This window comes from Massilimicrobiota sp. An142 (assembly GCF_002160725.1).
GTDB lineage: Bacteria > Bacillota_I > Bacilli_A > Erysipelotrichales > Coprobacillaceae > Allocoprobacillus > Allocoprobacillus merdigallinarum.
The window spans coordinates 1-57,671 of record NZ_NFLD01000006.1; the positions used below are offsets into that span (position 1 = coordinate 1).

Consider the following 57,671-nt stretch of genomic DNA (forward strand, 5'->3'; position numbering starts at 1 on the left):
GTCAGGACATTCATACGTATCAAAACCAAGATAGACGGAACCACAGAGGATAGTATCGAGAATATTCTTATAAGTCACATCACGCATTCTATTGTCATTGTAAAGCTTAGTAATATAATTGATATTATCAAAAAAAATATAACCAAAAGATTCTTTAGTATTCTTTCTTATATAAGAAGATAAGACAGCAGAATCGTATAAAAGAGTATCAGGAGTAGAGAGATCAATCATAAGAACACCACCTAAGATGATTATACAATACAAAAAAGCGATAATCATCAAAGATGATTAATCGCCATGGACAAAATTTATTTTGTCCTTTTTTTATGCTTGTTAAGCATTATAATGAATAGATTATAAGTATTAGACATTAAAAAAAGACTTTTATATAATAGAAAAGTCAAAGGATGGTGGGGATATGTTTTCAAATCGTGCATTAAAAGAAATGATTGTTCCACTTTTTTTCGAACAATTATTAGTTATGCTAGTAGGGATAGCAGATACTTTTGTTGTCAGCTTTGTGGGAGAGGCGGCTGTATCTGGTGTTTCTTTGGTCAATATGTTTAATACAATTTTTATTTATCTGTTTACAGCATTAGCCTCAGGTGGTGCTGTTATCATCAGTCAGTATATTGGCTGTGAAGATCAAAAAAATACAGTGAAGTCATCCAGCCAGTTGCTTATGTTTTCTACTGTGTTTTCTATTATTATAGCGGTTATAACATTGATATTTAATCGTCCATTATTAACGCTTTTATTTGGAAAAGTTGAAAATTCTGTTATGGAAGCTTGTGTAACTTATTTAAGAATATCTGCCTATTCTTATCCAGCCTTGGCTATTTATAATGCTGGAGCTGCACTTTATCGCAGTATTGGAAAAACCAGTACAACGATGTATATTTCATTGATTTCCAATGTTATTAATGTCATTGGAAATCTGATTGGCGTTTTTGTTTTGGATGCAGGCGTTGCTGGCGTTGCATATCCATCTTTAATTGCCAGAACTTTTTCAGCAGTTGCGATTACAGTTCTCCGTTTTTCAAAAAGCCGTTTTGCTCATTACAGTAAAGAATGGATTTTGAAATGGGATGGACCTATGTTAAAAAGAATTTTAAATATTGCAATTCCTAATGGAATTGAAAACGGTATTTTCCAGCTTGTTAAAGTTGCATTAAGCAGTGTTGTCGCTTTATTTGGAACTTATCAGATTGCAGCGAATGGAATTGCTCAAAGTATTTGGTCATTAGCGGCATTGATTGGCTCAGCGATGGGACCAGTCTTTATAACTGTGATTGGGCAGTGCATGGGAGCCAATCAGGTAAAAGAAGCAGAGTATTATTTTTATAAAATGATGAAATTAACACTTGTGTTATCTATTATCTGGAATGTTCTTGTCTTTATCATTACACCTATTTTTATGCAATTTTATCAGGTTTCAGAAGAAACACGACAATTGGTTATTATCCTTGTCTTCATTCATAATGTTTTTAATACTGTTGCCTTTCCATTTTCAGGACCATTATCAAATGGACTCCGTGCTGCTGGTGATGTCAAATATACAATGGTTGTTTCCATTGCTTCAACAGTTTTAGGAAGATTAATTTTCTCATTGATCTTTGCGATAGGATTGAACCTAGGAGTCATTGGTATTGCCTTAGCCATGTGTCTTGACTGGTCAATGAGAGGGATTATCTTTTATATTCGCTTTCGTTCAAAAAAATGGACAAAGTTTAAAGTTATTTAAATCTTCTTGTGATGAGAAGATTTTTTTTATAAAATAAAGATAATAGAAAAGAGGCGATCATATGATCAAAGATATCGTAAAAGATCAATTTTTTTTACAACAAAAATCAATAGATGCCACAAAGGAAGATTTACCTGTTGTTCAGGATTTATTAGATACCATTCAGGCTCATGAAACTTGTGTTGGCATAGCAGCTAATATGATAGGTGAATTAAAAAATATTATCGTTGTCTATGATGGAAAACAATATCTTGTGTTGATCAATCCGCAGATGATACAGGCACATAAACCACTCTATACCTGTCAGGAAGGATGTCTATGTCATGATGGTTTGAAAGAAACAAAACGTTATGAAAAAATAAAAGTGAAATATTTAGATCAGGACTTTCGTCCAAAAATCAAAACCTTTGATAAACAAACAGCCCAGATTATTCAACATGAAATAGATCATTGTCAGGGGATTTTAATCTAATGGAAAAGAAAAACTGGTTACATAGATTAAAAAATATTGGACCAGGAGCCATTGTTGTGGCTGCTTTTATTGGGCCAGGAACGATCACAGTTTGTTCTTCGACAGGGGCAAGTTATGGATATACTTTATTGTGGGTGTTATTATTTGCGACAATTGCAACAATTATTTTTCAGGAAATGGCAGCCAGATTAGGCATTGTTACAAAAATGGGACTTGGTGAAAACATTCGTGAGAAAATTTCTTCTCGCACAATCAAAGCCATAGTATCAGTCATTGTTGTGATGGCTATCTTTGTAGGGAATATTGCTTATGAAACAGGTAATATGACAGGAGGTGCTATGGGTATAGCAACATTGCTTCCTCATGTCCCTATTTCATCAATTGCCATTGTTATGGGAATTATTGCTATGATTTTATTGTTTTCTGGAAGTTATCAGTATATTGAAAAGTTTTTAACAGCTTTGGTTTTTGTGATGGCTTTTACTTTTATTTTAACGACTTTTTTATCAAAACCAGATTGGAGTCAAATCATTGCTGGTTTTATACCAAGTTTTTATGATGTAGACTGGTTAAGTGTCGTTGGCCTTGTTGGAACAACAGTTGTTCCTTATAATTTGTTTTTACATTCTTCAAGTGCTGCCCAACGTTGGCAGCATAAAGAAGATCTCAAAGATGCCAGATTAGATACTGTTTTGTCTATAGGATTAGGTGGGATTGTATCTATGTGTATTGTGATTGTTTCGGCAACCAATTGTGCAGGTATTGAGATAGAAAGTGCCAACGATTTATCATTAGCATTGCAGCCAGTCTTAGGAAATTTTGCAAGCTATTTAGTTAGTATTGGATTATTTGCAGCTGGATTGACTTCAACGATTACTGCCCCACTAGCAACAGCGTATGCCACATGTGGTATTTTAGGAATTGATCAAGATATGAAGTCTATACAATTCCGTAGTATCTGGTTTATAGTTATTGTATGTGGAATGTTTTTCATTCTTGTTAATCAGTCAACACCAACTGAATTAATATTGATTGCCCAAGTTGCCAATGCTATTATTTTACCCATTATGGCTATTTTCTTGATGTATTGTATGAATCATCCCCAACTTGGACAATATCGCAACCATCTTTTAAGTAACTTAGCTGGTATTATGGTATTGTTCATTACGATTGTTTTATGTATTCAAAATATTATCAAGATTATTTAAAAACATGTTATAAATTCTATAACATGTTTTTTTCTTGGATAAATTAATATAATTTTATTGGTGTTATTTGTATAATATTGTCGGCTTTAAAATAATAATGTTTCAAAAGCAATAATAGCTTCGCCAAAGAAGGTATTAGGACGATTTAAATCATGTGAAAATGAGTCATATTGTTCAATAACGATTGGTAATGTAGAAAGCTGAATAATAGGGGATTGAGGATTACCAATAAAGCTAATAATAGGAACATGATTATGATAAGCCGTTTCAATCATTTCGTTTAAGCGTGGTGTTTTTCCTGAATAAGATACAACAATAAAAATGGTATTATCAAAAAAGTGCTGACTAAACATTTCCATATGGACAACACACATTGTAGAATAACCTAAAAGGGTTAAGCGTTGTTGCATATATTCAGCAATAGGAGCAGAAAATCCTAAACCAAAAACAATAATGCGTTTAGAATGATCTTGGAGTAAAGATTGGAATTGTTGAAAAAAAGAACGATATTGTTCATGATAGTTGATAGTATGATTATCCTTGGTAGATGTCAGATGATAAATCATATCACTATAACCATCAAAACCAAACTTCTTACAAAGTTTATAAATAGTAGAAGTACTGGTATAGTTATCTTTTGCCATTTGACGTATACCAATTGACTTGAGTTCAATAAGATGTTCTTGGATATAACTCACAATTTGTTTCTCTAGATTATTTAATTCAAATTTTTCTGATAAATGCTCAATATTCATAAAAACACCTCCAAAACTATTATGTCATATTCAAAAGAAAGGAGCAAGAATTCATGGCTAAAAAAATGTATGACCCTTGGTCAAAAATTACAACAAGAAATGGTTATGCTGGAGATGAAGTAATTTCTGCTTTACAGAAATCTATTCGTAGAGGTTTAGAAGAACAGGCGTGTATGTTTGCTTATGAACTCTATATTTCATCACCTCAATTAGAAGAAAAATTATGGCGAAGATTATTAACAATTTCAGTAGAAGATATTGGTATGGGAAATCCAATGGCATCTGTTGTTGTGAATAACTTATATCAGATGAGTAGAGAATTTGATTATGCTGATGGAGATAGACCTATCTATTTCATTCATGCCATTAGATATATGTGCCAATCTGAAAAAGATCGTTCAAGTGATTTATTGAAAAACATTTGTATCAAATCTTTTGCAATGGGGAAATTACCAGAAATTCCTGATTATGCATTAGATAAACATACACAACGTGGACAGGCAATGGGAAGAGATTCATTCCATTTCTTAAATGAAGCGAGCCGTGTTTATCCACAAAAAGAAATTGATAATGACTATAAAGAAAGATATGCAAAGATTTTAGAAGAATATGATCCAGAAAATGTAGTAGATACAGCATTTACATTTAATGGATGGCAATTTTAAAAGGGAGAGTAAAAAATGATTAGTCGATTAGAACAATTATTATCACCGCTTGGAAATAAGTTAGGAAATCAAAGACATTTACAGGCTATTTCTAATGGGATGATGATGTCACTTGCATTGATTGTTGTAGGATCAATATTTTTAATTATCGCCAATCCACCAATTAATTTAGATATCGTGGATATGAATACAGGAAATATTTTCCTAAAAGCGATGATTGCCTGGAAACAATGGGCAGTAGCGAATTATAATACCATTACCATTCCATATACAATGACTATGGGATTGATTGGTTTAGTGACAGCATTTGGAGTTGCTTATTCATTAGCTGAAACTTATCAAATGAAACCAGCAATCAATGGAATTATTTCTATGTGTGTATTCCTTATGATTTCTGCTCCTGTTACTGATGGACAATTATCAATGACTTATCTAGGAGCAGATGGTTTATTTGTCGCATTAATTATTGGTTTAATTTCAGTTGAAATTTGTCGTGTTGTTGGAAATAAAATTGTCTTTACATTTCCAGAAAGTGTACCAACAGCAGTCACAAACTTTGTGAATTCATTATTACCATTAGCAGCTAATATTATTATTATCTATGGTTTAAATCTTGTCTTAATGGGTGTCAGTGGTCAATCATTACCACAGTTTGTTATGAGTATTTTAACACCAGCTATTTCAGGTGTTGATAATGTTTGGGCTTATATGGGAATCTTTGCCTTTTCTAATATTTTATGGTTATTTGGAATCAATGGCTCATCTATCATTTTCCCAATTGTGTTCACATTAGGAATTACAAACTCTGGACTGAATGCCGATTTAATCAATGCTGGACAAAGTGCTGAACATATCATGAACTTACAGATGTATAGATATGCAGTTCTTGGTGGTGGAGGAAACACTTTAGGTCTTGTCTTATTAATGTGTTTTTCTCATGTGAAGCATTTAAAAACAATTGGTCGTTTAAGCCTAGTCCCAGGTATTTGCGGAATCAATGAACCAGTTATTTTTGGTGCGCCAATCGTCTTAAATCCTATTTTAGCGATACCATTTGTTTTCATGCCATGTATTTCTATTGGTTTAGGATATCTTGTTCAAAGCATTGGTCTTGTAAACATGGGATATATTGTTGACCCTTCATTTACACCATTCTTTGCACAAGGATTCTTATCAGCATTAGATTTAAGAAATGTTATCTTTATGTGTGTATTGATTGTTATAAGTATGGTTGTGTATTACCCATTCTTTAAAGTCTATGAAAAATCAATAGCTCAAAAAGAAGGTATTGAAGAAAAATAATAAGAAAAGAGATTTCATTCATGATGCTCATGTTTGAAATCTCTTTTTCTATCATAATAGTTTATGACTGTTTTTGTAATTGTTTAATCATTTGAAATAATTCTTGAGGTGTTTCTTTTTTATCTGATAATATCCAATAATAACAGATTTGAAAATAAGGGATTGTATGATAAATCATAAAGTATTCTTTATATTGATGAATGAAAGGATTATTTGATTGTTCTAAACTATTTAAGATACAATGAGTATTATATTTTGCGATATAGGGAAGTAAATTCCACTTTTGTAATGCCAGTAAAAGGGCAGTATTTTTATCAAAGAATTGTATAAAATCTAAGATAGCCTCATCACTTGTAAAATAGGAAATATCAATATATTTATTTTGAAATGCTTTTTGATGAGCTTGTCGATAGGCTTCTTTTAAAACATCTTCAACAGATTGGTAATTATTATAAAAAGCATTTCTTGAAACATGAGCTTTTGTGACTAAAGATGTAATTGTGATATCCTCAATAGATGTCTTTTGTAATAAATCAATAAGTGCCTCAGTAATCTGTTGTTTAGAATAATTTGCTTTGTTCATGACAATCACCCATTTCATTATATCAAATAACAACAAAAATGCGAAGAATGTCCTTTTTGACTTATACTTATTGATAAAATATAAAGAAAGATTTATAGTGCATTTAGGAGGATAGAAAAATGAAAGATTATTTTGGATATCAAGGACAAATCGCAGTTGTGACAGGTGCAGCTTCTGGGATGGGAAAAGCAACAACAGAAATGTTAGTGGATTTAGGAGCAAAAGTTTATGCATTAGATTGGCAGAAAGTAGAGGTAGATGGAATTGAAAAATATATACATGTTGATTTAAGTCAAAAAGAGTCTATAGATCAGGCATTTCAAGAGATTCCTGACCATATTCATGCTTTCTTTGGTATAGCAGGAGTTTCAGGAGCAAAAAATGATTTTATAACAACTTGTAAAATTGATTTATTATCTAATCAATATATTTGTGAAGAATATTTAATTCATAGAATGCAAAAAGGTGACGCTATTGCATTTATGACATCTACAGGTGGTAATGGATGGGAAAGAGAAGATAATAAAGATATTTATTTACCAGTTATTCAGGCATCTGGATGGGATGGAAAAGTTGCGGCTATAGAAAAAACAGGTATGAGTCGAATGCCTGGAACAATGGCATACCCATTTAGTAAATTAGCTATGAATTATTTAACAGTCTATTTACAATCTACATTTGCATCTCAAGGTATAAGAGTAAATGCTGTATTACCCGGTTCAACAGATACAGGTATGAAAGATGAATTTACACAAATGGCTGGTGGTGAAGAAGCTCTATTATCTCATTGTGGTTATGCAAAACGTCTGGCTACCAGTGAAGAAATGGCTATGCCTATCGTCTTTTTAAATAGTGTAATGGCTTCATATATTTCTGGTGAACATTTAATTGTTGATTTTAGTCAAACCAGTGAAGAAATTGCAGGAATTAAGCCAGTAGGACAAGTGATTTCTTTAAAAGGAATATTAGAATATATGAAAAATATGTAATCTTCATTTATAAATGTTATAATTGTAATGACAGTTATAGCATTTTATTTTTCGTTATATAAGTGAATGGTGATAATGATGATTATAGATAAGGTTAATGATATTATTAATGGACATACAAGTAAAAATTCATTATATGTTTTTTGTGTTTTTATTAAGGAAAATATTGCAAAGATTCCTAGAATGACTATTGAAGATATAGCAAAAGCATGTTATATATCAAAAGGACAAGTTTCAAAGTGTATTCGAAATCTAGATTATCAAAATTATGAGGAATTTATATATGAATGTTATTCATATTTAGATTCCTTAGAAAGAAGGCAGCTTTTCATTGATAAAAAATTATCTTTAAAGGAAAACATAAGCATTTTTTCTGATAATTTTCTTAAAAATATACAGTACACTCAAAAATATTTAGATTATACTCAAATAGAAGAACTTATTAAAAATATAAAAACTTCTCGTAAAATTTACTTATATGCTCAAGGGGATGCACGATCACTTATTTATAATATTCAAAGGGAATTGAATATATATCATATCAATACAATTATTTGTGACGTGGATTTAAAAAAAGAATATTCTTTTACAAATCAAGATTTACTTATTATTATAAGCATAAATGGAGATACTTTTCACTATGATAAAAGAATTATTCAAAGACTAAGAAAAACAAAAGTTAATAAATGGTTGATTACATGTCAGAATGATATCAATTTCTGTGAAAATCAAATTTTTATACACTGTTTGCATTTTTCTTATCATGTATATATGATGAGATATATTATTGATATTATTATTCTTGGTTTACAAATGTGAGTTTCCTTTTTGGAAACTTTTTTTGATTGTGCTTATTTTTTTTATATGATGATTACAGGAGGATGTTATATGTATAAAATTTCAAGTGAATTACTCTATGTTTTCGCTATTTTGTTATTGGGGTTTGGTGTTAACTTAATGTCAATAGCTGATTGTGGCATGTCAATGATTGTTTGTCCAGCATATATTATTAGTCAAAAATATAATCATTTAACATATGGACAAGCAGAATATTTAGTTGCGGGATTTCTATTTGTTATTTTTTGTATCGTACTACGAAAGTTTCGATTAGCTTATTTAAGTTCGTTTATAACAGGTTTTTTATATGCAACTACGGCTGATATTTTAAAATTCATATTACCAATATTTCAAGTAACTATATCTTCTTTGGTAATACGTATGATTTGTTTCTTTTTGGGTATGATGATATCTGCTTTAGCAGTAGCTATGTTTTATGAAACATATTTTTATCCACAAATTTATGATTTCTTTTGTAAAGTATTATCTAAGAAATATAAAATATCATTGAAGTTATTCAAAACATGTTTTGATTGTACATTTTTAATGATTTCACTATTCATGTCTTTGATATTATTTAATGATTTTGTAGGTATAGGGTTAGGAACAATCATTATGGCAATATGCAATGGAGCATTGATACAATTTTTTCGTACAAAAGTTTTAAGTCATTTTATTTATATACCAAGATTTAAAAAATTATCATATTATTTAAACAATGCATAAAGGAGGAAAAGTTATGGGATTTAAAGAAGGATTTTTATGGGGTGGTGCAACAGCTGCCAATCAAGTTGAAGGTGGTATTTTCGAAGGTGGACGTGGTTTAGCTAATGTCGATTTGATGCCGTATGGTCAAGATCGTTATGCTATTGGAACAGGAGAAAAATGGATTAATCATATTGACAATCACTATTTTCCAAGTCATCAAGCTGTTGATTTTTATCATCATTATAAAGAAGATATTGCATTAATGGCAGAAATGGGATTTAAAGTTTTTAGAATATCCATTGCATGGACACGTATTTTTCCACATGGTGATGAAGAATCACCTAATGAAGAAGGATTAAAATTTTATGAAGATGTATTTAAAGAGTGTCATAAATATCATATTGAACCATTAGTGACAATAAATCATTTTGATTGTCCTATGTATTTGATCAACAAATATGGAGGATGGAGAGATAGAAGAATGATTGATTGTTATGTTAAATTAGCAAAGGTTCTATTGATAAGATATAAACATTTTGTAAAATATTGGCTAACTTTTAATGAAATCAATATGATACTTCATTTTCCGTTTGTTGCAGCAGGACTAAGATTTAAGGATGATGAAAATAAAATACAAGCTATGATTACCTGTGCGCATCATGAATTAGTTGCTAGTGCACTCGTCACAAAACTGGCTCATGAGATTAATCCACAAAATCAAATTGGATGCATGTTAGCAGCAGGGTCTTATTATCCAGCAACATGTAAACCTGAAGATTATTGGAAAGCTATATGTGATAATCGAGAAAGCTATATGTTTATTGATGTTCAATCAAGAGGCTATTATCCTCCATATGCTTTAAAATGGATAGAAAAGAATCAAGCTACCATTCCATTTATGAATGATGATAAGAATTTATTGATGGAAAATACTGTTGATTTTATAAGTTTTTCATATTATTCATCAAGAGTTTCTAGTTCGACTCCTGATAGTAGCTGTCAAACTGAAAGTAATATATTTGCATCTGTTATAAATCCATATTTGAAATCGAGTGAATGGGGATGGCAAATTGATCCTTTAGGTTTAAGAATTACTATGAATGAACTTTATGATCGTTATCAAAAACCATTATTTATTGTTGAAAATGGTTTGGGAGCTAAAGATATTGTAGAAGAAGACGGAACAATTCAAGATGATTATCGCATTCATTATTTAAGAGAACACATTAAAGCGATGAAAGATGCTGTTGACAAAGATGGTGTTGATTTAATGGGATACACAACATGGGGATGTATAGATTTGATTTCCAATGGGACTGGTGAAATGGAAAAAAGATATGGATTTATATATGTAGATAGAGATAACAGGGGAAAGGGAACGTTCAAAAGGTTAAAGAAAAAATCGTTTGAATGGTATAAAAAAGTCATTGCTACAAATGGGGAATTATTATAAAAAAACATGTCACTAGTACATGTTTTTTAATTATATAAAATACTTTGATAATATTCTTTTGTCTTTTGTTCAAAAGATTGATTCATATCCATTTGTTTTTCAATGATTTGTGATTCCATCTGTTGAATTTGATCTTCTTGAGGAGCATGGTCACTGGCAATGACGCTCACTGTAGATATTGTTGCTTGAGGAAATTGTTCTTGGAGATGACGAATCATTTCATTGATTTGATTTTGAATTGTACTTTTAACATCATTGAGTAAATTATCAATAATCAGTAAAATCATATGTATAAAAGGATAATCCTTATCCACCACAACATAAGCACCTAATGCTTGTTGGTGATTCATAGAATTTAATGGGAATTGTTGTGTCATGTCTATTTTTTCAACAAAGTATAATGGGCTATAAAAAACGTGGTCTTCTTTTCGTGTTAAAAATGGTTGATCTTGATCTGGCTGAAGAAATAACATGTCTTTATATAATGAAAAAATAACATTATCATTATAGATAGGTGTTAATTGCTTAAAATCCTCTATTCCTTTGGATAGAGTTGTATACATATCATTGCTGTATTTCATTTTTTCAACATAATCATGTATATCTTCTTGAGAAATCATATCAAGATATTCATAAAGTCTTTTCATAACCTCACCTCAATCATGGAGTATAGCATAAAAGTCATGTATATGAAAGAAGAAAACAGATATAAATTTTAAAAAATAATGATTGACTCTAAACTTCACTTTAGGGTTATGATAGAATAGAATAACAAGGAGGTTTTATCGTGAAAACAAAGAAATTAACATTTGGTGCTATGTGTTTAGCCATATCTTTATTACTACCACAAGTCTTTCATATCATTGGTATGCAACAGGCTGGTTCTGTTTTTCTTCCAATGCATTTACCTGTTTTTATTGGTGGAATGTTACTTGGACCTATCTATGGCTTATTTTTAGGAATCTTTGCTCCATTGACAAGCTTTGTTGTGACTGGAATGCCTTCTGCGGATCGTGTTCTTTTTATGATGAGTGAACTTGCCACTTATGGAATGATGAGTGGACTTTTATTCCATCAGTTCCATTTCTCTAAACAAAAGTTTGGAGCATTATCAGCACTTATTATTTCAATGATTGCTGGTAGAGTTGTTTATGGTATTGTGATTTCTATAGCAACATACATTTTTGGCATTCCTCTTGGTGGTATTCCAGCTGTCATTGCAGCAACAACAACGGGTATTCCAGGTATTATTATTCAATTGATTTTTGTACCAACTATTGTCATGGCGATTGTTAAGGGAGGATATTTTGATGAAGTTGCAGCAACTGCAAAAAAAGCTTAACGAAGAAGGATTATCATTAATTGCTGATAGACAGGGAGAACTCTATACATCAAAGCTTCATGGCATAGGACCAATTATCAATCCTATGAAGGAAGATATATATTATTTTGAAGATGCAATCGTAGTTGATAAAGTCATTGGAAAAGCAACTGCAATGTTACTGATTTTATCAAAAGTGAAATACATTTATGCCTATGTCTTAAGTGAAAAAGCCAAAGAAATATTGGAATATTATCATATCAGTTATGATTGTGAAAAAGTTGTTCCTTATATTATCAATAGAACACATGATGGTATGTGTCCTATGGAAAAGACTGTTTATGATATGAATGATTTAGATGAAGCTTTTATAGCTTTAAAACATAAACAAAGTGAATTAATGAAACAATAATGTAAAAGCATCCCATTTGGATGCTTTTTTCATATAAATGATATCACTTATAATAAACTTTCACATCATGATAATCATTCTTTGTGAATAATATCGTATAAAATGATTTCAGATAAAACATATCTATTATATAATAGAAATATAAAGGAGTTGTTTCATATGAAAAATAAATATGACTATCCTCGTCCACAATTATATCGAGAAAGCTTTCAATCATTAGATGGAGAATGGTTATTAAACCAGCAGACTATCCAAGTCCCTTATCCACCACAAGCTCCTTTGTCTTGTTATCAAGGGGAAATTGGTGAACATCTTCATTATCAAAAGACATTTATATTAGATGATCATATGCTTGGAAAAGAAAAAAGTATTCATTTGCATTTTGGTGCTGTGGATCAAATCGCAAAAGTCTATATAAACCATCAATGTGTAGGAGAACATCAAGGTGGATATTTACCATTCTGGTCTGACATTACATCGTTTATTCAAGATGGAGAAAACCTTTTAGAAGTTCAAGTCACTGATCAGCTATCTGATCTTTATCCTTATGGCAAACAAAAGAAAAAATCAGGTGGTATGTGGTACACACCAGTATCAGGCATTTGGCAATCTGTCTGGCTTGAAGCTGTACAATCACATTACATACAGGATTTAAAAATAACCCCATCTTTAGATCAGATACATCTTCATATTGAAACAACAGCTGATTACTATCAAGTCAGTATTGTCGCAGATGAATTATTTTTAAAAGAAACATTTCATGATAAAGATATTGATATAAACATACCATCTTCATATCGTCATTTATGGACTACAGAAAATCCATATCTATATAGAATATTTATAGATACGGATAATGATCATGTAGAAAGTTATTTTGCTTTAAGAACAGTAGAGGTTAAAAATCAGGATATTCTATTAAATGGAAAGCCTATATTTATACATGGGGTTTTAGATCAGGGCTATTTCCATGATGGATTATATTTGCCTCATCAAATGGATGAGTATGAAAAAGATATTTTAAGAATGAAAGAATTAGGATTTAATTGTTTAAGAAAACATATTAAAGTTGAACCTGAAGCATTTTACTTTGCTTGTGATCAACTTGGAATGTTAGTTATACAAGATCATGTTAATAATGGGCAATATCATTATATCAGAGATACAGTTTTACCAAACTTAGGATTCAAATATCGCTTGGATCATGTAAGAGGGAAACAACTTCAAAAATATATATTTCAAAAACATATGTTGGACACATTGAAGCATTTATATAATCATCCTTGTATTATTGGATATACTATTTTTAATGAAGGATGGGGTCAGATTCAAGCTGATAACATGTATCAATTATGTCAAGACTATGATTCATCTCGTTTTTATGATGCCACTTCTGGCTGGTTTCATCAAAAATTAAGTGATGTTCAAAGCGAACATGTTTATTTTAGAAACAAGGTATTAAAAAATAAACAAAATCGACCTATATTATTAAGTGAATGTGGTGGTTATACAAGAATTGTTGATCAGCATGTCTATTCTTCTCGTCATTATGGTTATGGAACAACCCATAGTGAAGAAGAATTAACGGATCAGATGATAAAAATGTATGAAGAAATGGTGTTACCATCTATTGATCATGGCTTATGTGGATGTATTTATACACAATTATCAGATATAGAAGATGAAATCAATGGTTTATATACATATGATCGTCAAGTATGTAAAGTCAATAAACAGCGTTTATTGAAGCTACAAAAACAAATTCAAAAAACATTTGAGGAAAAGAAAAGAATATAATGATGTTTATTCATTATATTCTGATACATTTTCCTTTTTTTCATTTTGAATATAATATTGAGTATCTTTGATAATATCTGCGAGTGTGATGCTTTTCAATTCATTTTCTAAAGCTTTTTGAACCTGTATTAATTTGTTATCCAATATATGATGAATATTTCTACCTACTGGGCATTGTGGATTAGGGTTTTCATGAAAATGAAATAATTCACCATTTTCAATACAGTCAACAGCATTGTAGATATCTAAGAAAGTAATCTCTTTGGCATCTCTTGCAAAAGAGGTACCGCCACTTCCTCGTTGCACACGGACTAGTCCTGCATTTCTGAGTTGAGAAAGGATTTTTCTTATAATGACAGGATTGACATTGACACTAGAAGCTAAAAAATCACTTGTTATTTTCGTTTCATTTTGAAATGTATCAATACAAGCAAAAATATGTACAGCAATAGTAAAACGACTTGAAATTTGCATATCTACTCCCTCTTTCTTTTCTGCTTTGATTATATAGGGCATTTGATGTAATGTCAATGTTTACAATTACAATATTTGTTCCATCATGATTTTTAAAGGCGTCATACCACATTTTTCATAGAATTTCATTGCTGATTCATTTAAACACCAGACATTTAACGTCACATGATAATAATGTTGCGTTTTCGCATAGTTTAAAACATATTCATAAAGCTGTTTTCCAATATGCTGACCACGACATTTTTCATCTACACATAAATCATCAATATAAAGTGTTTTTTTATTTTCATAATGATGTTGTTCTATACAAAAGACGTATCCAAGTATTTGATGAAGATGATCTTCATAAACAAAGATTGGTCTTGTATCATCTTGTATGACTTTGATAAGTTGTTCATCTGTATATTTTTTACTTCCATGTTGGAATAAATCAGGTCGTCCATCAGCGTGTACATTATTAACTTGAAATAATAAATGATTAAGACTTGCTAAGTCTTGTATTGTTGCTTCTCTAATCATAAAAATCCTCCAATCTTTATTTCTGTTTGACAATATGATATTATGATTATTAATAAAAATCAAGGAGATATCATATGTTACATCAAGGAACAAAGCGATTAAAGAGTCAACGTTTTATTTTACGTCCATTTCAAAAAGATGATGCCAAAGCAATGTTTGAACGTTGGGCAAGTGATGAAGAAGTGACACATTTTTTAACTTGGAAACCACATCAGAATATTCAAGTCACACAACAGATTTTAGACGATTGGATTAAACAATATCAGAATTTGAATTATTATAATTGGGCTATTATTATCAAGGATTATGACCATTTACCTGTTGGCAATATATCAGTTGTAGAAGTGAATGAGAAAACTCATTTAGCTGTTATTGGATATTGTCTTTCACGCCAATATTGGCATCAGGGAGTCATGAGTGAGGTTCTGGATAGAGTCATTGATTTTCTTTTCAATGAAGTAGGCTTTGAATGTATTCAATCTCATCATGATCCTTTAAATCCACATTCTGGACAAGTTATGTTGAAATGTGGAATGACATATGAAGGAACTTTGAGACATAGTGACTGGAATAATCAAGGGATTGTAGATGCATGTTATTATTCCATTTTAAAAGATGAGTATAAAAAGAAAGGTTAGACTTTCTTTTTATATATATTTTAAATATGAAGTAAACTTCATATTTCTATTGTATAATTATAAATAAGAATATATAATATATATGAAGTAAACTTCATATTGGAGGTGCTTATGAAAACAAGAGTTAAAGAATTTAGACTTCAAAAGGGAATGACACAACAGCAGTTAGCAAAGATGGTTCATGTTTCCAATAGAACCATTATTTCCATTGAAAAAGGACAATATAACCCATCACTTATGCTGGCATATCGTCTTTCTCAAGTCTTTCATGTTTCCATTGAAGAATTATGTTGTTTAGAAGATAATTTAAAGGAGGAAGAATCTCATGATCAAAAATAAAAGAAATTTTTTCATAGCTATTATCATGACGCTATTATCTTTTGTTGCCTTCATTATTTATATGAAGACTAATGAATATCGTTATTTCATAACCATGCTAGTAGGTATATTTTATGCAATGATACAATATTATCAGGCATTTTCTACAAGCATCTTTGAAGAATTGAAGATATATAATGATGAAAGAGATGATTTCATTATCATGAAAACAAGTCATCTTCTTTTAAGAATAATGAATTATATTTTATTTATAATGGTTTTTATTTTTTTAATGAGTTATGCGTTATTTGGTATTGGCACATTGCTGATTATATCTTTAACATTGATTGGAATATTAGTCTTTATATTTTTAGGGACACTGTTTATCAATATTTATTTAGAAAAAAGAAATTAAAAACACAGAAATACTACTTCTGTGTATAAATATGATGATTTTCATATAAATGAATATGTGCAGGTAAAGAATGATTAAGGACTTTTTTGGCATTGATGCCATCAGAGTTTTCATAAAATTGTTTAGCTAAATGATAAGGAGTACCACCCATCATTTTACGTTGAATCAAGCGTTTCTTTAGCTCTTGAATAGGAGCTTCAATAAAAAGAGAATCGTCAAATAAAGTGTGAATATCTTTCCATTTCTCTTCATTGAGCAATAAGTAATTACCTTCTAAAAGAACTATTTTTTGACAGATATGAATTTGATCTTCAACAGGATTATGCAAAACTCTGTCATATATAGGAAAATCAATATCATTTGTTTGCATATCTTTTATCTTATTAATGAGTCTATCCACATCAAAAGTTTCTGGACAACCTTTGACATCTTTCATGCATATTTTTTGTTGATTTTTAATGATATAATGCGTATCCAAATAATCTTGATAACGGTGAAAACCATCCATGCCTAAAGCCTGTAAAGGTGTCACATTAGAAATATTTTGTGATAAATATTCAAGAAATAGTGAAAGTGTTGTTTTTCCAGTTCCAGGCGGAGCAGCTAAAAGAATCAATAATCTTTGATTCTTTTCTTTTTGCATTTGTGTCCATTTTTTCAATAAAGGAATAAATATATTTTGAATATTCTGTTCATCAAATTGAGCCTTTATAAGATGTCCATTGACATTAAGTTCATAAGTTTTCATAAGTCCTCCTAAGGAATAATAATTTTTCTTCTCTTTTTATGACAAGTTTTTTCATAGAGTAAAGATTGTATATTCATCTTGATGAGTTCATTACGACGAAAAGATAATGAATGGATTGTCTGTTTTTGAATATCAAAACAATAAAGTTTTGTGACACAATTGATAAAAAGATAATGATAGAAATCATGAGGAATATCTTTTTGGATTAAAAATGTTTTTAAGTTTTCTTGAGATAAATTATGACAGTGAGAAAAAATATAAAGTCCATTATGCAAATATCTTTCATACTTTTTACACTTGATAAGTTTACGTTCAATAGCATCATCTATTTTTTCAAAAACAAAAGAAATGTTTTGATCATCATGATCAAAGGGTGTCATATCCAATGTTTTATATAAAGGTTTTTTCATATCAGCAACCGCTTCTTCAGGAGTTAAAGCCTGAGTGACTTCTATGCCATGATGATAAAGAGGAATACGCAAATCAGGACGATCTGATAATAAGATGTCTTTTTCATCAATATCAAAGAAAGTAGCTAATGTTAATGCAGCATATTTTTCAAAATAATTTTTACTATAAGTTTCACTCATTTGGACACCATCCTTTCTTCTATTATCTCATAGAATACAGGAAAACTCTAGAATCTATGCTATAATAAAAAAAGATTGGAGATAAAAATATGTGTGGAAGATATTATTTAATTAAAAGGATATATGAAGTTTTAAAGGATATGGAGATGGATGTTGCTTCATCATTACAAGTGATAGGAGATTGTAGACCTCATCAGATGTTGCCAGTCATCATTCAAGAAGGAAATCATTGTCAGATAAAAATGATGCAATGGGGCTATACAATCAATTCAAAACTGATTATTAATGCCCGTAGTGAAACGATTTTAGATAAGACATTATTTCGAGAAGATATTCAAAATCGTCGTTGTCTTATTATAGCGAAAGGATTTTATGAGTGGGATATTCATAAACATCAGATATCTTTTGAACCAATGGAAGATATTTTATTGATGGCAGGCTGTTATAATAAACAAGGAGAATTTGTTATTCTAACAAAAGAGGCTAATGATGTGATGCAACCTGTTCATTCGCGAATGCCAGTTATGTTATCACCTCATCAAATCAATAGTTGGTTTGATCAACAAAGCTATCAAAAATATCTTCAGTGTGAAATACCTTTTCATATTGTATCAGGCATCTTACAGCAATCTTTATTTTAAGCAAATGGATTGCATTTTCATAGCAGAGGTATTATGATGAAACAAAGGAGTGAAGGAAAGATGTTAGAAGTTGGAACAATGGCCCCAGATTTTACATTATTGAATCAAAATGGTGAAGAAATATCATTAAGTCAATATCGAGGACAGAAGGTTATTTTATATTTTTATCCAAAAGATAATACACCTGGATGTACAAAACAGGCTTGTGGATTTGCTCAATTATATCCTGATTTTCATGAAAAAGGAGCTGTCATTTTAGGGGTCAGTAAAGATAGTGTGAAATCTCATAAAAAGTTCCAAGAAAAATATCAATTACCTTTTACCTTATTGTCTGATCCAGAATTACAAGTTATACAGGCTTATGATGTCTGGAAAGAAAAAAATATGTATGGTAAAAAAGTCATGGGAGTTGTCAGAACAACATACTTGATTAATGAAGAAGGGATTATTGAAAAAGCATATACAAAAGTGAAAGCTGCTCAAAATCCAGAAGATATGCTGAAAGTTTTAAACGCATCTCAATAGATGTGTTTTTTTTGTTATAGACTAGAAACAAGACTTGAATTTCTTTATAATAAAGCATATAAGGGGAGGAAGACAAATGATTCGATTAATTGCGACGGATATGGATGGCACTTTTTTAGATTCACAAAAAAAGTTTGATAAATCTTTTATAGATTTGTTTTATCAAATGAAAGAGAAAAATATAAAGTTTGTTATAGCGAGTGGAAATCAATATTATCGCCTATATCAAAAATTTTTACCTCTTAGTGATCAGATGTATTTTATTGCTGAAAATGGAAGTTATATTGCAAAAGGAACAACAGAATTGCATTGCGATGTGATTTCATATCAAAAAGTGAAAGAAATGGTACATATTTTATCACAATACCAACGTATTTTTATCATTCTATGTGGGAGAAAAGGTGCTTATATTTTAAAAGATTATTTTGCATATAAAAATGAAGTCAAAAAATATTATTGTGCTTATTCATTTATAGATTCTTATGATGAGATTCATGATGATATTATGAAGATTGCCATCTATGATAAAGAACAGCATATTCAGGATTTGTTGGATGAGATTCGTCAACAGTTACCAGATGGCGTTAAGATTGTTACATCAGGAAATGAATGGATGGATATTCAAAATCAGCACATGCATAAAGGGGTAGGTATCAAATTTTTACAAGATACATACCAGATTAATCCAGATGAATGTGCAGCCTTTGGAGATCAAATGAACGATTATGAAATGTTGCAGGAAGTCAAATATGCTTATGCTATGTCAAATGCAGTAGAACCTATTAAAAATATTGCTTATGAGGTCATTGGATCAAATGATGAGCAAGCTGTGCTCAAGAAGATTCATGATATTTTAGAAGAAACTGAGGGAAAAATGAAGAAAGTAGAATTTGAACGTATGCAATCCGTTACAGTTGGATTTGGTGGAATAAAAGGAAGTAAATATCAGTTTGAAGGCATTGAAGAAAAAGTTAAGCAACGTATCTTGGATGGCTGGACTTATCTGGGGTATGTTCCAATCATAACGAGATCAACAGGAGATGTTGAAACAATTTCTCTTATTTTTGAAAAAGAGGAGACAGCATGAGTCAACGTATTCTAGATCGATTAAATGAAAACTATCATTTAAGTGAAAATGATCAGGTCATTGTCACATATCTGCTGGAACATTTAGAAGAAATTCCACAGCTTTCATCAAGAGAACTCGCCAAAAGAACTTATACCAGTGCAACAACAATCATTCGTTTTATTAAAAAATTAGGATATAAAAATTATAGTGATTTTAAATATCATATCGTTTTGATGTTGAAAAATATGAACTTAGATAATTATGATATCTTTTCTGGTGAAGATATACTTTCTATTTCACAGAAAGTAAGCCAATTAGAAAATGATACGATTCAAAAAACGAAAGATTCTTTAAATCAAAAGGATTTACAGGATATTGTTTCATCTATTGAATCACAAAAATATGTTGATATTTATGCTAATGATACAAATTCAACGATTTGTTATTATGCTGCGCATATTTTCAGTCGTCTTGGTATCTTTGTTCAAGTTTATAAAGATACAGATTTACAGATTAATCATGCTTTAAACATAAAAAATAATCATGTGATTATGATTGTGAGTAAGCATTCTCGAAATCCTTATCTCATTGATTTAAGTCAAACTTTATTACGCAGACATATTCCATTTATCGTTTTTACAGGACAAAATCAAAATCGTTTATCCCAAAATGCAACATATACGATTCATACACCTTTTGATCCACAATCATCCAGTATTCAAGAGTGGGTTTTTTATACATCCTTAAAATATATTTTTGATTTGATTTATAGTCTTTTGTATTCTATGTCTTATGAAAAAACAAAAAAATACAAACAACTTTATGATCAAATCTTTTTTAAGAATCTGTAACATTGTTGCAGATTTTTTATGTTTATTTAATGAAATTGGTTGACAATGTTCCTCAATCATGAACAGGTCTTGTATTTAAAAATGAAAGTCTTTATAGTGAAACTATCAAAAGAAGGAGGAATCAAAATGTTGAGGATTTTACTAGCATGTGCAGGTGGTATGTCGACAAGTCTGCTGATGAATAAGATGAAAGAAGAAGCAGAGCAAAGAGGTATTGAAGTCAGTGTGGATGCTGTAGGCGAAAAAACAATTGGTAATCACATAGGTAATTTTGATGTTTTATTGTTAGGTCCACAAGTCAGATATGTTTTAAAGAACGTCCAAGATGTTGTTGGTGACAAGGCTCCATTTGATGTGATTGATATGCGTGATTATGGAACAATGAATGGTGCAAAAGTTTTAGATCGGGCAATCAAGATGTATGAATCATTTTATCATAAGAAAGTGGGGAAATAAGATGTCTTTACCAAAGGATTTTTTATGGGGTGGCGCAACTGCGGCACATCAGTTTGAAGGCGGTTATTTAGAAGATGGAAAAGGGTTATGTAGTGGAGATGTTGTCACAAGTGGAGATGGTAGAAATGGTATTCAAAGACGAGTCACTTATACTTTACCAGATGGTGAATATGGTTCACAATTTGTCTTTCCTTATCAGAATTTACCACAAGATGCAAAATTATCTTGTCATGAAGATGAGTTTTATCCAACACATGAAGCCAGTGACTTTTATCATCATTATAAGGAAGATATTGCCCTTATGGCGGAAATGGGATTCAAATGTTATCGTATGTCCATCAATTGGGCAAGAATATTGCCACATGGTGATGATGAAATTCCAAATGAAAAAGGTTTAGAATTCTATGACCGTGTCTTTGATGAATGTTTGAAATATCATATCGAACCAGTCGTGACTTTGTTACATTTTGAAACACCAGTTTCGCTCATCAATAGATATGGAGCATGGATTGATCGTCGTTGTGTTGATGCATTTGTCAAATACTGTGAATTTGTGATGAAAAGATATCAGCATAAAGTCAAATATTGGATGATATTTAATGAGATTAATAATATGGAAATTCTACCTCTTTATGCAGGAGGATTATGAAAAAATGATGATCAGTCTAAAGCCACTGCGACTTATCATCAATTCATTGCAAGTGCAAAAGTTGTGAAAATGGCTCATGAAATTAATTCTAAAATGAAAGTCGGCATGATGATTGCTTATACAGCAGCATATGCTTTGACTTGTCATCCACGTGATGAATTGAAATTGATGAAAGACAATCAGATAAGACATTTCTATTGTGATGTACAATGCCGTGGTCATTATCCACAATATAAGTTAAAAGAATATCAAAGAAATGGAATTCATTTGCCTGTTTTAGAAGGAGATCAACAAATTTTAAAAGAAGGGACAGTTGATTATATTGGATTGAGTTATTATTCAAGTTCGTGTGTCAGTGGTGATGAAAAGCAGGAAACGACATCTGGTAATATGACAACTTCCATCATCAATCCATATTTAAAAACAAGTGAATGGGGTTGGCTGGTTGATCCTGTTGGATTACGTATTGCCTTAAATCAGCTCTATGAAAGATATGAATTACCATTATTTATTGTAGAAAATGGTTTAGGTGCTATTGATCATATGGAAAACGGACAAATCCACGATACTTATCGTATTGAATATTTAAAAGAACATATTTATGAAATGAAAAAAGCAATAGAAGAAGATGGCGTAGATTTAATGGGGTATACACCATGGGGATGTATTGATGTGATTTCTGCTGGAACAGGAGAGATGAGAAAAAGATATGGTTTTGTATATGTGGATAAAGATGATAGTGGAAATGGAACAATGAAGCGTTATAAAAAAGATTCATTTTATTGGTATCAAAAAGTTATACAGTCAAATGGAGAAGAAATATAAGATAAAGGAGATGTGTGAAAATGGCAAAAGTTAAAGTGACAGTTATTGATAAGAAATGTTATCCAGAATTACAGAAGAAATATTGTATGGATCCAGATGTAGGACTATGTCCAATGTTTGAAGTTGGACAAGAATTTATCATTGAAAAGGGAAATGGAAAAGATGATTTCTGGCATATGCTAGATGGCAAATTTTGTAGTGAAGCATGGGATTGTGTCAGTCGTTATATTTATGCTGGACTTCAGGGTGGTTCTATTATGAAAGATTGGATGAGACATGAAAACGAAATGATTGCCTGTTGTAATGATGGGACTAGACCAGTTATTTTTAAAATAGAAAGAATAGATGAATAAGCACTCTGTAGTGCTTATTTTCATAATATGAAAGGGTTTTTAACGATAAATATTTGGTATTTGATTTTGAAAGTATTATAATGATAGTAATAGAAAAGGAGGTTGGTTTATATGTTTAGTCTTTTTGATATTAATCATCATTTACAGAAATTGACTTTAAAAAGAATCAAGCAAATGTGTACTTCTAATAAAACTGACATTGATGATCAAAATCTCAAAGTCATTTTAAAAATTATTAAAGATAATCCACATGCTGTAATTGATGAAGATTATCATCCTTTGTTATTGGTAGAGATTAGTAAAGAAACCAACCTAGAGGTTTCCAACCGATTTAAGCCAATATTAGAAAACTATATAATGCGTGAAATTAAGTAGGATATTAAGCTCAGAAATGAGCTTTTTTCTTTTGGCTTAAAAGCAATAATTCATTATATTATTTATTCTAAAGGTTTCTGGTAAAATTGTCCTTTAATATCTTTTGAACAAATAATGTTGATAAAAACAGAAGAATCAAGTTTTTTACATAGATGACTGACATGTCTAACTTCATCAGCACCTATGACAGTATATAAAATAGTTTTTTGTTCGTGTGAATAACATCCTTCTCCTTGAATTAATGTAACGCCATGATGTGTTTGTTCCATTAATTTTTGACTTAAAAGATTAGGCTTTTGTGTAATGATAATAAGAGTAATCTTATGATCCTTTTGGTGAAACTTTTCAATGATCTGAGTCGAAACAAATTGAAAAATAATAGAATACATTGCAGCTTCAAAGCCAAATAGAAATCCAGCAATAATCAATATCAGCATATTAAAAATAAAAATGAAATTCCATGATGGCTTTTTAAGTTTATATGATAGATAGATGGCTACAAAGTCTGTCCCACCACTAGAAGCACCACCATATAAAGCAATCACAATAGCGATACCATTCATAATACCTCCAAATACAGAGACAAGTAATGAATCATAAGTTATAGGTGTACTTGGAATTATATCAACAAGAAAAGAATTAAAAATGATCATTAAAATAGAATAGCCTGTGAATTTTTTACCTATAAAATAAAAGCCAATAAGAGCAGGAAATACATTTAAAGATATATTGATAATAAAGTAAGGAATATTAATTTCAAAGAATTGATAAAAGGTTCTTTGCAACAATAAGGATAATCCATTAAAACCGCTTGGAATGAGACCAACAGCATTGACAAAAGTTTTAATATTAAAAGACATTATAAGTGATGCAAACAAAACACATAGAAAACAAAAAAGATGTTTTTTTAGAAAGTTATACATTTTATTGATTTAAATATTTTTTAGGGATTGGACATACGTATTCTTGATTTTGAGTACGTTTTTTTTGTTCATGTTTTGCTTGCAAAATAATATTTGTGTCTTCAAATAAACGAATGCATGTTTGATAAAGTACTTCACTGGCATATAACATCCCCTTAATCGCATAACTAGATGTCCCTTGTGCGACTTGAATCCAAGAATGAGGTTGTGTTCCTAAACAAAAACAGGCGCAATGAAGTTGGATAAGAGGAACTATTTGACTCACATCACCCATGTCTGAAGAAGCAGTTTCAATAACATCTTGTGGAGAATAGGGAAGAATAAAGTCTCCGTATGGATGATCTTGACATAATTTTTGTCTGTCATCTAATTGAAAAGCGGGGATTAATCCTAAATCTTGATACCAATCATCACCAATGATTTTACGATAATTATTAATATATTGTTTTTCTTCAGTGTTATATTGAGGTAAAGGAACCGTCTGCATAACATTATAAACAAGAGTTGCTAAAGTATCATTAGGAATAACATTGCTGACGGCTTTATCGAAAACAATATCAACAGTTGTATCAGTCATAAGAGCAGCACCCTTTGCAATATTTGAGACTCTTTCAAAAAGTTTTTGAACACTTTGATTATTTCGACTACGAATGAGATAGAGAACTTCAGCTTCTGATTGAACAACATTTGGAGATATTCCACCAGTATTTGTTATAGCGTAATGAATACGATCTGTCATCTCCATATGCTCTCTTAAATAATTAACTCCAATATCCATAAGTTCAACAGCATCTAGGGCACTTCTTCCTTTTTCAGGAGCCGCACCAGCATGACTACTTAATCCATGGAAACGAAAGTAATATTGACAATTAGCTAGCATGCTTCCCACCATAACAGTGTTCATAGTACTTGGATGCCATGTTAAAGCAACATCAATTTGATCAAAAACACCAGCTCCGGCTAAATAAGTTTTACCAGCTCCATTTTCTTCAGCTGGACAACCAAAAATAACGATTGATCCACAATCAGGATGAAGGTCAATATATTCTTTTATTAATAGAGCTGAGCCCACTATACCTGTTCCTATTAAATGATGCCCACAACCATGACCATTATGTGTTTCCTCTCTAGGACAATATTTTAAATAATCAGCTTTTTGACTTAGACCACTTAATGCATCGTATTCAGCCAATAAGCCAATAACTGGTTTTTGGTGACCATAAGTAGCTTTAAACGCAGTCGCTATACCAGCAATATTTTTCTCTATTTTAAAACCATATGAAGCTAAAGTTCTTGTCAATAATTTAACGGTCTGAAATTCCTGATAACCTATTTCAGAAAAAGACCAAATTTGAGAATTGATAGACTGTAATAAATGTTTATATTGGTGAATACTCATAGAATCAACCTCCTATATTAAAAAGAAATAAACAAGTAAAGGAATAGTAATAACGGAAAGCAATGTAGAAATAAAAATTGTTTGTACAGCTAATTGTTCATTTTGATGATAAGTTTTAGCATATAATGCTGCACTGTTTGCTACAGGCATAGCCAATATAATTAATGCAATACCTTTAACAATATTATTCTGAATGAATTGAAATAAAGGCATAAAACAAATTGGTAATATAAAGTTAATAAAGATACAAAATAGATAAACACGGCCTTCAAATAACATTTGTTTAAGATGATATTGTGACATAGTAAGACCAATTATGAACATGGATAATGGAGTTGTCATATTTCCAATATTTGTACAAAAGTTAGCAATAGGCGAAGGAATGGTAATTGAGAAGGCATATATGAATAAAGCTAATAAGGAGGAAATAATACCTGGAGTTATTATTTTTTGAAAAGAAAAATGAAATTCATGCTTATTTTGATAGTTCATCATAAATATACCAATAGAAAATAAAGAAATATTAAAACCGATATTAATAATAGCAGTATATAGTAAAGCACCTTGTCCATAAATAGATTGAATTAAAGGAAAACCCATAAAACCCACATTAGGGTAACTTATCATAAACATATGTAAGGATGCATCTTTTTGGATATGGAATACTTTGATGATAATATAGGCAATAATAGGTAATAGAATAACTAATAAAAAACTAGCATAGAGAATATCTAAAATAGGCAATTGATCAAAATGAGATGTTGTTACAGAAGATAAAATCAAAAAAGGCATAGTGATATTCAAAACAAATTTTGTTAAATCATTAGAAAAATGATGATGAAAAAGGTGGCATTTACCAATGACAAATCCTAAACAGATCATCATTAATAATTGAAGCAATTGTAAGCAAATGATAGTTATACTCATATACGTAATTCCCAATCAACATATTGAAGAATCAATGCCATAGCAACTTGAAACCCAATAGGAATACTGTTAATGTCAATCCATTCATGATAAGTATGAGCATCACCGCCAATAATTGTTCCTATCGTATTTGCACAAATACCATATGATAGTGGGATATTGGAATCAGTAGAATTTTCACATAAAATAATATTCTTTTTATAAAAATGTTGAATTATATTAAGATTTCTACTTGTAAATTTTCTCATTTTTTCTTGTGATAAAGGTCCATTACCAGGACGCTCTCCTAATACTTTGATTTGAATATCAATATGTTTATCATTTATATTATTAATGATTTTTTGAAACGATTGTTCCATAATATTTAGGCATTGTTGACTTGATGAACGAAATTCATATGTTACAGAGGCATGATTAGCAATAACATTAATAGCACTTCCACCTTCTATTTTTCCAAAATTAAAAGTTGTTTTTGCTTCAGTTGGTAAAGAAATTTGATTTAATTGTGTAATAATCTTTGCAATCCAGGCAATTGCGTTTTCTTGACCAAAATTAACATAAGAATGCCCTCCATGTGTTTTTACATCAATCTGATAACGTTTTGAGCCAACTGCACAATAAGTACATTCATTGAGATAGCCATCCAAAGAAATAAATTCCTTAATCTTTGAATGATATTTTTCTATAATCTGACGGCAACCCATAGAATTACCTAATCCTTCTTCTCCTGAATTGATGACAAATAAGATTTGATATTTTGGTTGAAGTCTCATCTTGATAATATATTGTATGGTCATTAACATATTGACCATATTAGCCGTATCATCTCCAATACCAGGAGCAAAAAGTTTGTTATCAACTTGTTTGACTTGAATATTCTGAATATCAGGAAAAGCAATATCATTATGAGCCATAATAATGATTAATGTTTCATTATTTTCCCCATTAATTGGACAAATAACATTATTAACATTATCCATATAAGCATTCGCACCTATTGATTGCAGCCAATTCAAGCAAAAAGTAGCACGTTTTTTTTCATGAAAAGTAGGTGAAGGAATTTCTGTCAGTGTTTTTAATAATTGAATATTCTCTTCAAGATGTTGTTGAACATATTTTATTTCATTATGTGTTAAATAATCCATAAGCGACTCCTTATTGAATTTCTGTTTTAGCTAATTGATCATACAATGCAATGTGATTTCTATGACAAAGTATATAAATAATCATAACGAAAGATAAAATAAAAACGAAAGTGTTTATATAAGGTGTTAATGAAATGGAAGAAAATAAAGAGATAAACTGAATGATTAAAGATGTAAGAGAAGTTAAGCAAACCATATATATACATTGTCTAATACATAATGATGAAAAAGATGAGTAACAAATTTTATATTTCATAATTTTCTTTCCAATCGTTTGTCCATGAAAGAAATATGGGATAACTAGAAAATATAGGATTAATGCAAATATACTTAATAAGAGTAAAATAGAAGATATAGGTTTAGAAAATAACGTGATATCTTGAGATATTTGATGAAATTGATAATAAGTAGTAAGAGAAATAGGAATTGTAGATAAAAGTGTACCTAAATATAAATCAATCATATAGGCAATAGCTCTTTTTATAAGTGATATATTATTCATTTTTTTATTCCTCCTGTGAAAAAAGGCATGCTTTTCATGCCTTTTGTTTTATTGTTTTGTGGCAAGCTCTTCATTATCGTATTCTTGTTTATCTTGCATTTTAAAGAATGGATAGTAGATAGCCATACTCACAAGAATAAGAACAATTTGTAAAACAGCACCTTGCCAACCACATAATAAGAATCCTGAAATAATAGGTGGAGTTGTCCATGGAACTTCGACACCAATACTTACTGGAACTAATCCAAAGAATGTGGCAGCATAAGTTACTATAGCAACAGCAATATTAGCAACAATAAATGGAATAGCCATAATTGGATTGAGAACAATTGGTAATCCAAAGACAATTGGCTCATTAATATTGAATAAAGCAGGGACAATAGATAATTTTCCTAATGCTTTATATTGAGATGATTTAGCTGTGAGAAGAATAACAATAGCTAAACCTAAAGTTGCAGCAGTTCCTCCGATTTTGACAAAGTTAGCAATAAATTGATAATTAACAATATTAGTAGCAGCTTGTCCTAGTTCAAGTGCAGCAGCATTTTCTGCAGAGAGTGATCTCCAAATTGGATTCATAACAGCAGAAACAATAGAAGAACCATGTAAACCAAAACACCATAAAATAGCTTCAATGAATAAAACAATACAAGTTGCTGGTAAAGTACTACCAAGAGATTGTAAAGGTTGTTGTAACATTGTAAAGATAAAGTTTTGTGCACTACCAAAATCAGTATTTACAAAAATTAAACGAATAATATTAAAGATAATAAAGATAAAAGCAACTGGAATTAAAGCTTCAAATGGCTTAGCTACGTTTTGTGGAACAGCATCAGGAAGTTTGATTGTCCATCCTCTCTTTAAGATAAAACGATATATTTCAACTGCTAAACAAGATGAAATAATAGCTAAAAACAAACCAGAAGCACCGAAATTATCAATTGGTAAACCTTTAGCATTGTCTGCATCTACAATCAAAGGAGTTAACATAAAATAAGAGACGAAAGCAACGATGATAGATTCACGACTTCCTATTTGATAGTGATTTGCTAAAGACTTAGCAATCCCTACGACAACATATAGTGACATGAGTCCATAACTGATACGATATGGAAACATAAAGATATCATTCCAATTTTCTCCTAATATACCTGCCATAAACTCTTCATAACCATTTATTGGAATGCTTGTAAGTAGTAGGAATATAGATCCTACAATAATAATTGGCATAACACCGAAAAAGCCTTCTTTAATAGCTGTCAAATATCTATTACTACTAATTTTCATAGCAATAGGGACAAGCTTTTCGTTCATTTTTTCAAACACATTATTCATTTTTTTACCCTCTTTCCTTAATCGAATTTTGTTTGACCATTTGTTTCAATGACTTTCTTATACCAATAAAAAGATTTCTTTAAGTAACGTTTTAATGTTCCTTTTCCTTCATCATCTTTATCAACATAAATAAAACCATAACGTTTTCTCATTTCACCTGTTCCTACTGAAACAATATCAATAGGTCCCCAACAAGTATATCCAATCACATCTACATCATCTTCTTCAATAGCCTTTTTCAAAGCTTCAATATGACTTGCTAAATATTCAATACGATAATCATCTTGAATAGAGCCATCTTCTTCAATATGATCAATAGCTCCTAAACCATTTTCAACAACGAATAAAGGTAATTGATAGCGATCATACAGCTCATTTAATGCAACTCTAAGTCCGGTTGGGTCGATTGGCCAATCCCAATCATTACGTTGAAGATATGGATTAGAACGTTCAACAATAAGTTCCTTACCATCAGGACTTGAAGCAATTGAAGAAAAATAATAACTAAAGGCAATAAAATCAACTTTTCCTTCCTTTAGGATGTCTTTATCTCCTTCTTCCATAGAAAGAGTTGCACCCATACGTTTTAATTGAGCTGTACATGTATTAGAATAATAGCCTTTACACATAACATCTCCATAATAGAAATTCGGCATCATATGATATCTTCTTGCAAGAATATCATTTGGATGACAAGTTTTTGGATATGTTGTTGGATATTGGAACATACATCCTACTTTTAAAGTGGGATCAATACGATGAGCCAATATAACTGCTTTTGCACTTGCTACCATCATATTGTGAGAAACAAGTACTTTTACATCAGCTGGATTTTCATTATCTTGATAAATAATACCTGCTTGATGATAAGGTTGTTTTTGATTCATAGTTTCATTGATTTCATTAAAAGTCATCCAATATTTGACTTTGTGATGATATCTACGGAAAATAACATCACAATAATGTTCAAAGAAATCAATCAACTTTCTATTTCTCCATGAACCATATTTCTGAACAAGATATAATGGTGTTTCATAATGAGAAATTGTGACGATAGGTTGAATACCATATTTAAGTAATTCATCAAAAACTTGATCATAAAAAGCTAAACCTTTTTCGTTAGGTGTCTTTTCATCACCATGTGGGAAGATTCTTGGCCAATTAATTGACATACGAAAACATTTGAATCCCATTTTTGCAAATAAAGCAATATCTTCTTTATAATGATGATAGAAATCAACACCTTCATGACTTGGATAATAGCAATCCTCATGAACATAGCTATGGATTTCTCTTGGAACACCATGACGGGCTCCCATTTCCACATCAGCAATGCTTAAACCTTTTCCATCTTCTAAATAAGCACCTTCATACTGATTCGCTGCTGTGGCTCCTCCCCATAAGAAATTGTCTCTTATTTTCATAAAAAAACCTCCTTGCATGTTTAAATATACATGCAAAGAGGCTTGAAAAAAATATTTATTGAACAACATTTAACACTGTTAAAAAATTTGTCAAAAAATTGAAATATAAAACTGAACAGTGTTATTTTTTATGAGTATTATCAATTAAGATAGGATTAGTAGAACTACGCTTATTTTCAAATTTATGAGTAACATTCATTTTATATTCAAGATTGTCCATATAATTTAATGAAAAGTAAGTAGCGTATAAAATGTCTAAAAGAAAGAAAATTGATAAATTACTATTAAAATTTGCGATATTATGAGTTAATCGTTCTCTGGTAGAAATAAAGAGATTGATATCACTCATTTGACTTAATGTATTTTCTCCAAAAGATGTCATAGAAATAAAGGGAATCTTTTTTATAATACAGGTTTGGGCCATATCAATAATATTTCCTGTCTCACCAGAATATGAAATAAAGATCACACAATCACGATTGGTAATACAATTCATTTCATATCTTTGATAATTTAAATTGTTGGTGATATAAACATTTTTTCCTATTTTCATCATTTTTTCTTTAAACGATTCTGCAATATTAAGTGCGGTTCCAAAAGAGTAAATATGAATATTTTGAGCTTTGGATAATGTAAGGACAGCTTTTTGTAAGGAATCATGTTGTAATAAGGATAAAGTATCTTTAATAGTCTCTTCATATAGAGTTCCCATTTTATTAGCAATTATAAAAAAAGTATCATTTTCATGAAAAGGAATATTAGGATCAACGGTTCCAAACTGCTGATCAAGATATTGTATTTCTTTTAAATATGCACTTTTAAAATGATCAAATCCTTTAACACCAACTTTTTCACATAGATTTAAAACTGTTCCTGGGGAAGTATATGTTTCTCTTGCGATTTTTCTGGCTGAAATATCTTTGATATCTTCACCAAGATTAATAATATAATCAGCGATAATCATTTCACTTTTTGAAAAATTATCTTTTTGAATTAATTTATCAACTAAAAGCATAGCCTCACACTCCTTATATCATTATTGTAACATATTATTCTCAAAGAAATCATGTGATTTCAAGACTTATTATTTAGAGATATTTCAATTATTCATTTTGATAAGGAGAGATATCTTGTAAGTTATTCTTTTTTCTATTAAATAATAGATTTTATATAAATGGGGCTAAATATATGGGCATAAACTGTATACCATTTTCCTGTTTGTAGTCTTTTTGCGAAAAGATATAACAATTTTTTATATGTTTTGAATATTTTTTTTCAAATTCACATATAGAATCATGTTTACCCAAACCTGAAGATTTGACCTCAATAGCTGAAATTTTACTACCTTCAGAAATTAAAAAGTCTATCTCATAATAATGAGTGCTATTTTCTTTTTGCCATGTATGATAATATAATTCTCTATCTTTTGAAGCTAATAATTGTGCCATTAAGTTTTCATATAAATATCCTAAATTTGCTGGTAATTTATCAGAAAGAAGTTTAGCATATATTTCATTTTCTGTAATAGGTCGGTCTATAAACATAAGTGTTACGAATAATCCCGTATCAGATAAATAGAGTTTATAGCTATTTAAATCTTTCGTTGAAGTCAAACTCACTTTAGGATCGGTTGAATTGTAGCAGGGTAATACAGTTTTAGAATCAAATAAATCAAATAATAATTCTTCTTCTTTAATCGTCGTTCTCTTTTTTAGCGCAGTGGACATACGGTATTTCTTTTGATCTTTAGCTAATTGAGCGGGGATTGAATGATAAAGCGCAGATATTTTTCCTGATGGATCTATTTTTTTGAAATCTTCTTCATAAAGATGAATAATTTGACGCTTTACATTATCTATAGTGGAAAAATTATTCCCATTCACATATGCTTCAACAGCTTGAGGCATACCACCGACTGCCATATATATCCTAATATCTCTCATGAGTTTTCTATTCACTTCTTGACCAATTGCTCTTTTCATATCAAACAATTGCTTTATTAAATTATAATTATTTCCTGTGGCATTGCAGAATTCTTCATAATCCATAGGATAGACTTCAATTTTCATTTCTTCAGAAGGGATTAAGATATCTTTCACATTTTTTTTAATGGATATTAAAGAACCAGTTTCAATATAATGATATCGTCCATCTTTTACCAAGTGCTTAATTGCTTGTCTGGCTTTAGGAAATAACTGTACTTCATCAAAAATAATAACTGACTCATGTTCATATAAATTAATTCCAGTGATTGCCTGTAACCTTAAAAAAAACATATCCAAATTATTAATATCATCAAAGCAGGATAATATATCAGCTGAAGCAATTGAAAAATCTATCAAAATGTATGATTTATACTCATTTTCAGCAAATAATTTAGCTATTGTTGATTTTCCTACACGTCTTGCACCTTCTAACAAAACAGCATAGTTATCAGCATAATTTGATTTCCAATCTATTAATTTATCGTAAGCTTTTCTTTTGAAATACACTGCCATCACTCCTTTTTACATTTCTTCAATATTGTTTTGTTCTAAATCATACATTTCTTCAATATTATTTTATGCTAAATCATACATTTCTTCAATATTATTTTATGCCAAATCATACATTTCTTCAAAATTATAGGTTATGAGATTGGGTATTAATATGTAATGTATATTTTATATTATGATTGATGAGATTATAATTATTCATTAATATAGGATTTTGAGTTATATTTTATAATTGATTTCAACTCATATATCTATGTATAAAATGAATATATCGTTTACTCAAATACTCACTCATGATGTCGAGTAGAACCGTTTTATATTAATCATAACAATAATATTTGTTTATTATTGTAAAGCTACGAATATAGAATGCTTTTTAGAAAATCTTTCATAATTTTTTTCATTATTCTTCTTTTTTTTATGTATAGTGAAGATAGGAAAGGTGATATTATGAAAGTTTTATTATATTTTGAAAATCAGAATATGATTAGAAAATCTGGTATCGGAAGAGCACTTAAACATCAAATCATAGCATTGCAATCTCAAGGAATAGAATATACTTTAGATCCTCGAGAATCCTTTGATATTGCACATATCAACACAGTTGGACTTCAGAGTCAGTGGCTCATACATCGTTGTCATCAAATGCACAAAAAAGTCATTGTTCATGCGCATAGTACGGAGGAGGATTTTAAAAATTCATTTATTTTATCAAATCAGATGTCATCTCTATTTAGAAAACGATTAATGACAATCTATTCAAAAGCGGATTGTCTTATTACACCAACAGCATATTCAAAGAAACTTATTAGTCATTATGTCAATAAAGATATACCTATATATGCTATAAGTAATGGTGTTGATATTGAAGAATATAATGATAATGAAGAGAGAATTCAATTGTTTAAACAATATTTTCATCTTACTTCACAACAAAAAGTTATTATCTGTGTTGGCTTGTTTTTCCAAAGAAAAGGAATATTAGATTTTATTGAAATCGCTCAAAAACTCCCCCAATATACTTTTATATGGTTTGGAGATATCTCTTTATATACCATACCTCAACAAATTCGAAATGTGATTAAACATCATCCATCCAATGTGATTTTTCCTGGTTATATAACCGGTGATATTATTAAAGGTGCTTATTGTGGGGCAGATGCGTTTTTCTTCCCTAGTTATGAAGAAACAGAAGGAATAGTTGTTTTAGAAGCGTTGTCATCTTATCAACAGGTTATTTTGAGAGATATACCTGTTTATGAAGGTTGGCTTATACATGGAAAGAATTGTTATAAAGGAAAAGATAATGATGAGTTTATAGAATTGATACAAAATGTTGTAGAAAAGAAGCTTCCGTATTTAGGGAAAGAAGGGAGAAAAGTAGCTGAAGAACGTTCACTTGAAAGAGTAGGAAAACAACTAAAAACAGTATATCACTCACTTCTTTGATGTGCTTAGGCACATCTTTTTGATTAAGGGTTGCATTTTGGATTTTACCCATTGTACAATGGTTAGAAGAGGGAGGAAAACGATGAAAAATATAGATATGATTGTGATGGATATGGATGGGACATTGTTAACATCTCAACAAAAAATACTCCCATATACAAAAGAGATTTTAATGCACTTACAAAAACAAGGCGTAGCTCTTGTTTTAGCAAGTGGCAGAGATGTGAGTAGCTTAGAGTATTATGGGAAACAATTAGAAATGGATCAATATTTTCAAAGTGGTTATATTGTTTTAAACGGATTAGAGATTTATAATTCAAAAAAAGAATGCTTGCATCAAGAACAAAGACTAACAAAAGATGATTTAATGATTTTGAATGAAATAGCACAAACATCTTTCTTTGATATGATTATTTTCTTTGAAACATGTTTATATATTTTTGATTATGGGCATACAGGGATTATGGAAGAACATTTTATTGATAGAGAAAAACATATGGTTCATGATATTTATGAAATACCAGAACATCTTTTTTCTACAATAAAGAAAGTTGCATTTGTGCAAAGTGAAACAATGATGAGTGAAAAAATACCAATTCTTCAAAAACAGATGTCTTCACGTTTTAGTATATGTAGAGTAGAAAAAGATTGGGTAGAAATTAATCCAGTTCATGCTTCAAAAGGACAGGCTCTTTTGAAGTTAACACAAATTAAAAATATATCATTAGATAATGTTATTGCTTTTGGTAATGGTGAAAACGATATAGATATGTTAAAAATAGCGGGAACAGGTATAGCTATGGATAACTCTTTTGATACAGTAAAAGAAGTTGCAGATGCCATTTGTGCAGACAATGAACATGATGGAATTGGAAAATATTTAGAGGGAGAAATAAAATGTTAGATCAAGAGAATATTTGTTTATCAGTAGAAAAAAAACAAAGAGACTATAAGAGTGTTGCGCCTGAGATTGTGCAAACATCATCATTTCAATTTGATGATTTTCAACACTATGTTGATGTTAATATGAATAAGAAAAGTGCTTATACATATACAAGAGGAGAAAACCCAACATTAACAATTCTAGAAGAGAAACTAGCTCAATTAGAAAAAGGAGAATGTGCTAAAGTTTTTGCTTCAGGAATGGGAGCAATCAGTGCCACAATATTGAGCTTGATTCAACAAAAGGATCATATTATCATTGTGAATACTGTTTATGGATCAACTGTCAAATTCATTCAAAATCTTGAACGTTTTGGTGTTGAAAGTACAAAAATTGATGTATCTTCTACTGAAGATATATTCGCTTTTGTTAAGGACAATACAAGAATGATTTATTTTGAAAGTCCTTCTTCTCAAAAGTTTGAAATGCTTGATTTAGAGATGATCAGTCAATTTGCGAAACAAAGAAATATTATCACAGTTATTGATAATACATGGGCAACACCATTATTTCAAAATCCTTTGGTGCATGGAATTGATATTGTTATACATTCTTGTTCAAAATATATTGGAGGACATAGTGATTTGGTTGGTGGCGTTGTCATTTCTAATCAAAAATATATACATGAAATCAATGAATTTGGTCAAATCTTTTTAGGAGCAACAATGTCCCCAATGAATGCCTGGTTAGCATTAAGAGGATTACGAACATTGCCTGTTCGTTTAAAATCTCAAGAACAAAGTGTTAAACAAGTGATACAATTTTTACAACAAAGTCCATATGTAAAAAAAATATATCATCCTATGGTCCATACATCTACTGATTTAACAGATAAGTATTTAAAGGGATATGGAAGTTTATTAAGTTTTGTGTTAAAAGATGCAACCCCAGATGTTATTGAAAGATTTGTTGATTCTTTAAAACATTTTACTTTGGCCTATAGTTGGGGTGGCTTTGAAAGTTTAGTCATGCCTGTATGGAAAGGAAGCAACGAGGAAGAATTGAAAAAAAGAGGCTTAGATATTGGACATATCAGAATGTATATTGGATTAGAAGAAGTAGAACTTCTTATAGAAGATTTACAAAATGCTTTCAATCATGCCTACAAATAAATATCTTTGTTATATGATATAGAAAAGGAATTGAAATAAACTGATTGCGTATTTCAATTCCTTTTTCTATTAAATGTTAATAATATCTAAATCATCAGGAATCCATATATTTCCCTGGAAACATTGTTTGGCTTCTTGCATGTAGAGAGAATGACGTTGTTTGATATTTTTATCTTCAGTGTGATACAAAAGAAGATTTTGAATATTTAAAGACTGAGCTAATTGACAGGCATCTTTCACTGTCGAATGATGTTTTTCATAAGGATGAAAAATATCAGCTTTACTATGTAAACAAAAAGTTTCATGAAGTAACCAATCACTATTTTGAATATATGCTTCATTGATTTGATGACATGGTTCATCTCCACAACAAGATAACTTTTTATTGTGATCTAATTGCATTTGAAAACCAAATTGTTTTGTTTTTGTAGAATGAATATCAAAAAAAGTGACTTGATGATTGATAATCATATGACTATCATGATCTTGAATTTCAATCAAGTGAATGCGCTTGTTAATAAATTGTGTATGCTTTGCTTCTAAAACCAGATGAACCATTTGCATGATAATATCAATAAGTTCTTTATGAGCATATATACGCACTTCACCTTGATATTTTCCTTGACTCATATGTTGACCAATCATACGAATCATCCAGATAATTCCCATCAGATGATCAATATGTTTGTGTGTGACAAAGATATCTTTAATATCCTGCCAATTAATATGCGCTTTTTCTAGCTGTGATAAAAGGGTATTTCCACCACCACCATCAACTAAGAAATATTGATTTTGATTTTCAAATACAAAACAGGTATTATAACACTTTGTTACTAAAGCATTACCTGTACCTAGCATAATTAATTTCATAGAAAACCTCCATTTCTTTTTTGATTTTACAAAAATGAGAATCTTGAATCAAGATATTTTTCGTTGGATTTATATGGATTTTCAAAGAAGAGAAATGATATAATGATGGCAAGGAGAATGATAAAATGAAAATAGTTTTCTTTGATATTGATGGAACTTTAATAAATGCTCAAGAAGGTATGATGCAACCTCGTCATCAAACAAAACAGGTTTTAAAAGATTTTCAGAAACAAGGCAATAAGATCGTTATTGCTTCAGCAAGAGGCGCTATCCCTGAAGGATTAAAAGATATTCCATTTGATGGTTATGTTTTATGTGATGGACATTATATCATTTATAATAATGAGATTCTGGTTGATGAAGTTTTAACAACTCCAGAAATACAAAAACAAATGGAAGTTTATCAAAAATATCAAGGGCGACCTATGTTTTATGGGCATCATGGAGAATGGTGTGATTGTTTGGATGATGAATTAGTCGTTAAACATCGTGTGATGTTTCAGGGAACAGATCAAAGACCTGAGAATGTAGTAGAAAGATATGAGGCTCAGGATGTAGATGCTATCAGTTGCTGTGTTTTGTTTGAAACAGTGGAACAAATGTGGAAAGCATATCATGAATTAGAAAATGATATGACAATTGTTGCTTATGATCATGGATTGATTCGTATGGATGTTTATCATAAGGGATTTAAAAAAGGAACAGCCTGTAAGTATTTATATCAAAAATTAGGAATTGATCAAAAAGATACTTATGCTTTTGGTGATGGTGTGAATGATATGGAAATGTTTGAGTTGGTTGGACATGGTATTGCGATGGGAAATGCAGTAGATCGTTTAAAAAACATTGCAGAATTTGTTACTGATTATGTTGATTGTGCAGGTATTGATAAAGCATTTTATAAATATTTTGGAAAGGATCTATCATAATGGCATTAGTACAAGTTGATTTTTTCTCAGAAAAGTTAATGCGCACAGTCACAATTAATGCTATTATTCCTGTTGATAAAAAGTTAAACCAGCCAAATAAAAAATTCAAAACATTATACTTATTACATGGGATTTTTGGAAATTATACAGATTGGGTATGTGGTACACGTATTCAAAGGTGGGCACAGGATCATGATTTAGCTGTTATTATGCCTTCAGGAGAGAATAAATTTTATGTTGATAATGAAAACTCCCATGAATATTATTCACAATTTATTGGTGAAGAACTTGTTTCTATCACAAGAGCCATGTTCCCTTTATCACAACGTCGAGAAGATACATTTATTGCAGGGTTGTCTATGGGTGGATATGGAGCTATTATCAATGGACTCAAATATTATCAGACATTTGGTTATATTGCCGCATTGTCTTCAGCGTTATTGATTGACACTTTTATCAACGCTAAGGATGGTGACGACGTACCTTATATGTATAAAAGAAGTTATTTAACTTCTGTTTTTGGTGATTTACATAAGTTAAAAGGAAGTGACAAAGATTATAAGGCACTGATTCAAAATATGGCTATAAAAGATGTGCCTGCGATATATATGGCATGTGGCACTGATGATTCACTGATTAAAGAAAATCGTGATTACCGTGATTTTTTACTTCAACAGGGAATCAATGTCACTTATGAAGAAGGACCAGGTGCGCATGAATGGGATTTTTGGGATCGTTATATTGAACGTGTTTTAGAATGGTTACCACTTGATAAGAAGAATGAAGGACTCAGCAGTGGTCATATAGAATAAGATGAAGAAAGGTGATCCTTTCTTTTTTCTTGACCTAAAGTTAACTTTAGGGTGTATAATAAATAATCGAGTAGGAGGAAATGATATGACAAAGAAATTAGGTTTTGGATTAATGAGATTACCATCACTTGATGAAAACGATCCTTCAAAGATTGATATTGAACAAGTGAAACAAATGGTAGATACTTTTATAGAAAATGGATTTACTTATTTTGATACAGCGTGGATGTATTGTGGATTTAATAGTGAAAATGCAGCGAGAGAGGCATTAGTGAAACGTCATGATCGTCAGACTTATACACTTGCTACAAAATTACATTCAGGTTTTATTCAGACAAAAGAAGATAGAGATAAAATCTTTAATGAACAGTTAAAGAAAACTGGGGTAGAATACTTTGATTATTATCTTTTACACGATATTAATACACATAGTATTGAAACATATGAAAAGCTTGATTGTTTTACATGGATTCAAGAAAAGAAAAAACAAGGATTGGTTAAAACTATTGGATTTTCATTCCATGATGGACCAGAATTATTAGAAAAAGTATTACAGGAACATCCAGAATTTGAATTTGTTCAATTACAAATTAATTATTTAGATTGGGATAGTGTAGGTGTTCAATCTCGTCAATGTTATGAGGTGGCAACAAAATATCATAAACCTGTTATTGTGATGGAACCTGTTAAAGGTGGAACATTAGCGAAAGTTCCTGAAAAAGTTGAAAATATGTATAAAGAATATCATCCAGATATGTCAGTACCTTCATGGGCTATTCGTTTTGCGGCAAGTCTTGATAATGTCATGATGGTATTAAGTGGGATGTCTAATATGGCTCAATTAGAAGATAATATAAGCTATATGAAAGATATGCAGCCACTTCATGATGATGAATATCAATTAATTCGTCAGGCTGTTGATATTATTAATTCTACGATTGCTATTCCATGTACAGGATGTTCATATTGTACAGAAGGATGTCCAATGCATATAGCTATTCCTAAATATTTCTCATTATACAATGCTGATTTACAGGAAGTAGAAGAAAAAGGATGGACACCTCAAGGTGAATACTACAATAACTTGACAAAGACTTTTGGTAAAGCAAGTGAATGTATTGGATGTGGACAATGTGAAAATGTATGTCCACAACATTTACCAATTATTGAAGACTTACAAAAAGTAGCACAGCATTTTGAAAAATAAAAGTCAGCATTAGCTGGCTTTTTGCATGTATTCATATTCAAATAAAAAGTGAATAAAATATTGTCAATCATATTTATGTATAAGATATGATTTTTATGATATATTGAATTGATATAAAAGAAGAAAGGAGAAAAGTATGAAAAAGAGAATTGGAATAACATGTAGTGAAGAACTACAAAATGATAAATATATACATTTTATTAAACAAGATTATTTACAGGCTATTATTGCAGCACAAGGAATCCCAGTTTTATTGCCGCCTGTTCCTATTGAAGATATAGAGATGCAATTAGATATGATTGATGGTTTAATGATTATTGGTGGTTGTGATGTCAATCCATTACTCTATCATGAAAATCCATTACCCTTATTAGGTGAAACAGATTATCCTAGAGATTTATATGAGATTGCCTTGATAAAAAAAGCAACACAAAAAAATATACCTATTTTCGGTGTATGTCGAGGACTTCAAGTCATCAATGTAGCTTTTGGTGGAACACTTTATCAAGATTTATCTTATGCTCCACAGAAAATACTTTTACATTCTCAAAAAGAAAGAAGAGAATGTGCAAGTCATACAATAAACATTCAAGAAAATAGTTTTTTATATCCTATCTTTCAAGATAGAGGATATGTGAACAGTTTTCATCATCAAGCTATTGATCGATTAGGAAAGGGATTAAAAGCTGTCGCATACAGTGAAGATCAGATGATTGAAGCTATTGAACATATATCTTTACCGATTACAGCAGTTCAATTTCATCCTGAAGATATGTGTAAAACTGATCAAAAAATGCAGGAGATTTTTAATCAGTTTGTCGCCAAATGTTAATGCTTTTTAAGCATTGTTGACAATAAAAAATAGGTATTAGATATTTTTGTTTGGTGGATATATAATAGAAGCAGATAGGAGGTTAGAAGAGTATGAAAGATGTTAAAACATTATTTCCCGTTGGAGAAGAAAATACAGCGTTTGCTCAATATTTTATTGGTCAAAGTTATTTACAGCCCCTTGCTGAAAGTTTACCAGTAAGTCATGTCACATTCGAACCAGGTTGTCGCAATAATTGGCATATTCATCATAAAGGTGGACAAATTCTACTGGTTACTGATGGTAGAGGATGGTATCAGGAATGGGGGAAACCTGCTAGAGAATTAAAACCAGGTGATACTGTGGATATTCCTCCAGAAGTGAAACATTGGCATGGTGCTGCTAAAGATAGCTGGTTTGCTCATATTGCAATTTCTGTACCAGCAGAAGGGGCTTCTAATGAATGGTTAGAACCAGTAAGTGATGAAGAATACAATAAGTTAAAATAAATATGATATTGAAAAGGATGAAATGAATTCCGTTATTTGGGAACTATTTCATCCTTTTTTATAGATGATATAATAAAGTTCTTAATTGAGATTCGTTTTCTCTAAGATACCAGCAGTAGAACGTCGCATGTGACTGGGCATCTGAAATAGGGATGATCACTCTATTTTGAGGCATGATTTCAGTTTTCATAACATAGTCAGATGTAAATGAAGGTAATGTAGACAGTTCTACCAAATCATAGAAAACAGAACGATCGTTTTGAATCAGAAATTTTGTATGGGGCATTGTTTTTTTATGCATATCATTCCAAAAACCAATATTTGACATTAATAACATTTTCTCTCCATCCATTTCCTTTAATGAGATGGATTTTTTATGAGCTAAAGGGTGGTTTAAAGGTAAAGAAAAGAATAATTGTTCTTCCATAAATGGAATACTTTCAATCTGTTCATTTTCTATGTCATAAGGCATGATAATGATTGTATAGTCTTTTTCCTTTAGACCTTTGATTAAGATATACATATCTTTAATTTCTGTTAATAATGTTCTTTGAGGATAGAACTGTGAAAATTTACGACTTAAATAAGATAATGGTGCTGGCGCACATGAACCAATCGCAAAAGTATGTAGCTTTCTATCAAAATCTACAAGTTGTTTTTTCATATCTTTTGTATCATCTAAAATACGTTTTGCTAGAGAAACAGCTAATAGACCTGTTTCATTAAAAGCAATTTTATTTTTAGTTCTGTTAAATAAATTGACTTCTAACTCTTCTTCTAATTTTTGCATAGAACGTGTTAAAACAGGTTGTGATATATGAAGCTGTTTAGCTGCTTTGGATAATGTCTGACATTCTTGAAATGTAACTAAATGTTGTAGTTGTTCTAATTCTATCATATGAGGACCTCACTATTCTATTTCATTATAGCAGATTTCCATATTGATATTGTACAAAAACAGTAAAAATGCTTACAATATCATTGGAAAGAAGGTAGAAACATGATATTTTATTATACGGCAACAGGAAACTGTTTATATCTAGCAAGACAGATTGAAGAAGATCTTTACAGTATTCCACAGGAATTGAAAAAAGAAGATTTACGATATAAAGCTGATAAGATTGGGATTGTCGCTCCTATTTATGCTGGAGAGCTTCCTCAAACTGTTAGACGTTTTTTAGCAAAAGCCAAATTTGATACACCTTATTTTTATATGTTATTGACTTATGGAAATAGAGATACAGTAGCTGGTGTATGGAGTGAAAACTTTTGTAAAGAGCATGGAATACATGTTGATTTTATTCAAACAATTAAAATGGTTGATAATTATTTACCTTCATTCGATATGGAAGAACAGATGGCTATCAATAAGCATGTAGATGAGCAAATTCAAGAAGCGAAAGCTAGACTTGAAGCTCAAGAAAAGGATATACCTCAACCAACAAAAGAAAGCCAGGAAGCTTACCAAATGGTGACAAAAAGATTTACGGATCATCCTGAATTGAATAATGGAGAAACAATTCAAATAACAGATCAGTGTGCTGGATGTACAATATGTGAGCAAGTCTGCCCTATTGGTAATATTCAAATGGTTAATGGAAAAGCTCAAAGAAAGTCAAAAACATGTGATTTTTGTTTGGCATGTGTACAAAACTGCCCATTTCATGCGATTGCGTTGAAGTTTGATAAGAATCCAAATGCAAGATATCGTCATCCAAAAATCACATTAAAAGATATAGTGAAATCAAATCATCAGGGAGGAACAGAAAAATGAAAAAAACACTTTATTTAATGCGACATGGACAAACTTTATTTAATGTTCAACACAAGATACAAGGATGGTGTGATGCCCCTTTAACAGAACTTGGGATTAAACAAGCAAAGATTGCAGGTGAATATTTTAAAAATAATCATATTACATTTGATCATGCTTATTCTTCTACATCAGAAAGAGCTTGTGATACTTTAGAAATCGTTACTGATTATCAGATGCCTTATACAAGAGTGAAAGGTTTAAAAGAATGGAATTTTGGTGTTTTTGAAGGAAAAGATGAATGTTTGAATCCACCTTTACCATATGGAGATTTCTTCAAAGGATTTGGTGGAGATGGTGAAATGGAATTAAGAGAAAGAATGTCAAAGACATTAACTGAAATCATGAATAAAGAAGATCATGAAGTCGTTTTAGCCGTTTCTCATGGTGGGGCTTGTGCTCAGTTCTATCGTGCATGGGAAGAATATGCAAAAGTAAAGAAAACAGAAAGATTTTATAACTGCTGTATTTTAAAATATGAATACGAAGATGGAATTTTTACATTAGTAGAAATTATCAATCGTAATGTGACTGAATAGAGGTAGACATATGGAAGGTGCAAAAAGAAAAAGCTTTTTTCAGGCTGATGTTGATCTGATTCATGGACCTATATTTCAATCATTGATTACTTTTGCTCTTCCATTACTTGTTTCTAATGTGTTCCAACAATTATATAATACTGTCGATACAATGGTTGTTGGAAATTATTTAGGTGATGTATCATTAGCTGCCATTGGATCATGTACATCTATTTATGACTTGTTAGTAGGGTTTGCATTAGGAATAGGTAATGGATTGGCAATTGTTACAGCCAGAAGTTTTGGATCACAAGATCGAGAACTGTTAAAAAAATCAGTAGCAAGTTCTATTGTTATTGGATTGATTGTTTCTATCGCTTTAACAACAATAGGAATGATATGCTTACATCCTTTACTTGAATTATTAAATACACCAGTAGATATTATTCAGGAAGCATATAGTTATATTTCAGTTATTGTTTTATTCATTGTTGTTATGTTTGCTTATAATCTCTGTGCTGGTTTAATGAGAGCCATTGGAAATAGTGTGATGCCACTTGTTTTCCTTATCGTTTCGTCTTTATTAAATATTGTATTAGATATTTTCTTTATTACACAACTCAATATGGGAATTCAAGGAGCAGCTGTCGCAACGGTTATTTCTCAAGGTGTATCAGTTATATTATGTATTATTTATATTTTCAAAAAGACACAGATCTTATTACCATCAAAAAAACATTTTGTAGTCGATAAAGAATTATATAAAGAATTATTAGGACAAGGTTTTTCAATGGGATTTATGAGCAGTATTGTTTCTGCAGGATCAGTCATTCTTCAGTATGGAATCAACAATTTAGGATATCTGATTATTGCAGGACATACAGCAGCCAGAAAACTCTACATGTTCTTTAATATGCCTTTTACAGCTATGGCGCTTGCAATCTCAACATTTGTCTCACAAAATAGAGGAGCAAATCAGCGCGAAAGAATTCAAAAAGCGATGAAATATGCTTATATTTATGATGTTGTTATGGCAGCTATTGTGACTATCATTATTCTATTATTTGGGTCATCACTTGTAAAATTAATTTCAGGTTCTAGTGAAAGTGCAGTTTTAGATAATGGAACACTTTATTTAACAATTGTGGGACCATTCTATGCAGTATTAGGAGTTTTGATGCAAACACGTTATGCATTGCAGGGATTAGGACAGAAATTATTACCATTGATATCAAGTATTATTGAATTTGTAGGAAAAATTATATTTGTATTTATTTTTATCCCTCAATTCCAATATATGGCAGTTATATTCTGTGAACCCGTTATATGGTGTGTGATGTGTTTACAATTAGTGTATTCATTATATACAAATCCTTATATGAAAGGACAACAAGAATAAAAAATATCGAATTTACATCATGTAGATTCGATATTTTTTATAAAAGTTTAATGATTTCATCTTCAATTTCATATGGTGTGACCAAAGGTTCAAATCTTTCAACAACATGTCCATTTTGATCAAGCAGAAACTTTGTAAAGTTCCATTCAATGCGTTTGGATAATTCAGGTTTTTGATGTTCTTTTAAATATGTGTATACAGGAGATTCTTGAGGACCATTCACATCAATTTTCGCAAATTGTGGAAAACTCACACCATAAGTATCGGCACAAAAAGACATAATTTCTTCCATTGTGCCCGGAGCCTGTTCACCAAATTGGTTACATGGAAAATCAAGAATAGTAAATCCCTGCTCATGATATTTTTCATATAAATCTTCTAAATGATCATATTGTTCTGTAAACTCACATTCCGTAGCCGTATTGACAATGAGTAAAACATGTCCCTGATATTTTGATAATTTTATTTTTTGATTATGACTATCTAAGACTTCAATATCATATAAATTCATTTTCATCACCATTCATACTATAACAACTCATTAAAGAAAAGTCAAAAAAAGTGACTAAAGAAATCATGTTGGAGTATATAAAGAAAAAAATGTTTCATTTTAATTTTTAATGAAATATTAACTTTCATTTTACGTGTTATTGATTTAGCTACATTAAAATTATGCTAAGATGTTCATGTCATTAAGATAAGGGAGGAAAAAGAGTATGAAAAAATCAATGACACAATCACAGAAATTAATGACTTTTGTTTTAAGTATGTCTTTATATGGATTATCAACTTTATTTACAGAGTTAATACCATCTTTTCAAATTGGTATCGTGGAATTATCAGTAGAATATTTTATTTTTATTCCACTCATCTTAGCTATGTTATTTGATCCATTGTCAGCGGCATTAGGTGCAGCTACTGGTGAATTAGTTTTTAGTGAAATCATGTTAGGGCAATTTGGTGGTTTAGGAGAACTTGAAAAGTTTTTAACTTTAACAATTGGTATTTATGTTGCTGGACGTCTTGTTAAAAATCCAAAAAGTATCAAGAGTGTTGCCATCGCTTCTATTTTAGCTGTTATTATTCAACAGTCACTGGGATGCATTGTTGATATTTTAAAAGTTCAGTTTGCTGTAGAAGATTTTGAAGCAGTTGCAGGTTTACCAGAATCAGTATTCTTTACAGAAGGTTTTGCTTGTTTAAATGATATTCTATTTTCAGGAATCTTATTTTCTTTATTACCATGTATGTATTTAGTTCCAAAACTTTATGGGAAAATTGAACCATTATTAGGTGTCGCACCTCGTGATGAAAATACTGTTGTGGGTGATGGAGAAAAAATGGGAATCAAAACATTTGTATTATGTGCTATTGCTTTTGTCGTTGCAATTGGTGGAGAATTTATGGCAGAAAACGGACTTGCCATTATTGATTGGGAAGCTGCATGGGCAGGAAATAGCACAGCTATGATTGTCAGTGGAGTGATTGCAGTGCTTGTTATTGTTCTTGCATTTTTGAAAATTAAAAATAGAAAAGAGGCAGCCATGTGATTGAAATCAATGATTTATCATTCACATATCCAGGAGCAAAGCAGCCAACATTAAAAAATATTCATTTAACAATTGAAAAAGGAGATTTTGTCGCAATTATTGGAAACAATGGTTGTGGCAAATCGACTTTATGTAAAACTCTAAATGGTTTGATTCCACGTTTTATTATGGGTGAACTGCAAGGGAAATTGTATTTTGATGGAAAAGATGCTTTAACTTTGGATATTAGTGAAATTGCTAAAAAAGTGGGTTATGTGTATCAAGATTTTGAAAATCAGATCGTATGTCCCACAGTCTATGAAGATGCTTCTTTTGCATGTATGAATTATGGATTGGAAAATTATGAAGACAATGTTATGAATATTCTTAAGGTTTGTGACTTATATTCAAAACGAAATGATTATATCTGGCAATTATCTGGGGGACAATTGCATTTATTAGCTTTAGCAGGTTCTACTGCGTTATCACCAGAAATTCTTATTTTAGATGAACCCATTGCTCAATTAGATCCTAAACATGCAAGAGAAATTTATGAAATATTAAAGGAATTAAATGAAAGATATCACAAAACAATTATTGTTATTGAACATCATACAGAATATATTGCCCAATACTGCCATCATGTGATTTTAATGAAGGATGGTTCTATTATGTGGCAAAAACCAGTCAAAGAAGCTTTGACAAGAGTTGAAGAACTTGAATCTTGTCATATTTTTCCACCACAAATTACACGTGCTGCTAAAATCATGCAGGAAAAGAATTTACTAGATTCAAATACTTTATTGCCCATTACTATAGAAGAAGGACAGAATATTTTTACAAAAAAGAAACATATGACAGATTGTACTCATGAAAGAAAAGTACAAGAAAAGGATGAACGTGTTGTAGAATTTGTAAATGTTGGGTTACAGTTTAGAAGTGTAAAAGGTGAACCTTATCAGCTCATGAAAGACTTTTATCTTAATATTTATAAAGGGGATAAAATTGCTTTAATAGGTTCTAATGGTGCTGGAAAGTCTTCATTGATGAAGATGATGATAGGATTATTAAAACCACAAGTTGGCTATGTGAATGTATGTGGAGAAAAGACAAAACATTATTCAGCTGAAGAATTATCAAAACATATTTCACTTGTATATCAAAATCCTGAAGATATGTTTATTAAAGATTGTATTCGAGGGGATATTGAATTTGCCATGAAAGAACGACATATTAAGGATTATAAAGATAGAGCCAAAAAATTAATTGAATTGTTCGATTTGCAGGATATTCAAGAAAGAGATGGACGATTATTATCAGGGGGACAAATGCGTCGAGCCTCACTTGCAATAGGAGTAGCATTGCAACCATCTATTTTGCTTTTAGATGAACCTACTGCCAATTTGGATATTGCAACTAGAAAAGAGATCATGAGAACATTAGATATCTTAAAAGATGTTGTTGAAACTGTTGTTATAGCAACACATGATATGCAGCTTGTCTGTGATTGGGCAGAGAGAATCATTGTATTATCATCAGGTTATATAGTCAAGGATGGTCAAAGACATGAAGTCTTTAGCGATAAGTATGTAAGAGAAATGGTAGGAATAGAACCACCAGAAATCTTTAAAATGGGGGAAGCACTCAATATTCGCTGTTATGAAATTGATGAATTTGTGAGTGCTTATCAACAGGAGGAATCATAATGCATAAAATCACACAGACTTTGTTAGATAAATTTACAATTGATTATTTACGTAATCAAGTGCTAAAAAATGCTTATGGAAATGATGATACGGTTATTGCAGGATTAGATCCAAGAACATTATTATGCTGGTATTTATTTTTTGGTTTGATTCCATGGTTTTTAAATGATCTCATTGTTTTATTAGGGATGTTTGTTTTTGTTGCGATAACAACTAAATTAGCAAAAATTGCACCACTTGTATTATTTTTATTTTGTCTAGGTGTATTTTGTCAAACAGGATATTTGTTTATTGCTGCACTATTCTTTGGTGGAAATTTATCAACATTATATTCATTATTAGTTATGACATTAAAAGTATCTGTCTGTTCTCTTGCTTCCATTACTGTTTTTTCAGGATTAAACCCTGACCGTCTAGCAACAGGATTGCTATATTTTGGTTGTCCTGATCAATTGTCTTTTAGTATTTCATATGCATTTCGTATATTACCTATCCTTATGGAAGAATTCCAAAACATATTGTTATCTTATCGTTTAAGAGGACATTCTCCATCAAAAAAAACATGGCTTGGGAAAGTGAAATATTTTATATACCAGATAAAAATTATTATATTATCTTTCTATCCGTTAATGTTAAATACTGCAAAACGATCAAGAACAACAGTTGAAGCATTGGAATTAAAAGGATATCGCTATGCAAATGAAAATAAGATTGTTAGAAAAAAGAAAATGGCATCACTAATGTTTAAGAAAGATGATTTGATTTTCGTTTTAATTTCTATTGTATGGATGATTTTATGTGTTATCATTTCTATTTTGTTTTAGGAGGTTTTTATGAATATAGATTTTCATACTCATGGTAAATTAGCAAAAAAATTACCATTTTCTACACAATATACTGATCAAATGTTTCACAAAGCATATCTTAGAGGACTTGATGCTATTTGTCTGACTGAACATTTTAATACGTTATCATTTTTAGAAATGTATGATTATATATATACTCACTATACGCATGTAGGTGATTGTTGTCAGAGTAAAGATGGGTTATTGATTTTCTTTGGAATGGAAATAGATATTAAAGAGGGAGGACATACTCTTGTTATTGGAAGATATCATGATATTGTTGAGTTAAATAAAAAGTTGGAAAAACATAAAGCGAAAGAAAGTTTTTTAACTTTTGATGAGCTAGTAACGCTTGTTCGTCAATATGATGTTATTTTTGGGGGAGCACATGTTTATCGTCAGGGAGGACATATTCCAGAATTATCACAGAAGCAGTTGTTATGTTTTGATTTCTTTGATCTAAATGGAAAAGATTTAGCATGTTATGGATTAAAAATGCAGGATATGATTTATCAGTTTGCGCATCGATATCATAAACCAGTTGTTTCTGGCAGTGATACACATCAAGCAACACAGTATGGTTGTGTTCAGACATGTTTTCAAAGTTGTTTTCATAGTATTAAACAATTAAGAGAAGAAATCGACAAAGGACAATATACTATCCAAATATCTGAAAGTTTAAATATTCAGGTTGAAGATGCGACATTACAAAAAAGACTTCTTAAAGAAGTCTATCGATTGGGTGGCGATTATGTTGCTTTATTATGATACAGAGATATTTTATCTTTGTATTTTTATTTTATAGTTTTCTTTTAACTGATAGATATCTTCTACACTCTGTGTATATGAATGACCACCTTTTTTAGCAATTTCTATTACTAAAGCATCAATACATGCCATAGGAACAGCCATAGAATGATATTCATGATCTTCGCCACGATATACATAAATATTATAGTCAGCCATTTTTTTAGCGTCATCAATTAAGCGACTAGACATCAGCATTGTCTGACATTTGATTTGATGGCAATATTCAAGAACTATCTGTGCTTCTACAGGTGTTTTTAAAAATCCAAAGAGAATAACAAAATCGTCTGATTTGATCATTGGAAGACATTCAAAAATTTCTGAACCACTTGAAGGCATGATAACGACTTTCTTTTGAAATCTGCGTAATCGAAATGAGAGTAAATCAGCAAGACAAATCGTTGCTCCTTTAGCAAATACATAAATTGTATTGGCTTCAATGATGTGATCAACAATTGTATCAATTTCATCTATATCTAGATGTTCAATTGTTTTTTCAATATATTGATTTTGTAAAATTAAATAATGAGGAAAAGAGTGTTCTTGTGTTACTGTTGAATGCATTTTGTTGGCAGGGGATACCTTTTGTGTCATACTCATTTTCATATCTTTAAAATTGAGATAGCCTAGATGTTTAGGTAAGCGAGAAATAGTAGCTTGAGATATATGTGTTTTTTGAGAAAGTTCTTGGATTGACATAGAAGAAAACTGATGAATATTTTGAAAAATAAAATCTATCAGTTTTTTTTCGTTTTTTGTTAGTTTTTCAGTTGTTTCTGAATTCCATTTCATCGTGATCATCTCCTTAATAATGTATTATATCAGACATTCTATTTAAAAAATATCAGTTTTATGTAAAATCGTTAACTTCTACTAGAATTATACATCTATAATACAGAAATTGGAAAAATATTGATTATTTCGATGTTTTTCTCTTTTTTTATTAGACAGTATATGTTATAATAGATGTATAAATATACATCTATTATTTGGGGGAATGTCATATGAAATATAATCCTGTACCTAGACCTGATAGAACTGTTATTGTCAAGAATAATGGTTATCAATATGTTTACCTGACTCAATGTGTCAAGTATTCGCCTCGATTAAAACGTTCTGTTCCATCACGTGTTTCTATTGGCAAGCTTGATGAAAATGGTATGCTGATTCCCAATAAGAAATACTTTGAGCTGTTTCCTGATTCTAACGGTTTGGATGAACTTGGGGATAGAGCTGATTTTATTTCCATTGGCCCACATCTGGTTGTAGATAAAATTTCTAATCAATTATCCTTATATTCTCTTCTTGAAACTGTTTTTCATGATAAAGCAGATAAGATCCTTGACATCGCGACTTATATGATCATGTCCGAAAATAATGTCATGCAGTATTTTGATGATTATGGCTATGGTCATTCTTTGTTTAATAAAGCTAACTTTACTGATAGTACTATTGGAAAACTGTTAGGGTCTTTGACGGTTTGCCAGATGGATTTGTTTATCAGGTCCTGGGTGACCATGCAAAACAAAGATGGTATCTATGTTTCCTATGATTCTTCTAATATGAATACTGTTGCAGGGTCACTGACATTAGCGGAGTATGGACATGCGAAAGATAATCCTGACCTGCCTCAAGTGAATTTATCCATAGGATATAATCAGACAGATAAAGTTCCCATGTTTTATGAGATATATCCAGGAAGCATCATAGACAATACAGAATGTCAAAAAATGGTGGAAAGAGCGAAATCCTATGGATGCAAGGATGTAGGATTTATATTGGATAGAGGATATTTTTCCATAGAGAATATAAAATATTTTGAAAAGTATGATTATGATTATATTCTAATGACGAAAGGCAATGCAGCATTTATTACAAAGTCGACAGAAGAAAGTGTGGCATTACTAAAAGAAGGATATCAATATTATATGGAAGATTATGAGCTGTATGGGAAAACGATAGAAAAAGAATTGTTTCATACTGGAAAAAAACAATATATACATATATATTATGATGGAATCGCTGCTGAAAGGGAAAAGATCATCATTAATCAAAGATTTCATAAACTAGATCAGCAACTGGAAGAAAAGAAAAATCAGATCATAAAAAGACAGGAAGATGTAGCGGGATATAAGAAATATTATAGGCTGAAATTTGATGAAAATGGATATTTTCAAAGTTATAAAAGAAAAGACAAGGAGATAAAGGAGCTCATAAATAGAGCAGGATTCTTTGCAATCATCACATCACGAAAAATGAGTGCATCACAGGCCTTAGAAATATATAGAGATAGAGATGCAATAGAGAAAGTATTTAGAATGGAAAAGATATACCTGGGTAACGATGTATTTAGAGTGCATTTGGATGAACATTTAGAAAGTAAAGTATTCATATCATTTATAGCACTCATTATAAGAAATGAAATATACAAATCATTAAAACCATTATATCTAAAAAACAAAAAAGAATATACAGTACCAAAGGTTTTGAGAGAGTATGAAAAATTAGGAGTAACAAAGTTATCGGATAAGAAGTATCATATAAGATATAAATTAACCAATAAACAAAAGAATATCCTAAAACAAATAGGAATCAATGAAAAAGAATATATAGAATTCGCTAGAGAAGTCATCAAGCCATTAGATAAGAACTAATGGCTTGATATCTATATAGATGTATAATTTTAGTAGAAGTTGACGATAACAAGTTCAATATCAAAAGTCAAAGCATGTGTTTTGTTAAAAAGATATTGACAGGTATGGAATAATAGGTTTATTATATAACTGTTTAAAATAAAACAGTTAAGGAGAGAACTATGAAAATCAAAACAGAAAAGGGAATTCAAAAGTTTTTTTCACTGGGAATGCACCCTTATATCATTAAAAAGTATAATTCATTATTTGATGAATTGTTAAAAGAGTATCAGATGACACAAGTTGAAATTGATGTCTTGGCTTTTTTAGCAAATAATCCAGAATATAATCATGCACAAGATATTGTCAATGTGCGTGGTATTTCAAAAGGACATGTCTCATTAGCTATTGAAAAGTTGGTGAAACGAGGTTTAGTGACAAGAAATCCTGATCCTGTCAATAGACGTTGGAATATTTTATGTGTTGAAAAAAAGGCAGATGAGTTAGTTAAAAAAATTCAAAATATTCAACATGCTTTTGATGAACAGGCATATCAGAATATTTCACAGGAAGATATTGTCAAATATCATGAAATTTTACAACAGGTTTATCATAATTTAGGAGGTGGACAACATGAATGAAAGACTGGAAAATGAGAAAATATCAAAATTATTACTTTCACTTGCGATCCCCTCTATTCTTGCTCAACTGGCAACGCTTATCTATAATATGGTAGATAGAATATATATTGGACAGTTAGCTGATGGTGCTTTAGCCATTGCAGGGATTGGATTATGTACATCTATTATTACAATTATTACAGCTTTTACCAATTTATTTGGAAGAGGCGGAGCTCCTTTGGCATCTATTAGAATGGGTGAAAAGAGAATGGATATTGCTGAAAAGATACTTGGAAACTGTGTCTTTAGTTTGGTGATTTCTTCACTTATTATTATGGCAGCCCTGTTAATTTTTGGTGAAGATATTTTAATGTTATTTGGAGCCAGTGAGAATACATTACCTTATGCTATGGACTATCTTTCTATTTATTGTTTAGGAACGGTCTTTGTTCAATTGAGTGTTGGTTTAAATTATTTTATCAATGCACAGGGTTTTGCGAAATATGGAATGTTTACATTACTTATTGGTGGTGTTTTGAATATTGTTCTTGATCCTATCTTTATTTTTGGTTTACACATGGATGTTGCAGGAGCTGCAATTGCAACTGTGATTTCTCAATTTGTTTCATGTGTTTGGGTTATGAAGTTTTTATTAGGAAAGAAAACAACTATCCAAATCAAAAAAGAATATTTTAAATTTGATTTAGATATCATGAAAAGAGTCTTAGGTTTAGGTTTTTCTCCTTTCTTTATGAGTGCAACTGAAGGCATACTGCAAGTTTCCTTTAATCGCCAACTTTTATTCTTTGGGGGAGATTTAGCAGTCAGTTCTATGACAATTATGCTATCTATGAATCAGATTCTCCAGTTACCAATGGAAGGTATTGCACAAGGAACACAGCCTATCATCAGTTATAATTATGGGGCTAAACAATATGATCGTGTTAAAAAAGCTATCTCTTTAGCTATGAAAGTATCATTAATTTATTCTATTGTAGGTGTTTTGTTGATGGAATTTATACCACAAGTATTTGTACAGTTATTCTCTAATGATCCAGAGTTAATTGAATTAGCAAGTCGTATGTTAAGAGTTTATATCTTTGGTTTCATTATTATGGGAGCGAATTCAACTTATCAACAATCATATACATCACTTGGATTTGGTAAGATTTCATTTTTCTTTGCTTTTTATCGAAAGATTATCTTATTAATACCACTCATCTATATCTTACCAATATTTATATCAGATGGTGTTTTTGCGGTTATGTTAGCTGAACCTCTTTCAGATTTAATCACAACAATAACAAATACATTCTCATTTAGAAGATTTATGCATAAACATTTAAAAACAGAGTAGTTCATAACTTTTCTTGTTCTTGAATATGAAGATATGCTAGAATAAGAAAAGAGGAAGTGAATGTAGATGAAAAAAGCAGTTATATTTGATATGGATGGTTTGATGATTGATAGTGAAAGAGTGACATATAATGAATATGTAAAAAAATTGGCGCAATTAGGGCACCATGATTTTACAGAAGAATTATATAGAAATTGCTTGGGTAAAAATAAGCAGGGAATCTGTCAGGTATTTATTGACCATTATGGTCAAGACTTTCCTATGACAGAAGTCTGGGATGATGTTCATGTATGGATTGATGAAAGTTTAAGACAATATGTTCCTAAGAAAAAAGGATTAGTAGAATTATTAGAATACTTAAAAGCCAATAATTATAAAACAATTGTGGCAACATCAAGTGGGAGAGCACGTGTAGACGAAATTCTTAAAAATGGGAACTTAACGGAATACTTTGATGATTCCATTTGTGGTGATGAAGTGACTCATGGTAAACCTCATCCAGAAATCTTTTTAACAGCATGTCAAAAACTCGATGTCAAACCAGAAGAAGCTTTGGTTTTAGAAGATAGTGAGGCAGGTATTTTAGCGGCTTATGATGGACATATTGATGTGATTTGTGTCCCTGATATGAAATATCCTGAGCCACAATTCGTTGAAAAAGTAACAAAAATTGTTGATTCATTAGATGAAGTGATTGATTATTTAAAAGCACAATAAAAGAAGATGTCATAAAGTAGAGTTAATGTAAATGGACATCTAGAATGACAAAGGCTATACAATGACTGGAATCTATATTATTGTGAGGTCAATCACACACCAAATAATTGAGGAGTTATGAAGATAGAGATTTACAAAGGACGTTAATAAATGCGTCCTTTTTATATTAATGAAAACATATTTCATGAAAAACTATTTAGAATTAATCTTGAAATGTGCTTGATTTGAAGAAAAATATATAAGATGTATTAGAAGATAATAAGAACTATCTACATTGAATAAATTCGTATTTTTAACGACACTATCAAAAATAGAGAGGAGGGACAAAATCCAACACTCAAATTTCTTTTTTAGCAGGAGAAAATCAGTGCGATTTTTGGAGGTTTATGTAGAAATTTTATTGCGATTTTTGGATATATAGCCATTGAGCTAGTTGCGATTTTTGGACATAATAAATTTATAGGAGGAATTTGTCAATGTTTAAGCGAAAAATTTATGAAAAAATAAAAGAGTGGAAAAGAGAATCAAATGGGAAGACAGCCCTACTTATTGAAGGAGCACGCCGTGTTGGGAATCAACTATAGTAGAAGAATTTGCAAAGATGGAATATGATAGTTATATCCTCATTGATTTTTCTGTTGCTTCTGCATAAATTAGAGAGTTATTTGATGATATGTCTGATTTGAATTATTTTTTTCTTCAACTTCAATTGCAATATAAAGTAGACTTAATCGAAAGAAAGTCTGTTATTATTTTTGATGAAGTACAGCTTTGCCCTTATGCAAGACAAGCAATCAAGACATTGGTAAAGGATGGAAGATATGATTATATTGAAACTGGTTCATTGATTTCAATCAAAAAGAATGTGAAAGATATTCTCATTCCAAGTGAAGAAAGAAAACTGCAAATGCATCCAATGGATTTTGAAGAATTTCTTTGGGCTTTGAATGATAATTCTACTATGAAGTTATTGAAAAGCGTATTTGATAATAAGAAGAATTTTGGAGACAGGCTGAATCGAAAGTTGATGCGTGATTTTCGTTTATATATGCTGGTAGGTAGAATGCCACAATCTGTCAATGAATACATTACAACGAATAATTTTAGAAAAGTAGATATGGTAAAAAGAGATATTCTAAATTTGTATGAGGATGATTTTAGAAAAATTGATTCTACTGGAAGATTGGCAATGCTTTTTGAAGCAATTCCATCCCAGTTAAACAAGAACACCAGAGGATTTCAA

The 57,671-nt window shown here is 30.5% G+C and carries 62 protein-coding genes and 2 pseudogenes (1 of these 64 running past the window's edge); 43 read left to right on the forward strand and 21 right to left on the reverse strand.

The window, feature by feature from the left end; all coding sequences use genetic code 11:
• Positions 1-231: pseudogene (locus B5E87_RS03785) on the reverse strand (IS91 family transposase); the annotation flags it as partial.
• Between the two features lie 187 nt (positions 232-418).
• Here B5E87_RS03785 and B5E87_RS03790 point away from each other — a divergent pair.
• The 3 genes from B5E87_RS03790 to B5E87_RS03800 all read left to right on the forward strand — a co-directional run bounded on the left by B5E87_RS03790 (position 419) and on the right by B5E87_RS03800 (position 3,424).
• Positions 419-1,744 (forward strand): MATE family efflux transporter, encoded by a 1,326-nt coding sequence (locus B5E87_RS03790; RefSeq protein WP_087243602.1) that lies wholly within the window; start codon positions 419-421, stop codon positions 1,742-1,744.
• Between the two features lie 61 nt (positions 1,745-1,805).
• Positions 1,806-2,216, forward strand: a complete 411-nt coding sequence (locus B5E87_RS03795) for a peptide deformylase (protein ID WP_087243603.1) — start codon at positions 1,806-1,808, stop codon at positions 2,214-2,216.
• A complete protein-coding gene (locus B5E87_RS03800) occupies positions 2,216-3,424 on the forward strand; it encodes an Nramp family divalent metal transporter (RefSeq protein ID WP_087243604.1) in 1,209 nt (402 codons plus the stop codon). The genes B5E87_RS03795 and B5E87_RS03800 overlap by 1 nt, the downstream gene beginning before the upstream one ends.
• An 86-nt stretch (positions 3,425-3,510) precedes the next feature.
• On the opposite strand, the gene B5E87_RS03805 is transcribed toward B5E87_RS03800, so the two are convergent.
• Positions 3,511-4,179 carry a MurR/RpiR family transcriptional regulator gene (locus tag B5E87_RS03805; protein ID WP_087243605.1) on the reverse strand — a complete coding sequence of 223 codons (669 nt, stop codon included), beginning with the start codon at positions 4,177-4,179 and terminating at the stop codon, positions 3,511-3,513.
• A 53-nt stretch (positions 4,180-4,232) separates the two neighbouring features.
• On the opposite strand from B5E87_RS03805, the gene B5E87_RS03810 reads away from it, so the two are divergent.
• Entirely contained in the window at positions 4,233-4,844 is a 612-nt protein-coding gene (locus B5E87_RS03810) for an AAA family ATPase (protein WP_087243606.1), read from the forward strand.
• Positions 4,845-4,859: 15 nt separating this feature from the next.
• Entirely contained in the window at positions 4,860-6,146 is a 1,287-nt protein-coding gene (locus B5E87_RS03815) for a PTS sugar transporter subunit IIC (RefSeq protein ID WP_087243607.1), read from the forward strand.
• Between the two features lie 61 nt (positions 6,147-6,207).
• Here the strand turns inward: B5E87_RS03815 and B5E87_RS03820 are convergent, their stop codons facing one another.
• On the reverse strand, positions 6,208-6,729 hold the full coding sequence (locus B5E87_RS03820) for a TetR/AcrR family transcriptional regulator (protein ID WP_087243608.1): 522 nt from the start codon (positions 6,727-6,729) through the stop codon (positions 6,208-6,210).
• Positions 6,730-6,848: 119 nt separating this feature from the next.
• Between B5E87_RS03820 and B5E87_RS03825 the strand changes: the two genes are divergently transcribed.
• The 4 genes from B5E87_RS03825 to B5E87_RS03840 all read left to right on the forward strand — a co-directional run bounded on the left by B5E87_RS03825 (position 6,849) and on the right by B5E87_RS03840 (position 10,716).
• Positions 6,849-7,718 carry an SDR family oxidoreductase gene (locus B5E87_RS03825; RefSeq protein ID WP_087243609.1) on the forward strand — a complete coding sequence of 290 codons (870 nt, stop codon included), beginning with the start codon at positions 6,849-6,851 and terminating at the stop codon, positions 7,716-7,718.
• A 78-nt stretch (positions 7,719-7,796) separates the two neighbouring features.
• Entirely contained in the window at positions 7,797-8,537 is a 741-nt protein-coding gene (locus tag B5E87_RS03830) for a MurR/RpiR family transcriptional regulator (protein WP_087243610.1), read from the forward strand.
• A gap of 69 nt (positions 8,538-8,606) precedes the next feature.
• Positions 8,607-9,281, forward strand: coding sequence for a DUF6198 family protein (locus tag B5E87_RS03835; RefSeq protein WP_087243611.1), 675 nt, complete (start codon positions 8,607-8,609; stop codon positions 9,279-9,281).
• A 13-nt stretch (positions 9,282-9,294) separates the two neighbouring features.
• Positions 9,295-10,716 carry a 6-phospho-beta-glucosidase gene (locus tag B5E87_RS03840; RefSeq protein ID WP_087243612.1) on the forward strand — a complete coding sequence of 474 codons (1,422 nt, stop codon included), beginning with the start codon at positions 9,295-9,297 and terminating at the stop codon, positions 10,714-10,716.
• Positions 10,717-10,742: 26 nt separating this feature from the next.
• Here B5E87_RS03840 and B5E87_RS03845 read toward each other — a convergent pair whose 3' ends face one another.
• Positions 10,743-11,363, reverse strand: coding sequence for a hypothetical protein (locus B5E87_RS03845; protein WP_087243613.1), 621 nt, complete (start codon positions 11,361-11,363; stop codon positions 10,743-10,745).
• Positions 11,364-11,503: 140 nt separating this feature from the next.
• Here B5E87_RS03845 and B5E87_RS03850 point away from each other — a divergent pair, with 140 nt between their 5' ends.
• From B5E87_RS03850 to B5E87_RS03860, 3 genes are all read left to right on the forward strand, one after another.
• The gene (locus tag B5E87_RS03850) at positions 11,504-12,058 is read left to right on the forward strand and encodes an ECF transporter S component (protein ID WP_087243614.1); all 555 of its coding nucleotides are present in this window, start codon (positions 11,504-11,506) and stop codon (positions 12,056-12,058) included.
• Positions 12,027-12,449 (forward strand): DUF1893 domain-containing protein, encoded by a 423-nt coding sequence (locus tag B5E87_RS03855; protein ID WP_087243615.1) that lies wholly within the window; start codon positions 12,027-12,029, stop codon positions 12,447-12,449. The genes B5E87_RS03850 and B5E87_RS03855 overlap by 32 nt, the downstream gene beginning before the upstream one ends.
• Positions 12,450-12,608: 159 nt before the next feature.
• Complete coding sequence (locus B5E87_RS03860; protein ID WP_087243616.1) at positions 12,609-14,246, forward strand: glycoside hydrolase family 2 protein; 1,638 nt, start codon at positions 12,609-12,611, stop codon at positions 14,244-14,246.
• A gap of 6 nt (positions 14,247-14,252) precedes the next feature.
• On the opposite strand, the gene B5E87_RS03865 is transcribed toward B5E87_RS03860, so the two are convergent.
• The gene (locus B5E87_RS03865) at positions 14,253-14,762 is read right to left on the reverse strand and encodes an Rrf2 family transcriptional regulator (protein ID WP_241147122.1); all 510 of its coding nucleotides are present in this window, start codon (positions 14,760-14,762) and stop codon (positions 14,253-14,255) included.
• 24 nt (positions 14,763-14,786) lie between these two features.
• Positions 14,787-15,239: a GNAT family N-acetyltransferase gene (locus B5E87_RS03870; protein WP_087243618.1), complete on the reverse strand. Its 453-nt coding sequence runs from the start codon at positions 15,237-15,239 to the stop codon at positions 14,787-14,789.
• A 74-nt stretch (positions 15,240-15,313) separates the two neighbouring features.
• Here B5E87_RS03870 and B5E87_RS03875 point away from each other — a divergent pair, with 74 nt between their 5' ends.
• The 3 genes from B5E87_RS03875 (at position 15,314) to B5E87_RS03885 (ending at position 16,610) form a co-directional block, all read left to right on the forward strand.
• Positions 15,314-15,877, forward strand: a complete 564-nt coding sequence (locus tag B5E87_RS03875; protein WP_087243619.1) for a GNAT family N-acetyltransferase — start codon at positions 15,314-15,316, stop codon at positions 15,875-15,877.
• A gap of 111 nt (positions 15,878-15,988) precedes the next feature.
• Positions 15,989-16,216 carry a helix-turn-helix transcriptional regulator gene (locus tag B5E87_RS03880; protein WP_087243620.1) on the forward strand — a complete coding sequence of 76 codons (228 nt, stop codon included), beginning with the start codon at positions 15,989-15,991 and terminating at the stop codon, positions 16,214-16,216.
• Entirely contained in the window at positions 16,203-16,610 is a 408-nt protein-coding gene (locus B5E87_RS03885) for a hypothetical protein (RefSeq protein WP_087243621.1), read from the forward strand. Before B5E87_RS03880 ends, B5E87_RS03885 begins: the two co-directional genes overlap by 14 nt.
• A 13-nt stretch (positions 16,611-16,623) precedes the next feature.
• Here B5E87_RS03885 and B5E87_RS03890 read toward each other — a convergent pair whose 3' ends face one another.
• Positions 16,624-17,358 (reverse strand): nucleoside/nucleotide kinase family protein, encoded by a 735-nt coding sequence (locus tag B5E87_RS03890; RefSeq protein ID WP_087243622.1) that lies wholly within the window; start codon positions 17,356-17,358, stop codon positions 16,624-16,626.
• 8 nt (positions 17,359-17,366) lie between these two features.
• Positions 17,367-17,948: a hypothetical protein gene (locus tag B5E87_RS03895; RefSeq protein WP_087243623.1), complete on the reverse strand. Its 582-nt coding sequence runs from the start codon at positions 17,946-17,948 to the stop codon at positions 17,367-17,369.
• An 89-nt stretch (positions 17,949-18,037) separates the two neighbouring features.
• Between B5E87_RS03895 and B5E87_RS03900 the strand changes: the two genes are divergently transcribed.
• The 8 genes and pseudogenes from B5E87_RS03900 to B5E87_RS03935 all read left to right on the forward strand — a co-directional run bounded on the left by B5E87_RS03900 (position 18,038) and on the right by B5E87_RS03935 (position 23,692).
• Entirely contained in the window at positions 18,038-18,589 is a 552-nt protein-coding gene (locus B5E87_RS03900; protein ID WP_087243624.1) for an SOS response-associated peptidase, read from the forward strand.
• A 60-nt stretch (positions 18,590-18,649) separates the two neighbouring features.
• Entirely contained in the window at positions 18,650-19,114 is a 465-nt protein-coding gene (gene bcp, locus B5E87_RS03905) for a thioredoxin-dependent thiol peroxidase (RefSeq protein WP_087243625.1), read from the forward strand.
• A 76-nt stretch (positions 19,115-19,190) separates the two neighbouring features.
• Positions 19,191-20,201 (forward strand): Cof-type HAD-IIB family hydrolase, encoded by a 1,011-nt coding sequence (locus B5E87_RS03910; protein ID WP_087243626.1) that lies wholly within the window; start codon positions 19,191-19,193, stop codon positions 20,199-20,201.
• Positions 20,198-21,034, forward strand: coding sequence for a MurR/RpiR family transcriptional regulator (locus B5E87_RS03915; protein WP_087243627.1), 837 nt, complete (start codon positions 20,198-20,200; stop codon positions 21,032-21,034). Before B5E87_RS03910 ends, B5E87_RS03915 begins: the two co-directional genes overlap by 4 nt.
• 126 nt (positions 21,035-21,160) lie before the next feature.
• Entirely contained in the window at positions 21,161-21,490 is a 330-nt protein-coding gene (locus B5E87_RS03920; protein WP_087243628.1) for a PTS sugar transporter subunit IIB, read from the forward strand.
• A 1-nt stretch (position 21,491) separates the two neighbouring features.
• Positions 21,492-22,964: pseudogene (locus B5E87_RS03925) on the forward strand (family 1 glycosylhydrolase).
• Between the two features lie 20 nt (positions 22,965-22,984).
• Positions 22,985-23,317 carry a TIGR04076 family protein gene (locus tag B5E87_RS03930; protein ID WP_087243629.1) on the forward strand — a complete coding sequence of 111 codons (333 nt, stop codon included), beginning with the start codon at positions 22,985-22,987 and terminating at the stop codon, positions 23,315-23,317.
• Between the two features lie 111 nt (positions 23,318-23,428).
• Positions 23,429-23,692 carry a hypothetical protein gene (locus B5E87_RS03935; RefSeq protein WP_087243630.1) on the forward strand — a complete coding sequence of 88 codons (264 nt, stop codon included), beginning with the start codon at positions 23,429-23,431 and terminating at the stop codon, positions 23,690-23,692.
• Between the two features lie 62 nt (positions 23,693-23,754).
• Here B5E87_RS03935 and B5E87_RS03940 read toward each other — a convergent pair whose 3' ends face one another.
• From B5E87_RS03940 to B5E87_RS03980, 9 genes are all read right to left on the reverse strand, one after another.
• Positions 23,755-24,615 carry a YitT family protein gene (locus tag B5E87_RS03940; protein ID WP_087243631.1) on the reverse strand — a complete coding sequence of 287 codons (861 nt, stop codon included), beginning with the start codon at positions 24,613-24,615 and terminating at the stop codon, positions 23,755-23,757.
• 1 nt (position 24,616) lies between these two features.
• Positions 24,617-26,014, reverse strand: a complete 1,398-nt coding sequence (locus B5E87_RS03945; RefSeq protein ID WP_087243632.1) for an amidohydrolase — start codon at positions 26,012-26,014, stop codon at positions 24,617-24,619.
• A gap of 12 nt (positions 26,015-26,026) precedes the next feature.
• The gene (locus B5E87_RS03950) at positions 26,027-26,941 is read right to left on the reverse strand and encodes an AEC family transporter (RefSeq protein ID WP_087243633.1); all 915 of its coding nucleotides are present in this window, start codon (positions 26,939-26,941) and stop codon (positions 26,027-26,029) included.
• Positions 26,938-28,086 (reverse strand): M20/M25/M40 family metallo-hydrolase, encoded by a 1,149-nt coding sequence (locus B5E87_RS03955; protein ID WP_087243634.1) that lies wholly within the window; start codon positions 28,084-28,086, stop codon positions 26,938-26,940. The genes B5E87_RS03950 and B5E87_RS03955 overlap by 4 nt, the downstream gene beginning before the upstream one ends.
• Positions 28,087-28,096: 10 nt before the next feature.
• A complete protein-coding gene (locus B5E87_RS03960; RefSeq protein WP_087243635.1) occupies positions 28,097-28,588 on the reverse strand; it encodes an RDD family protein in 492 nt (163 codons plus the stop codon).
• A gap of 48 nt (positions 28,589-28,636) precedes the next feature.
• Positions 28,637-29,923 carry a PTS sugar transporter subunit IIC gene (locus tag B5E87_RS03965; protein ID WP_087243636.1) on the reverse strand — a complete coding sequence of 429 codons (1,287 nt, stop codon included), beginning with the start codon at positions 29,921-29,923 and terminating at the stop codon, positions 28,637-28,639.
• Positions 29,924-29,940: 17 nt separating this feature from the next.
• Positions 29,941-31,347: a 6-phospho-beta-glucosidase gene (locus B5E87_RS03970; protein WP_087243637.1), complete on the reverse strand. Its 1,407-nt coding sequence runs from the start codon at positions 31,345-31,347 to the stop codon at positions 29,941-29,943.
• A 121-nt stretch (positions 31,348-31,468) separates the two neighbouring features.
• Positions 31,469-32,362: a MurR/RpiR family transcriptional regulator gene (locus B5E87_RS03975; protein WP_087243638.1), complete on the reverse strand. Its 894-nt coding sequence runs from the start codon at positions 32,360-32,362 to the stop codon at positions 31,469-31,471.
• Between the two features lie 151 nt (positions 32,363-32,513).
• The gene (locus B5E87_RS03980; RefSeq protein WP_087243639.1) at positions 32,514-33,839 is read right to left on the reverse strand and encodes an ATP-binding protein; all 1,326 of its coding nucleotides are present in this window, start codon (positions 33,837-33,839) and stop codon (positions 32,514-32,516) included.
• Between the two features lie 453 nt (positions 33,840-34,292).
• Here B5E87_RS03980 and B5E87_RS03985 point away from each other — a divergent pair, with 453 nt between their 5' ends.
• From B5E87_RS03985 to B5E87_RS03995, 3 genes are all read left to right on the forward strand, one after another.
• Positions 34,293-35,291 (forward strand): LTA glycolipid anchor biosynthesis glycosyltransferase, IagA/BgsA family, encoded by a 999-nt coding sequence (locus tag B5E87_RS03985; protein WP_087243640.1) that lies wholly within the window; start codon positions 34,293-34,295, stop codon positions 35,289-35,291.
• Between the two features lie 82 nt (positions 35,292-35,373).
• Positions 35,374-36,195: a Cof-type HAD-IIB family hydrolase gene (locus B5E87_RS03990; protein ID WP_087243641.1), complete on the forward strand. Its 822-nt coding sequence runs from the start codon at positions 35,374-35,376 to the stop codon at positions 36,193-36,195.
• A complete protein-coding gene (locus B5E87_RS03995; protein ID WP_087243642.1) occupies positions 36,189-37,346 on the forward strand; it encodes a trans-sulfuration enzyme family protein in 1,158 nt (385 codons plus the stop codon). Before B5E87_RS03990 ends, B5E87_RS03995 begins: the two co-directional genes overlap by 7 nt.
• A 69-nt stretch (positions 37,347-37,415) precedes the next feature.
• Here the strand turns inward: B5E87_RS03995 and B5E87_RS04000 are convergent, their stop codons facing one another.
• Positions 37,416-38,216 carry an MBL fold metallo-hydrolase gene (locus B5E87_RS04000; RefSeq protein WP_087243643.1) on the reverse strand — a complete coding sequence of 267 codons (801 nt, stop codon included), beginning with the start codon at positions 38,214-38,216 and terminating at the stop codon, positions 37,416-37,418.
• Positions 38,217-38,341: 125 nt separating this feature from the next.
• Here B5E87_RS04000 and B5E87_RS04005 point away from each other — a divergent pair, with 125 nt between their 5' ends.
• From B5E87_RS04005 to B5E87_RS04025, 5 genes are all read left to right on the forward strand, one after another.
• Entirely contained in the window at positions 38,342-39,145 is an 804-nt protein-coding gene (locus B5E87_RS04005; protein WP_087243644.1) for a Cof-type HAD-IIB family hydrolase, read from the forward strand.
• Positions 39,145-39,957, forward strand: a complete 813-nt coding sequence (locus B5E87_RS04010) for an alpha/beta hydrolase (RefSeq protein ID WP_087243645.1) — start codon at positions 39,145-39,147, stop codon at positions 39,955-39,957. The genes B5E87_RS04005 and B5E87_RS04010 overlap by 1 nt, the downstream gene beginning before the upstream one ends.
• An 85-nt stretch (positions 39,958-40,042) precedes the next feature.
• A complete protein-coding gene (locus B5E87_RS04015) occupies positions 40,043-41,164 on the forward strand; it encodes an aldo/keto reductase (protein ID WP_087243646.1) in 1,122 nt (373 codons plus the stop codon).
• Positions 41,165-41,300: 136 nt separating this feature from the next.
• A complete protein-coding gene (locus B5E87_RS04020) occupies positions 41,301-41,996 on the forward strand; it encodes a gamma-glutamyl-gamma-aminobutyrate hydrolase family protein (protein ID WP_087243647.1) in 696 nt (231 codons plus the stop codon).
• Between the two features lie 92 nt (positions 41,997-42,088).
• Positions 42,089-42,484 (forward strand): cupin domain-containing protein, encoded by a 396-nt coding sequence (locus B5E87_RS04025; protein ID WP_087243648.1) that lies wholly within the window; start codon positions 42,089-42,091, stop codon positions 42,482-42,484.
• Between the two features lie 58 nt (positions 42,485-42,542).
• Here the strand turns inward: B5E87_RS04025 and B5E87_RS04030 are convergent, their stop codons facing one another.
• Positions 42,543-43,382, reverse strand: coding sequence for a LysR family transcriptional regulator (locus B5E87_RS04030; RefSeq protein WP_087243649.1), 840 nt, complete (start codon positions 43,380-43,382; stop codon positions 42,543-42,545).
• A 102-nt stretch (positions 43,383-43,484) separates the two neighbouring features.
• On the opposite strand from B5E87_RS04030, the gene B5E87_RS04035 reads away from it, so the two are divergent.
• Genes B5E87_RS04035 through B5E87_RS04045 form a run of 3 tightly spaced genes read left to right on the forward strand, consistent with a single transcriptional unit; the run spans position 43,485 to position 46,214 of the window.
• Positions 43,485-44,258: an EFR1 family ferrodoxin gene (locus B5E87_RS04035; protein WP_087243650.1), complete on the forward strand. Its 774-nt coding sequence runs from the start codon at positions 43,485-43,487 to the stop codon at positions 44,256-44,258.
• Positions 44,255-44,836, forward strand: coding sequence for a histidine phosphatase family protein (locus B5E87_RS04040; RefSeq protein WP_087243651.1), 582 nt, complete (start codon positions 44,255-44,257; stop codon positions 44,834-44,836). The genes B5E87_RS04035 and B5E87_RS04040 overlap by 4 nt, the downstream gene beginning before the upstream one ends.
• A gap of 10 nt (positions 44,837-44,846) precedes the next feature.
• The gene (locus tag B5E87_RS04045; protein WP_087243652.1) at positions 44,847-46,214 is read left to right on the forward strand and encodes an MATE family efflux transporter; all 1,368 of its coding nucleotides are present in this window, start codon (positions 44,847-44,849) and stop codon (positions 46,212-46,214) included.
• 37 nt (positions 46,215-46,251) lie between these two features.
• Here the strand turns inward: B5E87_RS04045 and B5E87_RS04050 are convergent, their stop codons facing one another.
• Positions 46,252-46,725 (reverse strand): glutathione peroxidase, encoded by a 474-nt coding sequence (locus B5E87_RS04050; protein WP_087243653.1) that lies wholly within the window; start codon positions 46,723-46,725, stop codon positions 46,252-46,254.
• Positions 46,726-46,930: 205 nt separating this feature from the next.
• Between B5E87_RS04050 and B5E87_RS04055 the strand changes: the two genes are divergently transcribed.
• From B5E87_RS04055 to B5E87_RS04070, 4 genes are read left to right on the forward strand one after another with little or no spacing between them, the layout of a single operon-like run.
• On the forward strand, positions 46,931-47,764 hold the full coding sequence (locus tag B5E87_RS04055; protein WP_087243654.1) for a DUF8171 family membrane protein: 834 nt from the start codon (positions 46,931-46,933) through the stop codon (positions 47,762-47,764).
• Positions 47,761-49,449 (forward strand): ABC transporter ATP-binding protein, encoded by a 1,689-nt coding sequence (locus B5E87_RS04060; protein WP_087243655.1) that lies wholly within the window; start codon positions 47,761-47,763, stop codon positions 49,447-49,449. Before B5E87_RS04055 ends, B5E87_RS04060 begins: the two co-directional genes overlap by 4 nt.
• Positions 49,449-50,273: an energy-coupling factor transporter transmembrane component T family protein gene (locus B5E87_RS04065; protein ID WP_087243656.1), complete on the forward strand. Its 825-nt coding sequence runs from the start codon at positions 49,449-49,451 to the stop codon at positions 50,271-50,273. Before B5E87_RS04060 ends, B5E87_RS04065 begins: the two co-directional genes overlap by 1 nt.
• 9 nt (positions 50,274-50,282) lie before the next feature.
• On the forward strand, positions 50,283-51,062 hold the full coding sequence (locus tag B5E87_RS04070; protein ID WP_087243657.1) for a PHP-associated domain-containing protein: 780 nt from the start codon (positions 50,283-50,285) through the stop codon (positions 51,060-51,062).
• 12 nt (positions 51,063-51,074) lie between these two features.
• On the opposite strand, the gene B5E87_RS04075 is transcribed toward B5E87_RS04070, so the two are convergent.
• On the reverse strand, positions 51,075-51,893 hold the full coding sequence (locus B5E87_RS04075; RefSeq protein ID WP_158093967.1) for a MurR/RpiR family transcriptional regulator: 819 nt from the start codon (positions 51,891-51,893) through the stop codon (positions 51,075-51,077).
• 212 nt (positions 51,894-52,105) lie between these two features.
• Between B5E87_RS04075 and B5E87_RS04080 the strand changes: the two genes are divergently transcribed.
• From B5E87_RS04080 to B5E87_RS04100, 5 genes are all read left to right on the forward strand, one after another.
• Entirely contained in the window at positions 52,106-53,755 is a 1,650-nt protein-coding gene (locus B5E87_RS04080) for an IS1634 family transposase (RefSeq protein WP_087243659.1), read from the forward strand.
• 161 nt (positions 53,756-53,916) lie between these two features.
• Positions 53,917-54,375, forward strand: coding sequence for a MarR family winged helix-turn-helix transcriptional regulator (locus tag B5E87_RS04085; protein WP_206080562.1), 459 nt, complete (start codon positions 53,917-53,919; stop codon positions 54,373-54,375).
• Positions 54,368-55,711: an MATE family efflux transporter gene (locus B5E87_RS04090; RefSeq protein ID WP_087243660.1), complete on the forward strand. Its 1,344-nt coding sequence runs from the start codon at positions 54,368-54,370 to the stop codon at positions 55,709-55,711. Before B5E87_RS04085 ends, B5E87_RS04090 begins: the two co-directional genes overlap by 8 nt.
• 66 nt (positions 55,712-55,777) lie before the next feature.
• Complete coding sequence (locus B5E87_RS04095) at positions 55,778-56,428, forward strand: HAD family hydrolase (RefSeq protein ID WP_087243661.1); 651 nt, start codon at positions 55,778-55,780, stop codon at positions 56,426-56,428.
• A gap of 709 nt (positions 56,429-57,137) precedes the next feature.
• Positions 57,138-57,671, forward strand: partial view of an ATP-binding protein gene (locus tag B5E87_RS04100; protein ID WP_342670394.1) — the 5' portion only. 585 nt of this gene lie beyond the right edge of the window; only the first 534 of its 1,119 coding nucleotides appear in the window; it begins with the start codon at positions 57,138-57,140; its stop codon lies off the right edge, out of view.

Bases quoted from the DNA above. Each gene is read 5' to 3' on its own strand.
- B5E87_RS04015 (WP_087243646.1), top strand. From the start codon at position 40,043: ATGACAAAGAAATTAGGTTTTGGATTAATGAGATTACCATCACTTGAT.
- B5E87_RS04080 (WP_087243659.1), top strand. From the start codon at position 52,106: ATGAAATATAATCCTGTACCTAGACCTGATAGAACTGTTATTGTCAAG.
- B5E87_RS03815 (WP_087243607.1), top strand. From the start codon at position 4,860: ATGATTAGTCGATTAGAACAATTATTATCACCGCTTGGAAATAAGTTA.
- B5E87_RS03990 (WP_087243641.1), top strand. From the start codon at position 35,374: ATGAAAAATATAGATATGATTGTGATGGATATGGATGGGACATTGTTA.
- B5E87_RS03960 (WP_087243635.1), bottom strand. From the start codon at position 28,588: ATGAATAATATATCACTTATAAAAAGAGCTATTGCCTATATGATTGAT.
- B5E87_RS03860 (WP_087243616.1), top strand. From the start codon at position 12,609: ATGAAAAATAAATATGACTATCCTCGTCCACAATTATATCGAGAAAGC.
- B5E87_RS03970 (WP_087243637.1), bottom strand. From the start codon at position 31,347: ATGAAAATAAGAGACAATTTCTTATGGGGAGGAGCCACAGCAGCGAAT.
- B5E87_RS04000 (WP_087243643.1), bottom strand. From the start codon at position 38,216: ATGAAATTAATTATGCTAGGTACAGGTAATGCTTTAGTAACAAAGTGT.
- B5E87_RS04065 (WP_087243656.1), top strand. From the start codon at position 49,449: ATGCATAAAATCACACAGACTTTGTTAGATAAATTTACAATTGATTAT.
- B5E87_RS03890 (WP_087243622.1), bottom strand. From the start codon at position 17,358: ATGAAAACTTATGAACTTAATGTCAATGGACATCTTATAAAGGCTCAA.
- B5E87_RS03855 (WP_087243615.1), top strand. From the start codon at position 12,027: ATGAAGTTGCAGCAACTGCAAAAAAAGCTTAACGAAGAAGGATTATCA.
- B5E87_RS03920 (WP_087243628.1), top strand. From the start codon at position 21,161: ATGTTGAGGATTTTACTAGCATGTGCAGGTGGTATGTCGACAAGTCTG.
- B5E87_RS03845 (WP_087243613.1), bottom strand. From the start codon at position 11,363: ATGAAAAGACTTTATGAATATCTTGATATGATTTCTCAAGAAGATATA.
- B5E87_RS03820 (WP_087243608.1), bottom strand. From the start codon at position 6,729: ATGAACAAAGCAAATTATTCTAAACAACAGATTACTGAGGCACTTATT.
- B5E87_RS03865 (WP_241147122.1), bottom strand. From the start codon at position 14,762: ATGCCCTATATAATCAAAGCAGAAAAGAAAGAGGGAGTAGATATGCAA.
- B5E87_RS04035 (WP_087243650.1), top strand. From the start codon at position 43,485: ATGATATTTTATTATACGGCAACAGGAAACTGTTTATATCTAGCAAGA.
- B5E87_RS03995 (WP_087243642.1), top strand. From the start codon at position 36,189: ATGTTAGATCAAGAGAATATTTGTTTATCAGTAGAAAAAAAACAAAGA.
- B5E87_RS04090 (WP_087243660.1), top strand. From the start codon at position 54,368: ATGAATGAAAGACTGGAAAATGAGAAAATATCAAAATTATTACTTTCA.
- B5E87_RS03790 (WP_087243602.1), top strand. From the start codon at position 419: ATGTTTTCAAATCGTGCATTAAAAGAAATGATTGTTCCACTTTTTTTC.
- B5E87_RS03985 (WP_087243640.1), top strand. From the start codon at position 34,293: ATGAAAGTTTTATTATATTTTGAAAATCAGAATATGATTAGAAAATCT.
- B5E87_RS03840 (WP_087243612.1), top strand. From the start codon at position 9,295: ATGGGATTTAAAGAAGGATTTTTATGGGGTGGTGCAACAGCTGCCAAT.
- B5E87_RS03910 (WP_087243626.1), top strand. From the start codon at position 19,191: ATGATTCGATTAATTGCGACGGATATGGATGGCACTTTTTTAGATTCA.
- bcp (WP_087243625.1), top strand. From the start codon at position 18,650: ATGTTAGAAGTTGGAACAATGGCCCCAGATTTTACATTATTGAATCAA.
- B5E87_RS04050 (WP_087243653.1), bottom strand. From the start codon at position 46,725: ATGAATTTATATGATATTGAAGTCTTAGATAGTCATAATCAAAAAATA.
- B5E87_RS03965 (WP_087243636.1), bottom strand. From the start codon at position 29,923: ATGAATAATGTGTTTGAAAAAATGAACGAAAAGCTTGTCCCTATTGCT.
- B5E87_RS03945 (WP_087243632.1), bottom strand. From the start codon at position 26,014: ATGAGTATTCACCAATATAAACATTTATTACAGTCTATCAATTCTCAA.
- B5E87_RS04010 (WP_087243645.1), top strand. From the start codon at position 39,145: ATGGCATTAGTACAAGTTGATTTTTTCTCAGAAAAGTTAATGCGCACA.
- B5E87_RS04020 (WP_087243647.1), top strand. From the start codon at position 41,301: ATGAAAAAGAGAATTGGAATAACATGTAGTGAAGAACTACAAAATGAT.
- B5E87_RS04045 (WP_087243652.1), top strand. From the start codon at position 44,847: ATGGAAGGTGCAAAAAGAAAAAGCTTTTTTCAGGCTGATGTTGATCTG.
- B5E87_RS04030 (WP_087243649.1), bottom strand. From the start codon at position 43,382: ATGATAGAATTAGAACAACTACAACATTTAGTTACATTTCAAGAATGT.
- B5E87_RS03950 (WP_087243633.1), bottom strand. From the start codon at position 26,941: ATGAGTATAACTATCATTTGCTTACAATTGCTTCAATTATTAATGATG.
- B5E87_RS03830 (WP_087243610.1), top strand. From the start codon at position 7,797: ATGATTATAGATAAGGTTAATGATATTATTAATGGACATACAAGTAAA.
- B5E87_RS04055 (WP_087243654.1), top strand. From the start codon at position 46,931: ATGAAAAAATCAATGACACAATCACAGAAATTAATGACTTTTGTTTTA.
- B5E87_RS03930 (WP_087243629.1), top strand. From the start codon at position 22,985: ATGGCAAAAGTTAAAGTGACAGTTATTGATAAGAAATGTTATCCAGAA.
- B5E87_RS04075 (WP_158093967.1), bottom strand. From the start codon at position 51,893: ATGAAATGGAATTCAGAAACAACTGAAAAACTAACAAAAAACGAAAAA.
- B5E87_RS03870 (WP_087243618.1), bottom strand. From the start codon at position 15,239: ATGATTAGAGAAGCAACAATACAAGACTTAGCAAGTCTTAATCATTTA.
- B5E87_RS04025 (WP_087243648.1), top strand. From the start codon at position 42,089: ATGAAAGATGTTAAAACATTATTTCCCGTTGGAGAAGAAAATACAGCG.
- B5E87_RS04095 (WP_087243661.1), top strand. From the start codon at position 55,778: ATGAAAAAAGCAGTTATATTTGATATGGATGGTTTGATGATTGATAGT.
- B5E87_RS04005 (WP_087243644.1), top strand. From the start codon at position 38,342: ATGAAAATAGTTTTCTTTGATATTGATGGAACTTTAATAAATGCTCAA.
- B5E87_RS03800 (WP_087243604.1), top strand. From the start codon at position 2,216: ATGGAAAAGAAAAACTGGTTACATAGATTAAAAAATATTGGACCAGGA.
- B5E87_RS04085 (WP_206080562.1), top strand. From the start codon at position 53,917: ATGAAAATCAAAACAGAAAAGGGAATTCAAAAGTTTTTTTCACTGGGA.
- B5E87_RS03900 (WP_087243624.1), top strand. From the start codon at position 18,038: ATGTGTGGAAGATATTATTTAATTAAAAGGATATATGAAGTTTTAAAG.
- B5E87_RS03955 (WP_087243634.1), bottom strand. From the start codon at position 28,086: ATGGATTATTTAACACATAATGAAATAAAATATGTTCAACAACATCTT.
- B5E87_RS03940 (WP_087243631.1), bottom strand. From the start codon at position 24,615: ATGTATAACTTTCTAAAAAAACATCTTTTTTGTTTTCTATGTGTTTTG.
- B5E87_RS04070 (WP_087243657.1), top strand. From the start codon at position 50,283: ATGAATATAGATTTTCATACTCATGGTAAATTAGCAAAAAAATTACCA.
- B5E87_RS03880 (WP_087243620.1), top strand. From the start codon at position 15,989: ATGAAAACAAGAGTTAAAGAATTTAGACTTCAAAAGGGAATGACACAA.
- B5E87_RS03885 (WP_087243621.1), top strand. From the start codon at position 16,203: ATGATCAAAAATAAAAGAAATTTTTTCATAGCTATTATCATGACGCTA.
- B5E87_RS03875 (WP_087243619.1), top strand. From the start codon at position 15,314: ATGTTACATCAAGGAACAAAGCGATTAAAGAGTCAACGTTTTATTTTA.
- B5E87_RS03810 (WP_087243606.1), top strand. From the start codon at position 4,233: ATGGCTAAAAAAATGTATGACCCTTGGTCAAAAATTACAACAAGAAAT.
- B5E87_RS03895 (WP_087243623.1), bottom strand. From the start codon at position 17,948: ATGAGTGAAACTTATAGTAAAAATTATTTTGAAAAATATGCTGCATTA.
- B5E87_RS03935 (WP_087243630.1), top strand. From the start codon at position 23,429: ATGTTTAGTCTTTTTGATATTAATCATCATTTACAGAAATTGACTTTA.
- B5E87_RS03975 (WP_087243638.1), bottom strand. From the start codon at position 32,362: ATGCTTTTAGTTGATAAATTAATTCAAAAAGATAATTTTTCAAAAAGT.
- B5E87_RS03805 (WP_087243605.1), bottom strand. From the start codon at position 4,179: ATGAATATTGAGCATTTATCAGAAAAATTTGAATTAAATAATCTAGAG.
- B5E87_RS03835 (WP_087243611.1), top strand. From the start codon at position 8,607: ATGTATAAAATTTCAAGTGAATTACTCTATGTTTTCGCTATTTTGTTA.
- B5E87_RS04040 (WP_087243651.1), top strand. From the start codon at position 44,255: ATGAAAAAAACACTTTATTTAATGCGACATGGACAAACTTTATTTAAT.
- B5E87_RS03795 (WP_087243603.1), top strand. From the start codon at position 1,806: ATGATCAAAGATATCGTAAAAGATCAATTTTTTTTACAACAAAAATCA.
- B5E87_RS03915 (WP_087243627.1), top strand. From the start codon at position 20,198: ATGAGTCAACGTATTCTAGATCGATTAAATGAAAACTATCATTTAAGT.
- B5E87_RS03825 (WP_087243609.1), top strand. From the start codon at position 6,849: ATGAAAGATTATTTTGGATATCAAGGACAAATCGCAGTTGTGACAGGT.